This is a genomic window from Polaromonas sp. (assembly GCF_012927455.1).
In the GTDB taxonomy this organism is placed as follows: domain Bacteria; phylum Pseudomonadota; class Gammaproteobacteria; order Burkholderiales; family Burkholderiaceae_C; genus Polaromonas.
The window spans coordinates 399963-457633 of the sequence record NZ_JABBPE010000002.1; the positions used below are offsets into that span (position 1 = coordinate 399963).

Consider the following 57671-nt stretch of genomic DNA (forward strand, 5'->3'; position numbering starts at 1 on the left):
GGGCTTTCAGAAAGACGCGGCACGATGTTGTGCATGGAAACGCTACCCAGCTCGTAGTCTTCCAGTTCAACGATGGCCTCGCGCCCAACCACAAATGGGTGGTCGAGCAGATCGGCCACGGAGCATACCGGCCCCACGGTCACACCAGCTGTTTCAAAGATGTCCAGGCTCTGCGCCTGCGTGCGCGCGAAAATGAATTTGCCAATGATGGCGTCCAGCTCATCGCGATAAAGAACACGCACATCATTCGTGCAAAAACGCGGATCGGTCTTCAGCTCCGGATGGCCGATAGCGTCGAAAATACGCATGGCCATTGACTGCATTGAGCCCGACATGGCGACAAATTTTCCGTCGCTGCATTCATAGATATTGCGCGGGGCGGTGTGAGTTGACTGGTTTCCCGAGCGCATGGTGGGCACACCGGTGAGCTTGTACTTGGTCGCTTCGGAGGCGATTACCGAGAAAATCGGCTCGAACAGGGACAGGTCGATCACTTGCCCTCGCCCGTCCTTTTCGGCCACGCGCAATGCGGTCAGCACCCCGGCTGCGCCATAGACACCGGCAATCATGTCGGCCAGCGCCAGCGGTGGCAGCACCGGCGGGCGGTCCGCGTAACCGTTTAGGAACGCAAAGCCCGACATGGCTTCGACCAGGGTGCCAAATCCGGGCTTGTGGTTGAACGGGCCGGTCTGGCCCCAGCCGGAAATTCGCACTATCACCAGGCTCGGATTGAGCTCAAGCAACAGTTCGGGTGCCAAGCCCATTTTCTCCAGCCCACCCGGCACGAAGTTCTCGACGAACACCTGCGAATGGCGAACCAGCTTCTTCAGATGCTCCAACCCTTCTTGCGACTTCAGGTCCAGCACCATGGATCGCTTGTTGCGCCCATAAACTTTCCAGTAGATGTCATGACCTTCTTCACGCCAGTTGCGAAGATCGTCGCCGGTGGTCCCTCGCTCGATCTTGATCACATCGGCACCAAAATCGGCCAGATAGACCGACAGCATGTTGCCTGCGACGAGCCGCGAAAGATCGAGGACACGGACGTCCTTGAGAGGGCCGCTCACATCAAGCGAAAATTTCTTCATCAAATATTCCCCATGTGCCTCAAACCAGAATCACTGGCTTGATTTCCTGCATGTTTTTCATGCGTTCCAGCGCAACGTTCACTTCGTCGAGCTTGTAGCGGCCAGTGATCATTTTTTCGAATGGAAAGTCGACCACGTGCCGGGAGATGAAGTCGAGTGCCAGAGAGTAGCTGCGAGCATCGCCCGAGAAGGAGCCAATGACTGTGATGTTTTTCTTCACGATCAGCGAAGGCTGGAATTCGGTTTTACCTTCGCCCAGTTGACCCACAATCAGGTAACGCGCGCCGCGGCGTGCCAGATGCAGACCTTCGACGAACGCCGCCGGCACACCCGTGAACTCGAGAACAATATCGGCCCCGCGCCCGGAGGTGTGGGACTTGACCAGCTCAAGCCGTTCTTCGGCCGTGGTATTTTCGACAGAAATGCAGAGGTCGGCGCCGAACTCGCGCGCTAGGTCAAGCCTGGCCTGCGGCGCACCGATGACGATAACCTTGCGAGCACCGCGCACCTTGGCGTTGGCCGTGGCCAGCAGGCCCAGCGGCCCGGCGCCCTGAATTACCACCGTCTCGGTGGGATCGATCTCGCCCAGCTGGGACATCGCATTCATCACGGAGCGTAGCGCGCAGCTCGACAGGCTGGCCAGTTCGTTGGACACGTTATCCGGCACCTTCAGCCGCCCGGCCTGCGGGAGGATGTAGCCATATTCCGAAAAGCCGCCAAGCAGGTAGGGCTCCTGCTCCATGTTCTCGTACATGTAGGCACGCCGGTTCATGCACAGCGTGGGCTTGCGCGCCGTGGTGCAAAAAAAGCAGCTGCCGCAGGCGGTGTGGGTGTAGATCACGCGGTCACCTACCCGCAGCGGATTGCCCACGGAATCGCGGTCGGCACCGTAGCCGAGCTTCAGGATGCTGCCGACCATTTCATGGCCGATGATGACCGGCAGGTTCACGGTCAGCGACAGGGAACCCTGCCACAAATGGACGTCCGTTCCACAGATAGAGCAGGCTTCAATCTTCACCAGCGCGGCGCTGGTTTCGACATTCTTCGGGATCGGGACGTTCTCGATTTTCAGCGGCTCTTTAAACTTGCGGAGCACGGCGGCGCGGGAGTATTCTGGAATAGCAGTCATGGTATTTTTGAAGTCAGAGAAAATAGCGGTACCAGAGCGAAAGCTGTGGCACGTAAGTAATGGTGGCCATCACAGCCAGCGCCGCGAACAGAAACCAGCCCAGGTGCTTGAGCAGACTGAGAAGGTCCGAGCCAATAGTGCGCGCCGCCACATACAGGTTGGCCGCCATCGGTGGGGTCAGCAGACCGATTTCGATGTTGGTGACGAGAATAATGGCGAAGTGCACGGGGTCGATACCGAATTTGGCGGCTGCCGGAGCCAGCAGCGGACCCATCAGCAGCGTGGCGGCATTGGTTTCCATGAACATGCCAACCAGCAGCAGCACCAGGTTCACCACCAGCAGGAAGACGATTGCACTGTCGGTGAAGCTGGTCGCAAAGGTCGCAATTGCTTGCGGAATCTGCTCCAGCACCATAGCCCGGTTGAAGATGCTGGTAAAGCCGATGATCACCAGGATCGCCGCCGACGACAGCGCGGCGCGGCCAAAAATACCCGATAGATCGCTGAACTTCGTCATGCGGCCAAGCACCGTCACCAGCAGCGCATAAAGAGCCGCGATCGCCGCCGCTTCGGTGGGCGTAAACACACCGGAGTAGATGCCGCCCAGAACCAGCACGGGCAGCATCAGCGCAGGGATGGAGCGGGTCAGGATCGACAGCTTGCGGGTCACCGGCGTGCCGCGCGGGGCACTGGCCGAAAAACCAGCGGGCGGAACACTTTCGCGACCACCAGGTAACACCCGCTTAGCCAGAATTGTGTGCACGATGCCGAACGCAATCATCATCACGATGCCCGGCAGGGTCGAGGCCAGGAACAGCTGCGTGATCGACACGCCCACAATCGAGCCGTACAAGATCAGCGGTATTGACGGTGGAATCAGCACGCCTAGCAGGCCAGCTGACGCGTTCAGCGCGGCTGTGTAGCCCAGCGGGTAACCGCGCCCGGCCATTTCCTTGCCAACCGTGCCGCCGATGGCGGCCACAGTCGCCACGGAGGACCCCGTGATAGCACCCATCAGTGCGCTAGCGGCAATCATGATGTGTCCCAGTGGCGCCCTTGACCAGGTGAGAAACATATCGCATACCGCAGTGAGCTGGCGGATCAGGCCACCCCGATTCATCAGCTCGCCACCAAGCAGGAACAGCGGAACAGCCAGCAACGGGAAGCTGGAAATGGTGTCATAAGGAATAGAGGCCAGCGCTGAAAGATCAATGTTCCAGGCCTTGGCCTGGGACATGACAATCAGGGCAAACGCAATGCCCACCGGTACTCCGAGTACCAGCAGGGCAAAAAGGACGATGGCAATCATGCGACGTCCTCTTCAGTCACCGGGGGCCGCCCGGTCAGCACACGCCACAGCTCAACGGCACCATGGAACAGCATCAGCACCATGCCGGCCAGCAGAAAAAAGATGGGCAGCGCAACAGGCGTCCCCATGTCGAGCATTCGCTCGCCAGAGACCCGCATGTCCTGGAAGAAAACGTAGGCCAGCCAGGAGTAAACGCCGGCAAAGGCCAGTAGGCTTATTGCGCCTATCCCACGCGCCGTGCGGCGGATCCATTCCTGTGGCGCCAGTTTCACCACGTCAACGACGATGTGCGACTGGGTGTAGCTGCACATCGCTGCGCCGACGAAGGTCAGTGGCGACATAGCAACCATCGCCCATTCTGCGACGTTGGGAATGGGTAAATTGAAATAACGTACCGCGACACTGATCGACACCGTGACCACCATCACCAGGAGACTGGCGATGCACACCCAGCGCTCGCCCTGGAACACCCGAAACTCCAATCCATCGATCCAATCGAACCACGGTGCACTGGGGTTTATGAAAACTCCTGCGCTCATTTGCCACGTACCTTGCGGATTTCTTCGCGCAGGGCCGCAATACGCTCAGCACCGTAGATTGGTGCCAATTTGTCCCAGACCATCTGACCGACACGCTGAAATTCAGCAAACGCTGCTGGACTAGGCGCCGTCACCTTCACGCCACCGGCCGCGATGTTTTTGAGAAACTGGGCGTTCTGGTCCCGATTTTTCTGGATTTGCTTCACCGCTACTTCCGCAGCAGCATCCTGCAGAATTTTCTTCTGTTCGTCGGTCATCTTTGCCCACGAACGCTCACCCGCCGTGATGGCGCCCATGGCGTACACATGGTTGGTCGTCGTCATGAATTTCTGCGCTTCGAAAAGGCGCGAGTTATAAGTGATGCTTGCTCCGTTATCCTGACCATCAACCGTTCCCTGCTGAAGTGCAGTGAAAAGTTCGGGGAAGGGCATGGCGACTGCCTGCGCGCCCGCAGCCTCAAAAAACCCTTTGATCCCCGAAGAGCCCGGCACACGTAGCTTTAGTCCCTTCAGGTCGGCGACCTTCTCGACGGCGACTTTTGAATTGGTCACCGCGCGAAACTCGAGCTCGAAGAAACCAAGCGTCTGCATTTTGTGTTTGGCCAGCGTAGCGCGCAGTGTTTTCTGCAGGATCCCGTTGGGGTTGTAGAAAATCGCATCCGCTTCCTGGAAGTTGGTAGCGATGTAAGGCAGATAGTGAATGTCCAGCAGTGGATCGAGCCCGGCAAGCGAGCCTGGATTCAGGAACGCGAGTTCCAGCGATCCGCGTGACAGCTCGCGCGCCAGTGCTTCGTCTCCGCCGAGCTGGCTGTTGGGAAAAACCGCAATCACGATCTCTCCCTTGGTGCGGTCAGACACCAGTTTTGCAAATTCCTTGCTCGCTTCGTCCACCGGACTATTAATCGCAAATACGTGACCAAGCCGGATTTTCATTTCGGCGGCTGCCGTACTGCTCCATAGTGCAGCGATGGCCATGACGGCCACTGTAGTTGCGACACGCGCCATGACGCCCCAGGTTGCGGCCTTGGTGTTCAACATGATATTTGTCTCCATTTTTTTTGTGAAAATTTTTATGCGAACTCAACCGTGGTTCAAGACGATCGTCTTCGCCACTGTGTACTCGCGCAGCGCCTCGAAGCCCTTCTCGCGACCATGACCACTCTTCTTGAAACCACCGAATGGCAATTCGATGCCGCCACCGGCGCCGTAACCATTCACGTAGACCTGGCCGACACGCAGTTTTTTGGCCACGCGGAGCTGGCGCGCACCGTTTTCGGTCCAGACCCCGGCAATCAGACCGTAGTCGGTGCCGTTAGCAATGCGCAGAGCGTCGTTTTCGTCGTCAAACGGAATCACCACCAGTACCGGACCAAAGACTTCTTCTCTCGCCAGTTCATGGCTAACCGGCACCGGCCCCAGCAAGGTAGGCTTCACGAAGAAGCCACCTTCGCCCGCGCTAGCATCCAGGCGCCCTTCGCCGATGACTGGAATACCGTCACGTTGGGCGCGCTCAAGAAAGCCGGCCACACGGTTAAGCTGAACCTTGCTGATGACCGGCCCCAGATCCAGGTCTGCTTTATGGGAGCCCACGCGCACGGCATTCATCCGGGTGGCCAGTGCCGCGACGAAGGTCTCATAAATTGAGCGCTGCACCAGCACCCGGCTGCCGGCCGAGCAGGTCTGCCCAGCGTTCTGGATGATGGCGCTGATGATCGCCGGCAAGGCCTTCTCGACGTTAGCGTCTTCAAACACCAGTTGGGGCGACTTCCCACCCAGCTCGAGGACGCACGGCACGTGGTTTTCTGCGGCAGACTTCTGGATCAGCACGCCCACCTCCGGTGAGCCGGTGAAGGACAGGAAATCGATCCCTGCGTGACTTGAAAGCGCGGCCCCGGCTTCATCGCCGTAGCCCGTCACCAAATTAATCACGCCGGGCGGAAAACCCACTTCTGCGGCCAGCTGCGTCAGACGCACAATGCTCATGCAGGCCTCTTCAGCGGGTTTAAGCACTGTCGCGTTGCCCGTGGCCAGTGCCGCACCAAGGGTACGGCCAAACATCTGCGCCGGGTAGTTCCAGGGAATGATGTGGCCGGTGACGCCGCGGGGCTCGCGCACGATCATGACCTGGTAGCCGTCCACAAATGGAATCGTGTCACCGTGCACCTTATCGGCTGCGCCGCCGTAGTACTCGAAATAACGCGCCGTGGCCACCACATCGCTGCGTGCCAGTCTCAGCGGCTTGCCCGTGTCGTTGGCCTCGATCTCTGCCAGTTCGTCCTGGTGAGCCAGAATGGCCGCGCCAAGGCGGGACAGTAGCCGTCCACGCTCGGTGGCAGTTGTGCGCCCCCACTCGCCTTCGAATGCACGGCGTGCTGCAGCAACAGCGAGACCTATGTCTTTCGCTCCTCCGCGTGCGATTTTTCCAATCACATGCCCGTCACTCGGGCAAATCATGTCGATAGCCTCACCAGAGGCAGGATCAACCCACTGGCCGTCAATATAGTTTTGGGGAGGAAGTTTTGTCGTGAATGCCATGAATCTGATGTCTCCAATAGAAATGATGTGAGGTGTAAATACCCTGACCTACACCGATTTCTTCGAGATTACATTCACTGACCCACGCACAACAAATACTATTTTCCGATACCGGATCAAGTGCTTGACTATAGGAAGGCTTCTGCAGAACTTTGATGCGCGCGTCAGCACCATGCGCGCGGCGTGCTGCGCCAGGTGGACCAGTTGCGCACCGACCTGCAGGAATACAACGGCGGCCTGCGCGGTCATGTACGCATGTTCGCCAACACCACGGCAGTCACGGATTTCCTACTTGAAATCCTTCCTGGCTTCCTGACAGACAACCCCGGGGTGAATGTTGACCTTCAGGAAAAGCCGAACCCTCAAATCGCCAGAGGCGTGTTCGACGGCCGCGCCGACATAGGCATCGTGGCCGGCAAAGTCGATATGCTGGGCCTGCAGGCGATCCACTTCAGCACCGACCGCCTGGTGCTGGTCACCGCCAAAAACCACCGTTTTGCGAGGCATAAAGCTATCGCCTTTGCCGAAACGCTGGACGAAGATGCCGTGGGCATGCAACAGGGCAGCACCTTGCAGACCTTTCTGGCGCAGGTGACCGAGTCGCTGGGCAAGCCACTCAAGCTGCGCATCCAGCTCAGCAGCTTTGACGCCATGTGCCGCATGATAGGCGCGGGCGTGGGCATCGGCATCGTTCCCGAAAGCGCGGCGCGGCGCAACCAGCACAGCATGCAGCTGGCGCTGATCGAGCTGCGAGAGCCCTGGAGCGTGCGCGAGCGCTACATCCTGGTGCGGGAACAGAACGCCCTGCCCGCCTATGCACAGTCCCTCATCGCTGCGATTTGCGCGCACTACCAGAACGTCAAGGCGAGCCAGCCAGCCCAAAAAACGTCGAAGTAACAGCCTACGTCGCGACAAGCAGCAACCTGACCAGACCAGCGGCAATCAGCCCAAGCATCAGAACGGCTGCGACTCGTTCGTCGCGGAGAGAGGGAATCGCGAATGCAGCCGATCTCAATCAAGCCATCTGCGTTGACAACACCGTGTATCCCGCCAATAGCCGGCGATCTCTCGCCAAGGCGACGCGCAGCAAATTCCACGTTTTCGGCATCGACTGGGACGACGCGACCGGCACGCGCAATGGGCACTTTGCGCCCTTCGCCTGGGCCGGTGAATGCGTTTGCTTCGCCGGGGCTTACAGGTGACGCCTGCCCTTAGCTGCCTGGGACGAAGTCACAGTGCCATGCCGACACCAGCCGCGCCGGCGATGACCAGACTCCAGCCCCACACCAGGTCCAGATTCAGCCAGACGCGGCGCAGAAAAGGCAAGCCGAGATAGCGGTACACGGTCCAGGCCATGCTCAGGCCTGCGAGCATCATTGCCAGCGTGTGCAGCGCCGCGACCGCAACGGCGGTGGCGGCGTTGGACTGCGCCAGGTAATTCATGACCGTCGCGTGGCCCACATCGCTTATCGCCTCGGCAGCAGGCGCCGTGACACACAGGCCCAGCATGAGGGGCACCAGCATCAACCCGGCGCCATGCGCAGTGGCCATCAGGAACGACCACCAGGCCAGCTGCGTCGGGCGAATCCGCGCCAGCGCGCGCGGGTGGCGCCGCTGCACCAGCTTGAAGATGCCGAACAGCAGCACCAGTCCGCCTGCGCCCAGGCGGATTGTTCGGCTCCACTCCACATACCAGCTGAGCCAGGCAAACGGGATCAGTACCACCGCCATCGCCATGAAATGCCCACCTCCCAGTGGCAGCAGCGTTGCCACCACGGCACTGGCGCGCTGTTTCGTCATGCCATTGGCGACTGCGAGCGGCCAGCCCATCGCCGGGTTGAGCCCGTGGTACAAACCGACCGCAACGACCGTGAGCCAGAGCGCAGCGGTCGCGTTCAACTTGGTTTCAACCTGGTTTTAACTGGGGTTTAACTGGGTTTTATGCCGAGGGGTAGCAAAACGAATCGGTCGAGCAGTCGCCGCCCTCCAGGCGAATCTGATGCGCGCCGTAATCCGGTCCGAAGTCGGTATAGAACTTCGGATCGAGCTCGATGCCGCCATTCGCGCCCACATTGCACATCACCTGCACGCCCGCGACGCCCTCGGGATAGAACTGCGTGTCCCAGCTGCTGTACAGCGAGTTGGTGAAGTAAACGCGCTTGCCGTCGCGGCTGATTTCGGTCATCTGCGGGCCGCCGCCGAAAGGCTTGCCGTTGGGGTGCCTGGCATGGTTCACGATGCCGCCTATGCGCACGCTGCCGGCCAGCGTCGGCTTCATCGGGTCGGTGACGTCGTACTGCCGCAACTCGCCGGTGCCCCAACACGCGACGTAGAGGAAGCGGTCGTCGAGCGAAAGATCGATATCGCTGATCAGCGGTGGCACGGCGCCAAAGCCTTTCAGCAGCGCGGGCAGCTTCGCTGCGTCGGCCGGCTCGGGCGGAATCGTGGCGGTCTTTTTAATCTGGAACTTGCCGTTTTCGCGGTACCAGGTCCAGATCGAGCCTTCCAGGTTGGTGGTATCGACCACCACGCCAAGAAAACCATATTCACGCGTCGGGTCGTGCGCCGGGCGGATCTCAAGCGCCATCTGGTGATTTGCGCCAAGGTCGATGGTCTGCACATGCTTGCGGGCGCGCAGGTCCCAGAAATGCACCGAGTGACCGTACTTGTTGGCCAGCAGGTCTTCGGCAACAATGCCGTTTTCAAACTGCGGCGGCAGCCCCCATTCGCTGGACACCATGTAGTCGCGCGGCAGGTTCCACCAGAAGTCGTAGTGCAGCTTTTGCGGGCCGCGGTCAATTTCCCAGCGCCCGAGAATCTCGAAAGTTTCACAGTCCATGATGAAGACGCCGGGCGGCCCTTCGGTACCGTCCTTGCCGCCGCCGCCCAGGGTGCTGATGTAGATGCCTTCGGGCCCGCAGTGCACGGTGTGCGGACGCGAGTAGCCGGTCTTGCGAAACACCTCTTCCGGCTCTATCGTCTTGACCAGTCTGGGCTCGCGCGGATTCGGCTGGGTATCGACAATATATATGCGCGACGAACGAATGCCCGGAATGATCAGGTAGCGGCGCTGCAGAAAAGCGTGGCCCGACATGGGCGAAAGCGCCGAGCTGCAGGCGTTCCAGCCGAAGTGATGGAATTCGTCGCCGCGATTGGGCATGTCGAGACGGCTCAGCACCATGCCGTAGGTTTTCGACGTCGGGTCTACATCGACAGTGGCCAACGCATCGGGCCGCGATTGGTCGGGTGACAAAAGCACTGTGTAGGCAATATGTTCAGCTTCAGCTTCCATCGCCAGGCGTGCCGAGGGATGGAAGGTAGGATCCGGGCGTAATGTTTCCAGCATGTTAGTTCCTCATAAGAAGTAAGGGCACTGCTTAAGACAAGCTTCAGGCAACCTTTGGTCAGGGTTTAGGCAATGTGCAGCAAGCCGCGCCACGACGGGTATGGACGTTAAACCTGAAAACGCCGGATGGCCGCTTATTGACCTAGATTGAATGCGTTCAACTGCCGTTTCCGGCATTGATAGTGCGCATGCGGCAAAGCAATGTCAAGGGATTGGGAGCGTTGAAGCCATGGCGTCAGTGACGCATCGCTATAAGATACGCCCCTGCGATAAAGCTTCTCAGGCACGAGGTGGCTGAACTGGCTACCCCTCACAACACATGCAACACATGCAACTCCATGCTTCTTGACCCGTTGCTGATCGTCGAGCTTTTGCTGCTCGGCTCCTTCGCCGGATTTTTGGCCGGCCTGCTTGGCATAGGCGGTAGTCTGGTGATGGTGCCTGTGATGACCTGGGTGCTGGCCAGACAGGGCGTCGGGCCCGAATTTATCGTGCATACCGCCATTGGCACGTCGCTGGCCACCATCTGTTTTTCATCGCTGTCGTCGGTGCGCGCCCACCACCGAATTGGCGCGGTGCGCTGGCCCATTGTCTGGGCGCTGGCACCGGGAATTTTGCTGGGCGCCTACCTGGGTGCCTGGCTGTCGGCGCACCTCAACAGCCGCCTGCTGGGCCTGGTGATAGCCGGCTTCCTGTATTTTTCGTCGTTTCAGATGCTGGCCAACCTCAAGCCCAAAGCGGCGCGGTCCCTGCCCGCCACCCCGGGCATGCTGACCGCCGGTGGCGTGATAGGCGCAGTGTCGGGGCTGATGGGCGCGGGCGGCGGATTTATTTCCGTGCCTTTCATGACCTGGTGCAGCGTGCCGATTCACAATGCCGTCGCCACCTCGGCCGCGCTGGGTTTCCCAATTGCCCTGGCCGGTACGCTGGGCTACATCATCAACGGCTGGAACACGCCCAACATGCCGCCGTTCACGCTGGGCTTTGTCTACTTACCCGCCCTCCTGGTGATTGCCGTTGCCAGCGTCAGCACGGCGCCGCTGGGCGCCAGGGCTGCGCACCGGCTCGACATCCAGTCGCTAAAACGTGGCTTTGCCGGCATGTTGATGCTGCTGGGCACTTACATGCTGTACCGCAGTTTTTAATTGAAACGCCCTGCCGCTCTTGCGGTAATTGCCGCTATTGCCGCAGCTAGAGCCCTTCAGCCCAACATCTACCAATTCCAGATCCAGTTCCAGCCACCGGATTTAGACCTGTCTGTTTTCAGCTCTCGCTTGTCGCCAGATTCAGGTGATGCAGCCTGGCTATTGACCAGAAAGCCGGCTTCGTTCATAAGCCGGTAATGTTCTGCTTCCGCCTTGAGCAGCCACTCCTGAAAATTTTTTCCGGAGAGCACTGTGCCCTTTAGCCCGCCGCCTTCAAGAAACAGTTTCCACTCGGGCAATTCGCGCACCTTGTTGAACAACTCAACGTAAAACCCCACCTGGTCGGCCGTCGCGCCCGGCCCCATGAAGATGCCGCGCAGCATCAGATATTCCACATCCAGACCTTGCGATTTACAGCTTGGCAGGTCTTTCCAGGAATGGGTAGAAGTGATGGCTCTCGGATAAGCCATGGCGGCGCTGTCAAACACGCAAATTGGCCGCAAGCTGCCTGACTTCCAGTGCGTCACCGCTTCTATCGGGTTGTTCACCGTGGCGTCAACACGTCTGAATACCAATTGCATCGCGACATCACCGCCGCCCGTGAAAGGCAGGTAAGTCATCTTGTTACCCACGACCTTCTCAATCGCCGCAGTGAGTATCTGGTCTTCCTGCCTGGAACCCGTGCCGCCCATTTTGTACTGGCCTGGTTTGCCTTTCTTCACGGCCTGGACGAAATCGCCGGCGGTTTTGAAAGGGCTTTCGGCATGCACCCACAGCACAAATTCGTCCAGGGCCAGCATATTGATGGGTGTCAGATCTTTCCAGTTGAACGCAACGCCGGTAGCCAACGGCGTGGTGAACAGGTTAGACAGCGTGATGACAATTTTGTGCCCGTCACCGGGGGCGTTCTTGATGTACAAAAAGCCCTCTGCACCTGCGTTGCCGGCCTTGTTCACCACCACCATGGGCTGCGTCATCAAGTTGTTTTTAGCAATCGCCCCTTGCAGAAATCGCGCCATCTGATCGGCGCCGCCGCCGCTTCCCGCAGGCACCACAAATTCAACCGGTTTGCTGGGCGCCCATTGCGCGTGCGCCAGGACCGATACCGACAGCAGCGCCAAGCCGAGCAAAGCCGGAAACGCATAAAAGCCTGCTGACTCTTTCATTCGGAGACTCCGTGTCTTGTACAAGCGAAAGTGCGAAGAGAAAGTATGCGCTACGCGAAAAATCTAATTGGCCGATAGGTTTTTGGGCAAACCCTGTGAGTGCAACGCGATCGCCAACGGAGCGCTACCTTTTCCAGTTGATTCGGCTAGTTTTCAGGCATAAACAGGGCTCTAGCCCAATAGCCACAGGCGCAAACAGCTATTGTTTTTATAGCTAGCAGAACACGATGGCAAGCAACGCCGGGTCGTCCATCAGATGCAGCAGCGCGTAGGCACCGACGCGGTAAGCCGTAAACAGCGCCTGCTCTAGCAATTGTTCAAAAATCATGTGTTGCACTGTCCCTTTGCGCTCAAGCTGAAGCTTCGATTGTGCCGCCCTGCGTTTTTTTTCCTGTTTCAAATAGAAAAAAAGCCTCTAGCCCAATATTCACGGGCGTCAGTAGCTATCGGTTTGATAGCATTTAAAGCATGGCGGTCGCAGCAGCGCCGCGTGGCACGGTCGATGGCAGGCGGGCTCGACACGATTTTCGCCATCGCGGTATGCTGCAATTCCGTCTAAAAGGAGCCCGCCATGCCACCTCGTTTGACCGCCCAGGACTTTGACCAGGAACTGCTCATACTCTTCGACGCTTATGTCCACGGCAGCCTGGACCGACGTGGATTTCTGAGTCAGGCGCAGAAGTTTGCCAAGTTCGGCATGACAGCGGCGGGCCTGCTGGCCGCGCTAAGCCCTGACTTTGCCGCCGGCCAGCAAGTATCCAAAAACGACGCCAGGCTCAAAACTGAACTGCTCACCTACCCCTCGTCCGCCGGCAACGGCAGCTGCAAAGGTTATCTGGTGCGCCCCGCCGGCGCCGGCAGCAACAAATTGCCGGCGGTACTGGTGATTCACGAAAACCGCGGCCTGAACCCGCACATCGAGGATATCGCCCGCCGTCTTGCGCTGGACGGCTTCATGGCCTTCGCGCCCGACGCGCTGACGCCGCTGGGCGGCTACCCGGGCGACGAAGACAAGGCGCGCGAAGCCTTTGCCAAGCTGGACCAGGCCAAGACGCGCGAAGACTTCATTGCCGCGGCCCATTGGCTGAAGGGGCGCAGCGATGCCAGCGGCAAGCTCGGCGTGGTCGGCTTTTGCTACGGCGGCGGCATTGCGCACCTGCTGGCGACGCGCCTGCCCGAGCTCAACGCCGCCGTGCCTTTTTACGGCAATACGCCGGCGCCAGAAGACGCCGCCAAGGTCAAGGCGCCGTTGCTGGTGCAGCTGGCCGGCGAAGACGAACGCATCAACGCCGCCTGGCCCGCCTACGAGGCTGCGCTGAAGGCGGCTGGCGTGAAGTACACCATGCACCAGTACGCTGGCACCCAGCACGGCTTTAACAATGACACCACGCCGCGCTATGACGCCGCTGCCGCCAAGCTGGCGTGGGAACGCACCGTGGCTTTCTTCAAGACTAATCTGCAGGCCAGCACCACCAAATAACAATAACCACCGGAGACAAACCATGCAAACCACAACCACCAGCCTTATTTTGGCGGCCGCCCTGACCAGCGGCTGCGCCATCGCGCAGGCACCACCGGCAGCCGCCGGTCTGATGACCGAGCGAAGCATTTCTCTGGCCGCCGCGATGGAGCTCGCCACCGCCAGCCTGGAGCGCTGCCGCGCCGACGGCTACAAGGTGACGATTACGGTGCTGAACCGCCACGCCCGCACGGCCGTGGTGTTGAGCGATGACGGCGTGAATCCGCACACCATCGAAAACAGCATGCGCAAGGCCTACACCGCCTTCACCACACGCGCGTCAACGCTGGAGATGGGCAAGCGCGCCCAGCCCAATTTGTCAGGCTTCATGCTGCTGGACCGCATCACCCCGATTGAAGGCGGGCTGCCGATCTTCGCGGCCAACAAGGAACTGGTCGGCGCCATCGGCATTTCGGGCGCCCCCGGCGGCGAGAAGGACGCGGCCTGCGCCCAGACCGGCCTGGACAAGATCGCGCGCAGCCTGTGAGTGTATTGCCTCAATTCATCATTCAGGCGCAGGCGGGAGCCGAGGGCCAAATCAAGCTCTAGCCCAATGAATACGGGCGCAAGCAGCTATGTTTTTAATAGCTACATGCCCGGTCAAGCGCCGCAGCTTCAGGTCTGAGGCGGCCTTGAAACCGACTTTCAACCCGACTCATTGGCCCGCGGCCTCGGGCTCCCTGACCTCGCCCGGCGCGGGGCCGGCGCCGCCGGATTCCGGCGCCGGGTCGCGACGCGCCGGCGCCTGCGGAAAAGGGACGTTGGAGGAGCCCTCGCCGTTCGGCTCGGGCAGTTGCAGCGCGCGTTCTGGCGGCGGCGCATCCAGCGCGGGCCCGGGCACTGTCGTGTAGCGGATCACCGGCTGCCCGCCGGATTCTGGCGCTGCGCCGGCTTCGGCGCCGGACGCACTGTCCAGTGGCGGCTCCACACCGGGCGCCAGTTCGCCATTCAACAAGCCACCATTGAGCGATTCGTTGCCAGGGGCCAGCGTCGGATCAGGCTGGCCAGCCTGTAGCGGTGCGGCAAAGCGCGCCAGCGGGTCGATGAGCTTGGTTTTGACCGACTGCGCGAAAAACTCGCCCACCATGGGCAGCGCGCTTTGCGCACCCGGGCCCCAGCGGTCGCCCATGGTGACGCGGTTGTCGTTAAAGCCAACCCAGGCGCCCGCCACCAGTTGCGGATGCATCAGCAAGAACCAGCCGTCGGTGTTGTCCTGCGTGGTGCCGGTCTTGCCGGCCAGGTCGGCGCGAATGCCAAAGCGACTGCGAATTGCAGCGCCGGTGCCGCGGTCGACAACGCCGCGCATCACGTCCAGCAGCGTGTGGGCCACCGGGGTCGGCATGGCGGTTTCCGGCGACTTGGTTTGAAACTCCTCCAGCACCACGCCATTGCGGTCTTCAATGCGCGTGACCAGCATCGGCTCGATATAGCGGCCGTCGTTGGCAATCGTGCTGTAGGCCGAAACCATCTCCTTCAGCGTCACCGGGCTGGTCCCGAGCGCCAGCGAGGGCACCTCTTCAAGCTTGCTTTGCCGCACGCCCATGGCGCGCGCCAGCTTGGCGACGCGCGCCGGGCCGACGCTCTGCATCACCTGGGCGGTGATGGTGTTTTTGGAATACACCAGGCCGTCGCGCAAGCTCATGGTGGCGCCGCTGGGCGCTTTGCCATCGCCGGGCCGCCAGAAGGTGCCGTCGCCCAGCGCAATTTCCACCGCCTGGTCAACCAGGCCGTCGGTCGGCTTGGCGCCATTGGCAAACGCGGCGCCGTAGACAAAGGGCTTGAAGGTAGAGCCGGGCTGGCGACGCGCCTGGCTGACGTGGTCGAACTGGTCTTGCGTGAAGTCGCGGCTGCCGACCCAGGCCATCACATGGCCGTTGCGCGGGTCCATCGCCAGCAAGCCGGCCTGCAAACGGGTCTTGTCTTCGCGCAGGGTTTGCATGAGGTCCGCGTCGGCCTGCAGCAGCTTGAGCGCCTGCGCTTCGGTCTGGCCGGCCTCGCGCGCTGCCTTGTACTGGCGTGTATCGCGCACGAAAGCCAGCACCAGCTCATGCTTCGGACCGCTCTTGGCGGCCCAGCCCGAGCGCTGGCCCCACTCCGCGCTGGCCAGGCTTTGCAGCCGGCTGGCCTGCCGCGTCAGCGCGTTATTGGCCATGCGCTGCAGCCGCGAATCAATGGTGGTGCGCACCACCAGCCCGTCGGCGTAAATGTTGTAGTCGTTGCGGTCGGCCCATTCAATCAACCAGCGCCGCAACTGCTGGGTAAAGTGCGGTGCCGGGCCAAGCGGTTCGGCCTGCCGCTCAAAATCGACCTTCAGCGGCTTTTTCTTCAGGGCCTCAAACTTCGCCGCGTCCAGCTTTTGGTGCCTGACCATCTGGCCAAGCACCGTGTTGCGGCGCTGCACCGCGCGCTCGGGGTTAAGCACCGGGTTGTAGTAACTCGTGCCCTTGAGCATGCCGATCAGCGTGGCGCTCTCCAGCACATCGAGCGTGTCGGCCGATTTGTCGAAGTAGGTGCGCGCCGCCATCTCAATGCCGTAGGCGTTGTAGAGAAAAGGCACGGTGTTGAGGTAGGTCTCCAGAATCTCGTTCTTGCTGTAGACCGCCTCGATTTTCAGCGCCGTGATGGCCTCCTTGATCTTGCGCGTCAGCGTGGCCGCGCGGCCAATCTCTTCAGGATAAAGGTTGCGCGCCAGCTGCTGCGTGATGGTCGAGCCGCCCTGCAGATCGCCCTTGACGGTGTTCAGGGCAGCCGAGGCCGTCCGCTTCAGGTCAATGCCGTGGTGTTCAAAGAAGCGGCGATCCTCAGTAGCAATCAGCGCGGCCACCACGTTGGGCGAGATGTCGGTCAGCTTGACCCAGTCGCGGTTGGCGCGCTTGAACAAGGCCAGCTCCTTGCCATCGGCCGACAGCACCACGGCGGGCTTTTCGGACTTGGCCTTACGCAGGTCGCGGATGCTGGGGGTGAAGGGAATCAGGATCAACACATACAGCAGCAACAGCACCGGCAGCGCAGCCAGCGACAAGGCGATGCCGCGCCGGGTCGGGTGGCGTAGATGGCGTAGATGACGCAGGTGGCCGGGCAACGAGGCGGCGAAGGTTTTGGCGCGCAATACAAGCGTTTTCATGGCGCGATTTTAGGTCTGGGCCCGCCAGCGCCTTGTTGCAGCGTGTCGCAGTCCTCTGATGCAGCGCTATTTATCCGATTCACCCACCCGGCGTAATAAGCGCTTCTGCATAATCCATTTATGAGCACAGCACCCACCAGCATCACGACCGAAGAGCCACTGGCGCGTCGAATGATTCTGGTGCAGGCGATTGAAACCAGCGACGCCCAGGGCAAGCTGCTCAGCCCGGTAGAGCGCGATGAAATTGATCGCCTGGCCTTGCAATCCACCACCAAAGGCGCGCCCGGTGTGGCGGCCCATGTCGAGGCGTTTCTGCGCGAACGGACGCAACAGGTCTTGCGCGTGGTTGAAAACCGCGACCCGGCGCTGGCCTCGCTGCAAGAGTACAGCCCCTGGGCGCACAGGCTCGCCCTGGTCGCGTTCCTGGCGGCGGTGGTTTTTGGCGCAGCCACGGACCGCATTGCCAACCCGCATCGGGTCGACCTGTTGTCGCTGCCGCTGTTGCTGATCATTGCGTGGAATCTGCTGATTTACGGCGTGCTCATCGCCAGTTATGTCCTGCAGCGGCGCAGTCATGCATCACCTGCATCACCTGAATCTTCTGCATCCTTCATGCGGTGGGCCGAAAGCTGGCGCGGCTGGCAGCGCCGGGCTGGCCAGTTGCGTACCAAGGTGACGGCAGAGTTCATGCGGCGCTGGTACGGCGCGACCAGCGCGCTCAATGCCCAGCGCTGGCGCAAGGTCTTGCACCTTGCAGCGGCCGGCTGGGCCCTGGGCATTGCCCTGTCTCTTTTTACCCGGGGTCTGGTGGTGGAATACCGCGTCGGTTGGGAAAGCACCTTTCTTGACGCCAGCCAGGTGCATGCCATCCTGCGCGTGCTGCTGATGCCGGCCATGGCGCTTTTTCAGTTTCAGCCATTTTCTGTCCAGGACATTGCCAGCCTGCAATTCAGCCAGGGCAATGGTGCCGTGGCCGGTGCGCGCTGGGTTTATATCTATGTCATTTTGCTGGCCGTCGTGGTGATCGTGCCACGCCTGGCGCTGGCCCTGTTTGCCGGATGGCGCGAGCGGGTGCTGTCGCGCCGCATCGTGCTCAAGCTGACCGACCCCTACTACCAGCGGCTGCTGGTCATGCTGAACCCCACGCGAATCAAGCTCGGCATGCGGGCACTGCGCGGCGAAGACAGCGCTGCGCTGCTTCACGTCTTGCGGCCACGCGCGCCATCGCTGCATACGCTAGAGAGCGCCCAAGGCAGGCTGCAAACCCTGGTCCGCACCAACAGCGGCGAAGAACTTTGTATTGCCAGCATCCCGTTATCGGGCAATCCGCAGCCGCTACCGCAGGTGAACCATGCGCCTGCGAGTTGGGCAGGCCGGACTTTTGGCCGGCTGCTTGCATCGCGCAGTTCGGGTTCAGCCCGGTCGGTAAACAGCACGCCGGTGCCTGCGAATGACGACAGCGATGCCTTGCTTTTGGTAGTGCGTGACGCGGACGATATCGACGCTGCCCTGCCAGCCCTTGCCGGCCCAAGCCAGCCAACGCTGCTGCTGGTCAATGCTGTAGCCGACCGCGCAGCTGCCGTTGAGCGGTGCCGCACCAAAGTGCGCTCTCTGGGCCTGAGCACCGAAGTGCTGGGCTTTGATCGCTTCGCCCAATGCTGGGTGCAGGATCCCATGCTGTTGAACGCCATCGCCCGCTGCCTGCCGAATCTTAAAAGGCCGGGCTTTACTCGACTGGCCAACGCCTGGCTGCAGCGCAATGACGAGCGCTTTGCGCAATCGATGCAAATCATCGCCACGCAATTGCATAGTGCCGCGCGCGAAGTTGAAGCCGTGAACAGCGCGCTTCCCTTCGTCAAGCGGTTGATCAGCACGGCCGACCGGCAAGCCGATGCGCAGGCTAGGAAAGATGCAATGGCCGCAGTGGTCGAGCGCCTGCAGCAGTCGATGCGCCAAGCGCATGCCGAGCTGCTGCGCCTGCACGGCATCGATGAGGCTGCAGGCGCGATGCTGGAGCAGCCGCTGATCGCCCAGTTCGATGTTCAGTCACCAATCAACCGGGCAGAAGCCGGCCTGGCGGGCGCTGCCACGGGAGCAGCCTCGGGCGCCTCGATTGATCTGGTGACGGGCGGACTGACGCTGGGCGCGGCAGCGGCGCTGGGTGCGCTGATTGGCGGTAGCGCCGGGTTTGCCGGCGCGGCCTGGAAGAACCGGGCCAGTCCGGCGGGCACGACACTGGTCCAACTGCGTGACGACATGCTGCAGGCCATGGCGCAAGCGGGGCTGCTGCGCTACCTTGCGGTTTGCGGCCTTGATCGTGGTCTTACGCCTCCCATGGACAGCGAAGGTTTCTGGAAAACCCAGGTGGCCGCAGCCCTTGAGAATAAAAAAGAGTGGCTCGGGCGCTTTTGGGCAAATGCACGATCACAGCAAACTACCTTGCAGGCCACAGCCCCCATGGCCGACGAATTGCAAGTCATGATGCGCGACGTGCTGCGGCGCCTGTATCCTTCGGCGCCTGGCTAGGGCCAGCTTTATAGTCTTGCTACAACTTGCTTGTCAATTTTTTTACGCACCCACCGGAATCATCATGCGCAGACCTTCTCTCAACCAGGCATTTCGCGCGCTGCGCAACACCCTTGCCCTCACTGCCTTTCTACTGACCGGGCTGGTGCAGGCGCAAAGCGGGACTATCCGCTTGCTGGTCGGCTTTCCGCCGGGCGGCGGTACCGACGTGATTGCCCGTACCCTGGCCGAAAAGCTCAAAGACGCGCTCGGCACCAACGTCATTGTGGAAAACCGCGCCGGCGCCGGTGGGCAGATTGCGGCGCAGGCGCTGAAGGCGGCGCCGGCTGATGGCGGCACCTTTTTTCTGTCGCATGACCACACCATTTCCATCCTGCCGTTGGTGGTGAAGACACCGGGTTTCGATCCGGCGCACGATTTTGTGGCGGTGGCGGGTTTTGCCACCTTTGTCAATGCGCTAGCCGTGTCGGGCGCTACGCCGGCGAAGTCGATGAACGAGTATGTCAGCTGGCTGCGCCAGCAGGGGGCGGGCAAAGGCGCTGTGGGCGTGCCGGCGCCAGCCTCGGTGCCGGAGTTTTTGGTCAAGGTGATTGGCGAAAAGTACGCGCTGGACCTGCAGGCTGTCCCCTACCGGGGCAGCGCGCCCATGATTGCCGACATGCTGGGCAACCAGATCAACGCCGGTATCGGTTCGGTGCCCGATTTCATCGAGAACCACAAGGCCGGCAAGATCCGCGTGGTGGCAGTGTTGGGCGGCAAGCGTCAGGCAGCATTGCCCGACGTGCCAACCTTTGCCGAACTGGGACTGGCGGGCTTCGAGGATGTGCCTTACTACGGCATTTTTGCGCCCGCCGGCACGCCCCAGGCGGCGATTGAGCGTTTTTCAGAAGCGGTCGCCAAGGTGGTTGCTCTGCCCGAGGTGCATGAGCGGCTGACCGCGATGGGACTGAGCGTGGGCTACATGGCGTCGCAGCAGTTGGCCAGCCGCGAGCGCGCTTATGCAAAAACCTGGGCGCGCATCATCAAGGACAGCGGCTTTCAGGCGCAATAAAAATCAAACAAGGGACGCGGCTGGGCGGATGACTTGCGCGCGGTCGCTGCCCTGCCCCAATACGCTCAAATCGGACGCATTGCGGCAGCCCGCCGCCGCAGCGCCCAGGCAAAGTACACACCTTCCGCCGCCATGGCGACCCCGCCCAGCGCAATCACGGCGCTGCTGCCCAATCGGTCTATAAAGGCCGCAGCCAGTACCACGCCCAGCGACTGACCCAGAAACAGGAAAGAAGAAAACAGCGATACCGCGGTGCCGCGTGCCTCGGGCGCCATTTGCGTGGCGTGCGCCTGCAAGGTGTTGTGAAACATGAAGAAACCAAAACCGGCCAGCAGGCTGGCCACAATGGCGGGTGGCCACTGGGGGGTGTAAGCCAGCAGCAGAGCGCACACGCCCACAATCGCGCCGCCGATCAAGGCCAGATGCTGCTGCTTGAAGCGGCGAATCAGGTGAGGGCCGATGGCCATATAAAGCATTCCGCCCAGGCCGAACAAGGCGACGAGGGCGCCAGCCAGCGACAGCGACAGCCCGAGCGAGCGGTGCAGATGCGAAGCCCACATGGCGAGCACGCCAAAACCCACAGCGCCCTCCACCAGCGCCATCAGCAAAATGGTGCGCGACCAACTGCCGGTGACGATGATCAGCGCCTGCTTCACAAATCCATGGCGCAGCGCCGGCCGGCTATGAACTTCAGCCAGCGCTGGTGCCGCCTGCTGACGACGCAAGTCGATGTACAGCAGCGCGCCGACTACGCCAAAAAGCAGCGTCATAAACCCGAATGCCCAGCGCCAACCCAGGGCATCGGTCAGCAAACCACCGGCCAACTGGCCGCCGACAATGCCGAAGGTGCTGCCCATCCCGGTGCGCGTCAACATTTCCTGAAGCCGGTCGGACGGCACCGCGTCGCCGACCCAGGCCATCGACAGCGGAATCAGCGCCGCAGCGCCCAGCGCCATCAACAGTCGCGCGAAAACCAGCGCATCCAGCGTGGCGGCAAACACCGCCAGCAGGCTGCCAACGCTGCAAAAAAGCGTGGCAAAAGTGATGACGCGAAATTTGCCCAGCCGGTCACCGAGCGGGCCATAAAACAGCTGCGCCGCGCCGTAGGCGATGGCAAACACAGAGACGACTTGCGCGGCCTGCGCCAGGCCGACGGCAAACACGCGCGACAGCTCGGGCAGCATGGCGTCGCAGATGCGCTGCGCCGCCATGCTGGCGAAGGTGGCAAATGCCAGCAGCAAGATGGAACGCCGCACAGGCGCGGGAATGGGGGCAGAGCCAGTGGTCACATGCAGTGGGAAGTCAGGATGCGATAGGGCGGATGCCGGGAAGACGGCGGGCTGTTCACACCGCAGTGCTGCAGCCTTAAAAAAATAAGTATACGTGCGGTTTTTGGCGGCTCGCGGCTGCAGGGCTTTGAGATCGGGCCAGGCCGGCAGGCGTCAACCAGGCCGCACGCAGTCCCTTTGCCGTCGCCGGGTTGCCGCAAGTTGTCGGGGGTGATATCAGTTTCAGCGGCCAGCCGCAGGGCACATCAAACGCGCCGCAGCCCTTTCACACACTGAAAAAAAGCTCCCTTTTTATTGCATATCGCGTAAGTATCTATTGAAAACAAATCAATTTCTTGTCGCAGCAACGGACAACAAATTTGTAGCAAATTTCCTCCTTGCAGCCACGTCTCAAAAGCACATAACTGCCGCTGACGAATCCGGGAAGACACCTTATTTGCCCCAAGATGGTGCAACAGCACGCCTCATCGCGCCATAGCCGTGCACCTTTACTCATTCGCACCATTTTGATGTAAAACATTCATGGAAAACATTATTGAATCAAATGATCTACTCTGATAGAGTGACTTCACCGGACAGCAGACGCACGCGCAATGCCGGCAACCTCAACCCTTACCCACACCCGGAGTTACACAGCATGAAAGTTAAGAAACTCGCCGCGATCATCGCGCTTGCAGCGTCTACTTGCGTACCGGCGCTCGCTGCCGACTGGACTGTCGGTGCCAACATCGGCAACGTCCCATGGGAATTCCAGGATGCAGGCGGTAAGATCGTCGGCTTTGAAATTGACCTCGTCAATGAAGTCGCCAAGCGGGCGGGCAAGACAGTACAGATTGAAAACATTCCGTTCAACGGTCTGTTTTCAGCCGTGCAGTCTGGCCGCATTCAGATTGCGCTATCTTCAATCACCATCACGCCCAAGCGACTGGAGTCGGTGGCCTTCGCCCAGCCTTACTACGACAGCGATCAGTCCCTGTCGGTCCTGAAGACATCAAAAATTAACAAGCTTGAGGACACCGCCGGCAAGACCGTGGGTGTCGACACCGCCTCAACCGGCGACATTTTTGCCACGCAAAACACCGCCAAATACAAGATTGCCGGCATCTCGCGCTATGAGGGATTGGCACCCGCCATGCTGGACCTGGCCTCGGGCCGCATTGACGGCTACATCAGTGATATTCCGGCGGTGGCGTACTACATCAAGGACAAGCCGCAGTACCGCATTGCCGCGCGCATCCCTACGGGCGAACGCTATTCCTTCATGATGGCCAAGAACTGGGCTGACAGCGGCAGGATCAATGACATCCTCACGGAAATGAAAAAAGATGGATTTATCGCGAAGGCCCACCAGCAATGGTTTGGCACGGCGCCGCCCGCAGACTCTTCTTCAGTCAAGGTCATGGACGTTCCCAAGCTCTGACTCTCAGGGCCGTGAAGTGCGTGGCATCAGCGCTTGCTGACGCGCAAGACCATCCCACGCAGGCAAAGACAGGCACAGCCGCATGAATTTGATAGACACATTTTTCAACTGGACCGTATTGCAAGGCGCGCTCCCCATGCTGATGAGGGGACTGGTGACCACCATATTGCTGGGCGTCGTCAGCATTCTCCTTGGCCTGGTCAGCGGTTTGCTGATGGCACTGCTCCGGCTTTATGGCACGTTGCCCCTTCGCGCCGTGGCGCGCATATACATCGACGTGTTCCGCTCGATTCCCATCCTGGTGTTGCTGGTTTTGGTGTACTACGCCCTGCCTTTCATCGGGATACGGTTGTCCTCTTTCGCCTCGACCGTATTGACCCTGTCGCTGGTTTCGTGCGCCTACACCGCTGAAATTTTCCGCGCCGGTATTCAAGCGCTGCCCAGAGGCCAGTTTGAGGCAGCAGAAGCGATAGGACTCAATTTTTTTTGCACCATGCGTGATGTGGTGCTGCCGCAGGCGTTTCGCATTGTCGTCCCGCCGCTCACCAGCAACTGCATCAATGTGCTGAAGGACACGGCGCTGGCCTCCGTGGTGGCCATGCCCGATTTGCTCAAGCAGGCCACACAGGCGCAAGCCCTGGCCGCCAACCCCACGCCGCTGATTGGCGCGGCGCTGCTGTACTTGCTGCTGCTGCTCCCGCTGGTGCGACTGGTGGGCTACTTTGAAGCGCGCCATCATGCATCAAGCCGATAGCCCCACCCAACCCGCTCAAGCAGACAGCGCACCCAAGCCCATGGACACCATGAACACAACGAACACGGCGCTTATCCAGATCCGCAACCTCCAAAAAAGGTATGGCGAATTCACAGCGCTGCACGATATCAACCTGGACATCGCCGAAGGCGAAGTGGTAGTGGTGCTGGGTCCTTCGGGCTCGGGCAAGTCAACCCTGATTCGCTGCATCAACCTGCTGGAGGATTACCAGCAGGGGGAGGTGCGGGTTGACGGCCAACCTGTGATCCGGGGCAGGTCACTGGCACTGGTACGCGCGGAAGTGGGAATGGTGTTTCAAAGCTTCAATTTGTTTCCCCATTTGACGGCCCTGCGCAATGTGGCCCTGGGCCCGCTGCGTGTGCGCGGCATGAGCCGGCGCCATGCTGACGAGCGCGCAGCCGCACTGCTGGCCAAGGTCGGTCTGGCCGAGCATGCCCACAAGCTGCCGTCGCAGCTCTCAGGGGGCCAGCAGCAGCGGGTCGCCATTGCGCGCGCGCTGGCGATGGAGCCCAAGGTGCTGCTGTTTGACGAACCCACCTCGGCGCTGGATCCTGAAATGGTCGGCGAGGTCCTCGACGTGATGCAAATCCTGGCACGTTCGGGCGTGACCATGGTCATCGTCACCCACGAGATGGGCTTTGCGCGCCGCGTGGCCGACCGCGTGATCTTCATGGAGTCAGGCCGGGTGGTCGAACAGGGACGGCCCGAAGAATTTTTTACTGCTCCGCGGGAAGCCCGCACCAAGGCTTTCCTGCAGGCAATTCACCACTGACTGGGCAAATAATCTTATGACGGCATTGAACCTTGATCTGGTGCGCAAAGAATTTCCGGCACTGGCCGGCGATTGCATTTTTCTGGACAACGCGGGAGGCTCGCAGGTGTTGACCCGGGTGGCTGACCGGGTGCGCGACTACCTGCTGACCAGCAGCGTGCAGCTCGGTGCGAGTTACGCGCAGTCGCAGGCTGCGGGAGAAAAAGTCCTGGCAGCGCGCCGCTCGGTGGCGCAGCTCATCCATGCAGTGCATGAAGATGAAGTGGTGATGGGCGGCGCCACCACCAGCCTGATGTTTTTCTTCACGCAGGCGCTGCTGCCGGGCATCCGGCCCGGCGACGAAATCATCGTCACCAACTCCGACCACGAAGCCAACATCGGCGGCTGGACACGGCTGGAAAAAGCCGGTGCGGTCATCAGGTTCTGGAATGTAAACCTCGACACGCTGGCGCTCGATCTGGGCGATCTGCAAAAGCTGCTGAGCCCGCGTACGCGCTGGGTGGCCATGACGCATGCCTCCAACATCCTGGGCACCGTGAACCCGGTTGCGAAAGTGGCCGAGCTGGTGCACCAGGCCGGCGCCCGCCTGTGCGTCGACGCGGTGGCCTATGCCCCGCACCGGCTCGTGGACGTGCAAGCCAGCGGCGCGGACATTTATGTGTTCAGCTTTTACAAGGTGTTTGGCCCGCACTACGCGGTCATGTGGGGCAAGCGCGAACTGCTGCTACAGATGCCCAGTCTGAACCACTACTTCATCGGGCCGGACGTGCTGCCTTACAAGCTGCAGCCGGGCAACGTGAACTACGAGTTGTCTTATGGCTGCATCGGAATTTCCGATTACCTCGTGGCCATGGGCACGGCGCTCGGATCAAACGGCTCGGAGCGTGAACGCATGCAGACAGCCTTTGACGCCTTTGAGCAGCACGAGGACGCGCTGGCCGAGCGCCTGCTGGCCTACCTGCGCATCAAGCCTGGCGTGCGTATCGTGGGCCTGCCAACGGCCACCGATGGCGCCAGGGTTCCAACCATCAGCTTTGTGATAAGCGATAGGCAGTCAGAACCCGTGGTGCGACACCTGGATCAGTTCCACATCGGCATCCGGTTCGGCGACTTTTATGCCAAACGCCTTATCGAGGCGCTGGGACTGGATCGCCAGGGCGGCGTCATCAGGGTGTCGATCGCGCACTACAACACGGTGGCCGAAATTGACAAGCTGATCCTGCATCTGGATCAGGCCATCGACCTCAAGCACTAGGGCAAGCACATGGGCACTACCCTGATCCGCAACGGCCGCGTCATCACGGCCACCGACGATTACCTGGCCGATGTGCTGATGCAGGATGGCGTGATTCATGCCATCGGCAAGGCCCTCGTGGTGGGCGAAGAAGTCAAAATCATCGATGCCACGGGCCTGTACGTGCTGCCGGGCGGGGTCGACACGCATGTGCACATGGAAAACATCGTGGGTCCGTCCATCACCTGCGACACCTTTGCCAGCGGCACGCGCGCTGCGGCCTTTGGCGGCACCACCACGGTGGTTGATTTTGCGTTGCAGACGAAAGACGATTCGCCGCTGGCGGCCATTGCGCGCGTGCAGCGCAGCGCCGACCCGCAGGTGTCGGTGGACTACAGCCTGCACGTCATCGTCACGCGGGTCGATGCGCAAGTGCTGTGCGATGTCCGGCATGCCATGCAGCACGAAGGCGTGACCAGCTTCAAGATGTTCATGGCCTACCCGGGCGTCATGATGGCTGATGACGCCGCGATTTTCCAGATGCTGCGCCAGGTTGGCGCCGATGGCGGCATGGTGGCGCTGCATGCCGAGAACGGCACAGTGATTGACCTGCTGATCAGGGAAGCCCTGGAAGCGGGCCATACGTCGCCGCGTTACCACGCCTTGACACGGCCGGCCATTTTGGAGGGCGAAGCGACGCACCGCGGCATTCGCCTGGCGGAGCTGGCCGAGGCGCAGATCTACTTCGTGCACGTCTCGTCGAACCAGGCGCTCAAGCACATCGTGACCGCGCGCGCCGAAGGTATCCCGGTGTTTGCCGAAACTTGCCCGCATTACCTGCTTTTCGATGATTCGGTATACAACAGCGACGATTTTGAAATTGCCAAGTACGTGATGACGCCGCCGCTTCGCACCAGTGACGACCAGAAGCACCTGTGGCGTGCGCTGCGCTACGACGACCTGCAAGTGATCGCCACCGATCACTGCCCTTTCTGCATGAAGGAAGGCCACAAAGGGTTCTTTCAGCAAAAGATGCGCGGGCAACATGATTTCTCACAGATCCCCAACGGCGCGCCGGGCATCGAGACGCGGCTGGTCAGCCTGTTTGATATCGGCGTGATGCAGGGCAAGCTGTCACTGAACCGCTTTGTGCAGCTGACCTCGACCACGCCTGCCAAACTGTTTGGACTGTTTCCCAAAAAGGGCACGATTGCCGTTGGCAGCGATGCCGATGTGGTGCTGTTTGACCCCGCCGCAAGCCAGACCATTCATGCCAGACACCTGCACAGTAATTGCGACTACACGCTGCTGGAGGGCCGCACGCTGCGCGGCCGCGTCGAAAAGGTTTTTTTGCGGGGCCAGCTGATTGTGGATGGCGAGCAGTGGCTGGGGCGCGAAGGCATGGGCCGCTTTGTGCCCCGTGGTACCGTGCAGGCGTTTTAGGCTTCATTCAACACCGTGACCAAAGCAATCCAAACCAATCCGGCGCTCTCCACCGGAAGACTCAAAAAGGCCGCCACCCTTGAGGAATTGCGTGAGTTGGTCAGCCGCGAAGGTGAGCGCTTGACACCGCGCATGCGTGACGCCGCGCGCTACGCGCTGGACCATCCCAACGATGTCGCACTGAACCCGGTGGCGACGCTGGCCACAGCGTCAAAAATCGCGCCAGCCGCATTCATCCGGCTGGCGCAAGCCCTGGGTTTCGAAGGCTACAGCGAGCTGAAGCGGCTGTTTCGGGAGCCGCTGCAACTTGCAGCCAAGCCCACGTTTCGCGAGCGTATACGCCACTTTGGTGGCGACCAGCCGATCGAAGATCCGGATGACCCGGTTGCGGTGCTGCAGGCATTCAGCCAGGCAAACATCGTCTCGCTGGAGCATCTGCGCGCGGATGCCGCGAGCCTGCCATTGAAACAGGCGATTGCACTGATCCGGGATGCGCCCATGGTGCATGTCATCGGTTTGCGTCGGTCGTATGCGGTAGCCGCCTACCTGGCCTATGCCCTCAACCGCGTCGGCCGGCCGTCGGTGCAGATCACGGGACTGGGGGGGGCCATCGGCGAGCAGGCGTCAATCGCCCGGCCAGGAGATCTGCTGATTGCCATCAGCTTCCCGCCGTATTCGGCAGACACCTTGCGGGTGTGCGAGCAGCTCCAGGCCTGCGGCGTGAAGCGACTGGCTATTACCAACACGATTTTCAGCCCCATTGCGAAAGACGCCGACCTGGTTCTGGAGGTGAACGATGCCGAACTGCTCGGCTTCCGCTCCTTGTGCGCAGCCATGAGCCTGGCGCAGACCCTGGCGATGGGCCTGGCGTTCAGCAAGCGCCGTCGCCCGCGCCAGGGTGCCTCCAAGAACGCAGAGCCGGACCTTGAAGACGTGGATTGCTGAGGAAACAGCCATGCCGCCACTCACGTTGCCAATCGAGCCGCTGTCCGCCGCGGCGTTTACGCCGTTCGGCGACGTCATTGAAGCCAGTGACCGCGCTCAACGCACGCGCATCAACGAAGGTTTTTCCGAGCGTTACCACGACCTGGCGAGGGTCGACCTCGGGGACGGCGCGGAGGGTCAGCACAGTGAAGGTCGGGCACGGACGCTGATCAACATCTTTCGCTCAAAGCCACGGCAATTGCCGCTCTGCCTGTCGCTGCTGGAGCGCCATCCGCTGGGCAGCCAGGCGTTCATGCCGCTGTCCCCCTGCACGTTTCTGGTCGTCGTGGCGCCAGGCGGCGCTGCGCCGGACCTGGCCGGGATGCGCTGCTTTCTGGCGGCCGCCGGACAGGGCGTGAATTACGCCCGCGGCACCTGGCATCACCCCTTGCTATCACTCAACGAGGTATGCGACTTTCTGGTGATAGACAGGGCCGGTCCGGGTGTCAACCTGGAGGAATACCCGCTGCCGCGGCAGGCGGTGTGGGTGGCATCGCAGGCTTGAAACTGTCACCGAAGGCCATGCCGTCAGCGTTGATCTCGGCCGGCGACTGGTCCAGCGCCTGCGGCCACCTCACTGAATGGCAGTATACGGGGCTTGAACGCCGCCCGGCGCTGTCACTACGCTATAATTTTAATAGCTGCTTGCGCCCGTGGTTGTTGGGCTAGAAGCTCATTTCATGGTTAAAACGGACTGCCCGATTGCCTGGACGGGCTTCATCCGCTCCTTCACCCCTTTCACTGCAGCCGTCTGAAAAGCCGGCCAAAAAAATCAGTGACTATGCCGCCTAACGGATCTTGCTGCCGCTGTTCGGGCGGCGGTGGCGGACGCGGGCGCGGGATGTCGAACTCGGCATTGGGGTCCAGCCAGCGCTTGCGCAACGCCTGCTGAAAAACCTCCCCCACCATGGGCAGCGCGCTGCGCGCCCCCTGGCCCCAGGACCCCATCGTGACGCTGTTGTCATTGAAGCCGACGCGGGCGCCGGCCACCAGCTGCGGGGTCATCATGATGAACCAGCCGTCGGTGTTGTCTTGCGTGGTGCCGGTCTTGCCGGCCGCGTCGGCCTGAATGCCGAAGCGCTGGCGAATCGCCACGCCGGTGCCTTGGTCGATCACGCCGCGCATCACATCAACCAGCGTCAGCGCCTGCGCGCGCGGCATAGCCAGCTCGGGTTCCCGGACCGACTCGAAAGCTTCGAGCAGCCGGCCGTTGCGGTCTTCCACCCGATCGACCAGCACCGGCAGCATGTAGTGGCCGGCATTGGCAATGGTGCCGTAGGCCGCCACCATTTCCAGCAGCGTGACCGGGCTGGTGCCCAAGGCGAGCGAGGGCACCAGGTCCAGCTTGCTTGTCCGCACGCCCATGGCCTGCGCCAGCCGCCCGACGTTGGCCGGCCCGACTTTTTGCATCAGCTGCGCCGTGATGGTGTTTTTGGAATACACCAGGCCGTCGCGCAGGCTGGTGGGCTGGTAGCTGGGCGGCGTGGCATCGCTGGGCGTCCACACCGCGCCGCCCTGCGATGCGATGGTGACCGGCTCGTCGATGAAGGTGTAGGACGGGCTCAAGCCCTGCATGAAGGCGGCGCCATAAACGAAAGGCTTGAAGGTCGAGCCCGGCTGGCGCCGCGCCTGGCTAACATGGTCGAACTGCTCCTGCGCAAAATCACGGCTACCGACCCAGGCCCGCACGGCGCCGCTGCGTGGGTCCAGCGCCAGAAAGCCGGCCTGCAGCACGGCACGCTCTTCGCCTTTTTTGCGCCGGCCGTCGGCCAGCTTTTGCAGCTGCGCCAGCTGCCGCGCCACCGCCTGGTTGGCCAGCTGCTGGATCTGCGCGTCAAGCGTGGTACGCAGTCGAAGCCCATCGGCATGGATGTTGTAGCCCCGGCGGTCGGCCCAGGCGATCAGCCATTTGCGCAGGTGCTGCGCCACATGCGGCGCCGGGCCCAGCGGTTCGGTCTGACGCTCAAAATCCAGCCGCAGCGGACGCTTGGCCAGCGCATCGAGCCTGGCCGGGTCGAGCTTGCCATGCCTGGCCATCTGCCCCAACACCAGGTTGCGGCGCTGCAGCGCGCGCTCGGGGTTGAGTACCGGGTTGTAGTAACTGGTGCCCTTGAGCATGCCGATCAGCGTGGCGCTCTCCAGCACATCAAGCGTGCCGGCGGATTTGTCGAAGTAGGTGCGCGCCGCCATTTCAATACCGAAGGCGTTGTACAGAAACGGCACGGTGTTGAGGTAGGTTTCCAGGATTTCCTTCTTGCTGTAGACCGCCTCGATCTTCAGCGCCGTGATGGCTTCCTTGAGCTTGCGCGTGATGCTGGCGGCGCGGCCAATCTCTTCTGGGTACAGGTTGCGCGCCAGTTGCTGCGTGATGGTCGAGCCGCCCTGCAGATCGCCCGACAGGGTGCTAAGGACCGCGCCCAGGGTGCGGCGAATGTCAATGCCGTGGTGATCGTAAAAGCGCCGGTCTTCGGTGGCGATCAGCGCATTGACGACGTTGGGCGAGATCTGCTCGAGCGGCACCCATTGGCGATTGATGCGCTTGTACTCGGCCAGCACCGTGCCGTCAGAGGCCAGCAGCACCGACGGCACTTCAGACTTGGCCTTGCGCAGGTCGCCGATGCCGGGCGTGAACGGAATCAGCAGCAGCACGTAAAGCAGCAGCAGCGCTGGCAGCACCAGAGCGGCGCGCACTGGATGCTTTTTGACGAGGGTGGCAAGGCGATGGAATTGCTCAGCAGCCAAGCTGGCGGCGCGGTGGACGGCGGGTTTCATGGGGCGAGTTTAAAGCGGTGCGGCACGGCGGGAAGTAAGACGGTGCCGATGAATGCGCTGCCGCCAGCAGTGCCGCAGCGCAGCAAAAACGCTATGCTTTTGATAGCTTCTTGCGCCCGTCTTTATTGGGCTAACGCCCTATTCTGTTGTCAAGATGGCATCAGCCAGGGCGTCCATCACAACCGGCTTATTCCCCAAAATTTGGAAGAAGATAGGGCTGCAGCCCAGTATCCACGGGCGCAGACAGCTATACCTTTCATAGCAAACAACGCGCCACCAGAGCTGCGTCTGGGGCTACACGCGGCGGTGGCGCACTTCGCGTTTGCGCACGTTGTCGATGCCGATGAACTTGTTGTTGGACTGAAACCTGATCGCGCAGGCGGCGAAAGGCAAGGTGGGCGCGGCGCCGTGCGCAGGCCGGGCACGCTGTCGGGCGAGTCAAGCGCGCTGCTGTTCAGGCCGCCAGCCGCCACAGCGGGATGAGTCCAAACCACAGTAAAAAAGTCAGCGCTGCCGCCATCAGGCCGTCGACGCGGCCTGGCGCCTGGCCCGAGGCCATGCGCCGGCACAGCAGCCAGGCCAGCCAGGCGCCGTGGGGAATCACGGCGTAAGCGGTGCCGGCATAGGCGCCGCCCGCCAGATTCATGAGTTGCCACAGCAGCGCTGCGGCGGCGGCCAGCAGCGTACAGACGAGCGCCAGCAACAGCGCGCCGCGTTGTCCAAAACGCACAGCCAGGGTTCGCTTGCCGGTGGCGGCGTCCGCCTCCATGTCCGGAATACCCGACAAGATGATGGATGGCAGGATCGCCAGCAGCAGCGGCACGCTTAGCAGCCAGGGCTGCGCGTCGCGCCAGGCGCCGCCCATAAAAACATAACCGCACAGGACCACCCCCAGGCTGTGGGTAAGCGCCACGTCAAGTTCACCCAGCCCGCGGTAGCACAGCTTGAGCGGTGGCGCCGTGTAGCCCATGGCAAGCACAGTCATTACGCCCAATACTGACAGCACGGCAGGCGTTGCGGACGGCGACAGGGCCAGCAGCCAGACCGAAGCACCAGCAAAGCCCAGCAGCGCCACGCCGATGCCGGCGCTAACCTCGCGCGGACTCAGCAAGCCATCGACCAGCACCCGCGAACCGCCGGTGAAGGTGCTGAAGAAGCGGTTGCGCCTGTCGCTTGGCAAATCCATCATGTCGTTGATCAGCACGGTGGCCACTTCGGCCAGGAACAGGCACAGGTAACCGACCCAGAACAGCGGCTGGCCAAAGACACCGCCAGCCGGCGCTGCGGCCAGCGCGCCCACCGAGTAAGCCACCCAGGTCATGGGGTAGAACTGCAGCCGCATGCCGGTGAGCCAGGCGCCCGCCTTGTGCTTGACCTGTTCCACCGGTGTGACGCGGCCGCGTTGGAGTTGCCGGCCATGCCGCCGCGCCTGCGCTAGCCATTGCTGGCGCTGCCCGGCACTGGAATTTTTAACGGAACCGAAGACCAGCGAACGCACCGGCCAGATGCCGCAAAAACCCAGCGTTGCGCGTGCCATGGCGTTGCGGCCAGGCTGCCGGTAGATGAAACGATGGACCAACGGCGGCGTGTCCATGGTAGTGATCAGCTGCGCCGACCGCCCGTTCAGCAGGCCCTGGTAGCCGGTTCCTCCCTCGCAGCTTCGAAACGAGAAACCTTCAGTCAGCACCCGGTCTAGAAAGCCCTTGAGCAGCGCCGGCATAGTGCCCCACCAGGTGGGATAGACGAACACCAGATGCTCGGCCCACAGGATCAGTTCACGGGCCTTCAGCAGGTCGTCCTCAAAGGGCTGCTGACGGGGCGATTCGTGATGCACGTCAGGGTCAAAAGCTAGCGTCGCCAGATTGAGCTGGCGCACTGTGACGCCGGCATCCCGCGCACCCTCGTGAAAGGCCACGGCCAAAGCGCCGCACAGGCTGGCGTTGCGGGGGTGTCCAAGAACGATAAGCACATTCATAGTTGTCCCTTGGGCGCAGCATGGGCTTGGATGTTGGCTGCCCGCTGCGATCGCGTCAGCCGCAGCCGTGGTGGCTTGCGTGCCGGCCCACCTGGGTCGCTTTAAAGTCTAGCGAAGTCCCTTGCGTGTGTCCAGACGCGCCCTGCAAGCGCGGGCGGCACCGGGCGCCAAAAATCAGGAGCCGGCGACCTTCATGCGGTTGACCAGAATCGAGCCAACCGTCTTGGAGCCGTAGTTGTAGGCATCGGCGCCCACCGCGTCAATGCCCTTAAGCATGTCCTTGAGGTTGCCGGCAATGGTGATTTCTTCGACCGGGAAGGCGATCTGGCCGTTTTCTACCCAGAAGCCGGAGGCGCCGCGCGAGTAGTCGCCGGTCACGTAGTTCACGCCCTGCCCCATCAGTTCGGTCACAAACAGGCCGCGCCCGAGTTTGCGCAGCATGTTGTCGAGATCGTCGCCGGGACGCGTCTGCCGGCTGGTGAGCACCAGATTGTGCGAACCGCCGGCATTGCCGGTGGTGCGCATGCCAAGCTTTCGCGCTGAATAGGTACTCAAAAAGTAGCCGGCGACGCGGCCCGCATCCACCACCTTGCGCGCGCTGGTTTTAACGCCTTCCTCATCAAACGGTGCGCTGCCCTTGCCTTTGCGCAGGTGCGGGTCTTCGTTGATGTGAATGTGCTTGGGGAAGACGGCCTTGCCCAGGCTGTTCGCCAAAAACGTGCTTTTGCGGTACAGCGCGCCGCCGCTGATGGCCTGCACAAAGCCGCCCAGCAAACCGGCTGCCAGCGGCGACTCAAACAAGACAGGGCATTGCGTGGTCGGAATTTTGCGGCTTTTCAGGCGCGCCAGTGCGCGTTCGGCGGCATAGCGGCCAACCGCTTCCGGGCGCGCCAGGTCGGCGGCGTCGCGCATCGAGCTGTACCAGGCATCGCGCTGCATCTGACTGCCCTTGCCGGCAATGGGTGCCACTGAAATGCTGTGGCGCGAACTGGCATAGCCGCCGCGAAAACCCTTGCTGTGGGCGCTGAAAAAATGGCTTTGCTGCGCCGACACCCCCGCGCCTTCGCTGTTGGTAATCAGGCGGCTGGTGCCCATGGCTGCGGCTTCGCACTGCAGCGCCAGCTGGGCCGCTTGTTCCGACGTGATGGCCCAGGGGAAAAACAGATCGAGCGCCGGGTACTCGTAAGAGATGTCGCGATCGTCGGGCAAGCCCGAGGTCGGGTCCTCGGCCGTGAAACGCGCAATGTCGTAGGCCGCCTTCACGGTCTGGCGAATCGCCGCTTTCGAAAAATCGCTGGTGGCCGCGTTGCCGCGTTTTTTGCCAACGTACACCGTGACGCCCAGCGACTTGTCGCGGTTGCGTTCAACGGTTTCCAGATCGCCCTTGCGCACGCTGACCGACAAGCCGCAGCCTTCTGAGGCTTCGGCGGCCGCGTCGCTGGCGCCCAGCTTTTTGGCGTGTGCCAGTGCGCTGTCAACCAGCTGCTCAAAAAAGTCGCGGTGGTAGCTGAAGCCGGCTTCGGGCTGGCTACTCTGGCGGGCGGCTGGTCGGGAAGCGGAACTGACTGAACGGGCGGGAGATTTTAGGGTCATGGGTAGCTATGATACTGACTGCTATGAATATCAAGACAAACAAGGCCATCAAGGGCGTCAAGGGCTACTGGTCCAACGGCCGCTTCGTCAAACCCGAAGAAATTGCACTAGAGGAAGTCGGCCCGCCCAGCAAAACCCAGCTGAAAGCCGAGGCCGGTGAAAAACAGGCGCTCGGCGAGGCGCTGCTGACGCTGCGTGCCGACCTGATGGCGCGGCTCGATTTGCCCGACAAACTGCTAGATGCGCTGGCCCAGGCCAAACGCATCACAAGTTTTGAGGGCAGGCGCCGTCAGATGCAATTTATCGGCAAGCTGATGCGCCCGCTTGACGCCGAGCCCATCCGCGAAGCCATCAACGAGCAACTCGGCGGCTCGGCGCAGCTCACGCTGACGCTGCACCTGGCCGAGCAATGGCGCGACAAGCTGGTGGCCTCCGACGATGCGCTGGGCAGCTGGCTGACCGAGCATCCGCAAACAGACGCGCAGCAGCTGCGCGCCCTGATCCGCCAGGCCCGCAAGGACGCCAAGCCCGAGAAACCTGAAAGCGCTGGCGAGGCGCCGCGCCACGGCAAGCCTTACCGCGAGATTTTCCAGCTGGTCAAGCAGGCATTGGCGGCACAAAGCGAAGGCGAAGATAAAGGCGGAGTGGCGGCGCAGGAGCCCGAAGCATGAGCGTGCCAGCCAGCCAGCCGCACGACATGGTGAGGATAGGCATCGTGTCGGTCAGCGACCGTGCTTCTGCCGGGGTTTATGTGGACAAGGGCCTGCCCGCATTAAAGGACTGGCTGACACGCGCCTTGCGCAACCCCATCAGCTTTGAAGAGCGCCTGATTCCCGACGAACAGCAGCGCATCAGCGCCACGCTGATTGAACTGGTCGATGCCGGCTGCGCGCTGGTGCTAACCACCGGCGGCACCGGCCCGGCGGTGCGCGACGTGACGCCGGAAGCCACGCTGGCAGTGGCGCACAGGCAGATGCCAGGTTTTGGCGAGCAGATGCGGCAGATCAGCCTTAAATTCGTGCCCACGGCTATTCTTTCGCGCCAATGCGCGGTGATTCGGGACAGCAGCCTGATCCTCAACCTGCCCGGCCAGCCCAAGTCCATACAAGAAACACTGGAAGGCCTGAAAAATGCCGCCGGTGAAACTATCGTGCCCGGCATCTTTGCCGCCGTGCCCTACTGCATCGACTTGATAAGCGGCCCTTATCTTGAAACCGATCCCGCGGTCTGCCAGGCCTTCCGTCCCAAGTCGGCCCTTCGTACGCCCGGTACGCCCGGTACGCCCGGCAGCTCAGCGCGCGCCCCGTGACGAACACGCCGCTTTCAGCCATGGCCTGCGCCGCGCAACTGGCGGGCGGCACGCTGGATGCGGCTTCGCTGCTGACGGGCACTTATGCGCGCATAGCCGCGCAAGATGGCGCGCTCGGCGCCTTGGTGGCCCGGCTGGACCTCCCCACGGCCTTGGCGCAGCTGAAAACGCTTGAAGGTCCGCTGCAGGGCCTGCCGGTCGCCGTCAAGGACATCTTCGACACCTGCGATCTGCCCACCAGCTATGGCTCGCCGCTGTACGCAGGCGCTGCCGCACGCAGCGATGCGGCCATGGTCAGCGCGATTCGCCGCGCCGGCGGGCTGGTGATTGCCAAATCCAGCACCACCGAATTTGCCTTTCTTGAGCCTACCGCGACCCGCAACCCCAACGCCGCTGGCCGCACGCCGGGCGGCTCGTCGGCTGGATCAGCGGCAGCGGTCGCGGCCGGCCTGCTGCCTCTGGCGATTGGCAGCCAGACCGGCGGCTCCATCATTCGCCCGGCGTCGTACTGCGGCGTGACTGGTTTCAAGCCGAGCTTTGGCCTATTGCCGACGGCGGGGCTCAAATGCTTTTCGTGGTCGCTCGACACGGTAGGCCTGTTTGCCGTCAGCGTCGCCGATGTCGCCTGGTTTGCCGAGGCCGTCAGCGGCCATGCGCTGGCGCTTGCTTCTGCAGCGGCACGGCCATGGGTGGTCGGCGTGCCAAACGCCTATCCCTGGGGCGCCGTATCGCCGAGTGCCCAGCGTGCGATAGCCGCGGGCAGCCAGGCCTGGCGGGCCGCTGGTGCCGAGGTGCGCAGCGTGGATCTGCCGGCCTGGATGAACGATGTGTTTGAGGCGCAGGACGTGATTCAGGGCTTTGAGGCCTGGCGTGCGCTGGCGCGCGAGGTGGACCAGCACCCGCAAGCGTTGTCGGCGCTGCTGCGCGAATACTTGCTGGCTGCTCGCCACATCACGGCGCAGGCCTACGAAGCCGCGCAGCACACCGCCGCGCAGGCCCGGCTGGCTTGCGCGGACTGGTTCACCCAGTTTGATGTGCTGATGACGCCGAGTGCCGTGGACGAGGCGCCGGCGGGTTACGCCAGCACCGGGGTTTCGACCTTCAACCGCGCCTGGACGCTGCTGGGACTGCCTTGCGTGAACGTGGCGGGCGCCGTCGGCGTAAACGGTTACCCGATGGGCTTGCAAGTAATAGGCGCGCCGCGCGCAGACCGCCAATGCCTGCAGGCCGCCGACCTGCTGGAACGCGCCTTGCGCTTGCCAGCCTGACGAGATCGGCTGATTTACTTTCCGATCAGCTGGTTCAGCTTGTCGGCCTCAAAGGTTTCCTGCAGCGCCGCGTCCTTGGGCACGCAGTCGCGCGAGGCGGCGCTGGCCGGCGCAGCCAGCCGCTCTATCGCTTGCCAGAGCAAGGCAATCTGGTGCTCCTGTCCGGCCGCGTTGTCGATCAGGCCGCGCAGGGCCTGCGACAGCGGGTCGTCGTTTTGCGTGACCCCGTAGGCGGAAAACCCCATCTGGCTGGCAGCTGCTTCGCGCTTGACGTCGGTATCGGCCTGAATCACCCGGGCTGGGTTTCCCACCGCCGTGGCGCCTGCCGGCACCGGCTTGACGACGACAGCGTTGGAGCCGATACGGGCGCCATCGCCAACGGTGAAGCCCCCCAGCACCTGCGCTCCGGCACCGACCACCACGCCCTGCCCGAGTGTGGGATGGCGCTTGGCGCCTTTGTAAAGCGAGGTCCCGCCCAGCGTCACGCCCTGGTAGATCGTGCAGCCGTTGCCAATTTCAGCGGTTTCGCCCACCACCACGCCCATGGCATGGTCAAAAAAGACACAAGTGCCAATTTTGGCGCCAGGATGAATTTCAATGCCGGTGAGCCAGCGCGAGATGTGCGAGATGAAGCGGCCCAGCCATTTGAAGTCGTGGTGCCAGCACCAGTGGGCACGGCGGTGCAGAATCAGCGCGTGCAGGCCGGGGTAGCAGGTCAGCACCTCCCAGGCCGTGCGAGCGGCCGGGTCGCGTTCAAGAATGCATTGGACGTCGGAGCGGATTCTGGAAAACATCAGGGGAGTCTACCGGTCGCTCAAAGTGTTTGCCGACTGGCGGCTTTGCCGGCGGCCTGCAAGGCTTTTTGCGCCATCACTTTGGCCACGCCGCGCAGGATGTGGATTTCTTCGGGGCTGAGCCGGGCCCGGTTAAACAGCTGGTTCAGCCGTGGCATCAGCTTTTTGGGCGACGCCGGGTCCAGAAAGCCGATGGCTGCCAGCGCCTCTTCCCAGTGTTTGAGCATGCCGGCCACTGCTGCCGCGTCGGCCTGCTCGGGCTCGGCCGTGGCCGCCTGCACCGCATAGCCGCCCAGCGCCTCGCGCCAATCGTAGGCAATCAGCTGCACGGCGGCTGCCAGATTGAGGGAGCCAAACTTCGGATCGCTTGGAATGCTCAAGGCGACATGGCAGCGGTAGACATCGTCGTTTTGCATGCCAAAACGCTCGCAACCGAACAAAAAAGCAATCGAATCGGGCGCTAGCCCATGACTGACGGGCGTAGTCAGCTCTGAATTCGATAGCAAATCGGCATCGGCTGCAGGTTGGCGGGATGCCAGTAGTTCGGCAAAATGCGCCCGCGGCGACCGCGTGGGCGGGCCAAAGTCGCGCGGCGTCATGGCGGTGGCGCACAAGTGCACCACGCCGTCGAGCGCTTCATCGAGCGTGGCCACGATGCGCGCGTTTTTCAGCACGTCAAGGGCGCCGCTGGCGCGCTGTATGGTTTCCTCGCGGTTCAGCACATTGGCCCAGCGCGGCGCCACCAGCACCAGGTCGTCAAATCCCATGACTTTCATGGCGCGGGCGGTGGCGCCCACATTGCCGGCGTGGCTGGTGTTGATCAGGATGAAACGGGTTTTCATGGGTAAATTTGTCCGCGGGCTCGGCCCTGAAGTCTGTGCGCTGGCGAAGCCGGTAAAATAGCCGATTGTCGCCTGCCGCCGGTTACCGGTTCGCAGCTCCTGCCTGCTCTTTCATACCCTTTATGTCCAGCAATCTACACCCCATGCTCAATGTGGCCGTCAAGGCTGCGCGTGCCGCCGGCGCCATCATCAACCGGGCCGCGCTTGATGTCGAAGCGGTTCGCGTATCGGTCAAGCAGACCAACGACTTTGTCACCGAAGTCGACCACAACGCCGAAGCCGCAATCATCGAGAACCTGCTGACCGCCTACCCCGGCCACGGCATTCTGGCCGAAGAATCAGGCAGCGAACACGGCGCCAAAGATTCCGAATTTGTCTGGATCATCGACCCGCTGGACGGCACCACCAACTTTATCCACGGTTTTCCGTTTTACTGCGTCAGCATTGCGCTGGCCGTGCGCGGCAAGATCGAGCAGGCAGTGGTCTACGACCCCATCCGCAACGACATCTACAGTGCCAGCAAAGGCCGCGGCGCCTACGTCAACGACCGCCGCCTGCGCGTGGCCAAACGCATCCGCCTGCAGGAGTGCCTGATTTCAACCGGTTTCCCCTACCGCCCGGGCGACAAGCTCAAACCCTATCTCAACATGCTCGGCGAAGTCATGAGCCAGTGTGCCGGCGTACGCCGCCCGGGCGCGGCCGCGCTCGACCTGGCGCATGTGGCGGCAGGCTTCAGTGATGGCTTTTTTGAAAGCGGCCTGCAGCCCTGGGATGTGGCGGCCGGCTCACTGCTGATCACTGAAGCCGGCGGCCTGATTGGCAACTACACCGGCGAGTCCGACTTCATCGACCACGGCGAATGCGTCGCCGGCAACCCGCGCATCTATGGCCAGCTGGTGGCTACGCTGGGCAAATACAGCAAATTTGCCGGAGCGGGCGACAAGGCCTCGGTGCGCCAGACCCTGCAGGACGATACGGCCGCCGGCGACATTGCCAGCACCACTTTGCCGGCGGACAAGCCCACTTTGAAGGCCATGAAAGTCAAGACGCTGGTGACAGGCGACTCTGGCCCACAAGACGCGCCGCTTTGAGCCGACAGTCGCTGGTCAGCTCCACTAACAGCCTTGCAGTTGCTGCTGGGCGGCTACAGCTAAAATCGAAGACGCGGCAAGGACGCCTGGAGCATGGATGCCAGGCGCACCCACTGCCCTCCTAACCTGACTGATCCTCACCTATGCCCGCACTGAGCTCAAAAATTTCCTCCACCACGGCTGATGCAGCCCTGCTCCTTGAAGTTGCTGAACTGGTCGTGAGCGCCTTGAATCTGGAAGTCGTTGCGACCGATGTACAAGCGGACGATCCGCTGTACGGCGACGGACTGGGGCTGGACTCCATCGACATTCTGGAAATTGCCCTGGTGGTTTCCAAGCGTTATGGCCTGCAATTGCGCGCCGATCAGGATGACAACCACGCCATCTTTCATTCGTTGCGCAGCCTGGGCGACCATATCGCCAGCCAACGAACCAAGTGACAGCCGCACTGACGACCAGCTTGGGACAGGTCTTTCGCTGGGGGGCTGTCGCCCTGCTGGGACTGGCTTACGCGCTGGCCTCTCATCTGGCCGCCGCCGCTAGCACGCCCAATCTGCTGGGCGCCCTGGTCGCCATCGTCCCGCTGCTGGGGCTGGCCCTGGTGATGGCTTGGCGCTCGCCGCAGCGCGTGCTGATGCTGGCGCTGTTCTTCGCAGGCTGCGTTGCGCTCTACGCCGCCAGCGACTGGCTGGTCACCCATTACAACTGGGTCTTCCTGCTGCAGCATGCCGGCATCTATGGACTGCTCTGCGCCGCCTTCGGCCGGACCCTGCAAGGCGGCAAGACGCCGATGATTTCGCACTTCGCCAGCATCGTGCACGGCGAACTTTCGCCAGCGCTGATGAGCTACACACGCTCTGCCACCTGGGCCTGGACCAGCTATTTCGGCGCCATTGCAACGCTTTCGCTGCTTCTGTTCTGGCTGGCACCGGTCGCGGTCTGGTCTGCCTTTGCCAACCTGCTGGGTATTCCCCTACTGGCCTTGATGTTCGCCGGCGAATATGCTGTACGTTGTTACGTATTGCCAGCTGCGGACCGGGCCGGACCGCTGGAGGCGATTCGCGCCTACCGCCAGGCGTCTTCCGATGGTTCGGCGCGCCTGCCATGACCTCCCTAAGCACCTTTCCACTTGTCACGCATACCCACGCAGAAGATGTAGTGGCGTATGCCCAGGGCAAGCCGATCAGCTTGGCACATTTTCTGGCCGACGTCAGGCACCTCGCTGCGGCATTGCCGGCCGGCCGGCATATGCTCAATGCTTGCGGCGACCGCTACCGCTTTGCTGTCGGTGTCGCCGCTGCCCTGCTGGCAGACAAGATCAGCCTGCTGCCGCCCTCGCTGACGCCCGAGATGGTGCGCCAAGTCAAGCGCTATGCGCCTGACCTGTTTTGCCTGACGGACCAGCCACAGTCCATCGATTTGCCGCGATTGGCCTGGGCTGACGCGATGACAGACCGCACACCCGCGCCAGCCGGCGCACCCATTGACATTCCCCAGATTGCGGCAGCGCAAACGGCCGTCATCGCCTTCACATCGGGATCGACCGGCGCACCCGTGGCGCACCGTAAAAACTGGGGCGGACTGGTGAGCAGCGTGCGTGCCGAAGCCGCCCGCCTCGGCCTGCTGGACGGGCGCCGCCACAGCATCGTGGCGACGGTACCGCCGCAGCACATGTATGGCTTTGAATCGTCCGTGCTGATCGCGCTGCAAAGCGGCGCCGCCCTGAGCGCGGCGCATCCGTTTTATCCGGCCGACATCTGCGCGGCACTGGCGGCAGTGCCTCGCCCTTGCATGCTGGTCACCACACCGGTTCATCTGCGGGTGCTATTGGGCTCAGGCCTGAGCATTCCCTCGCCCGATCTGGTGCTGTCGGCCACAGCGCCGTTGCCGCCCCAGCTGGCCTTGGCGACCGAGGCCAGCCTGCATGCACCGGTGCTGGAGATTTACGGCTGTACCGAGACCGGCCAGATTGCCTCGCGCCGTACCACCGAAAGCGCGCAATGGAGGCTCTTCCCCGAGATCAAGCTGCACGCGGCGCAGGACCGGATTTGGGCCTCGGGAGGGCATATCGAGCAAGCGATGCCGATGGCCGATGAGCTGGAGCTGCTGACCGACCAGCACTTTCTACTGCATGGCCGTACCGCCGATCTCGTCAATATCGCGGGCAAACGCAGCTCGCTCGACTATTTGAGCTTTCAGCTCAATGCCGTGCCGGGCGTGCTGGACGGCACTTTTTTCATGCCCGACGATGCTGGTGGCGAGACCGTGACGCGCCTGATGGCCTTTGCGGTAGCGCCCGGCATGACGGCGCTCGCTCTGCTGGCCGCCCTGCGTGAGCGGGTTGACGCCAACTTCATCCCGAGACCGCTGGTACTGCTCGATGCGCTGCCGCGCAACAGCACTGGAAAATTGCCGCGCGACACGCTGCTGGCGCTGGCACGCGAACACCAGCGCAAGGGGGCCGCCCATGCTGGGTGAAACCACGCTGGTCATTGCGCCAGACCATCCGGCCTTTGCAGGCCATTTTCCGGGCGCGCCGATTTTGCCCGGGGTGGTGTTGCTGGACGCCGCCGTCCATGCCGTTTGCAGTGCTCTGCCATCACTTCTCCCCTCGACAACACAAGCGGGCGTCAAACAGACCTGGCAGATCAGCGTGGCCAAATTCCTCAGCCCGGTCGGTCCGGGCGAGAAGCTGACCATTTCCTGCGCCGCCTCAGCCTCCGGCAGCACGCGCTTTGACATTTCAAGCGGCAAGCGCAAGGTCGCCACGGGCACGCTGGTGTTGCAATCCTCTTCATGAAGAACGTGCAAAAGGCGCCTGGCGCTGCATTGCCGGGTAGCGCTGAATGGAAACAACGTCCTGAGCGCAGCAACATGTTCTGGCTACGCGTGATGACATGGATTTCCCTGCGGTTGGGCCGGCGTGCCAGCCGCTTTGTCCTGTACGGCATCGCGGCCTACTTCCTGGCATTTGCGCCCGCAGCGCGCCGCACGTCGCGCAACTACCTGCAGCGCGTCTTCAAGCTCCCCGCCCCTGCGGCGGTCAGTTGGCGCCAGCTGTTTCGGCACTTCCTGAGTTTCGCCTCGGTGATCCACGATCGGGTCTACCTGGTCAACGACCGCTTTGAACTGTTCGATATTCGCATTTACAACGAGGCACTCATAGAAGCCATCATGGCCGACGGCCAAGGCGTGTTCTTGCTGGGCGCGCACATGGGCAGCTTTGAAGTGCTCAGGGCCATCGGCCGCAAGCAGCCCGGCCTGCGCGTGGCCATGGCGATGTACGAAGAAAATGCTCGCAAGATCAACGCTGCACTCGGCGCCATCAACCCAAATGCGCAGCAGGACATCATTGCGCTGGGCCATATCGACTCGATGATTAAAGTGCATGACCTGCTGGCCCAAGGGTCGGTTGTTGGCATGCTGGGCGACCGCTCGCTGGGAAACGACGCGACCCGTGCGGTTGAGTTTCTGGGTGCTTCGGCGGAGCTGCCGCTCGGGCCGTTCAGGATGGCTGCGATCATGAAGCGCCCGGTACTGTTCATGACCGGCTTGTACCGCGGTGGCAATCGCTACGACATCCATTTTGAAACCTTGGCCGATTTTTCAACCGTGGCGCCGCACGGCCGCACACTGGCGGTACAGACGGCGATGAGGCGCTATGCTGAGCTGATGGAACAGCACTGCCACAGCGCACCCTACAACTGGTTCAATTTTTTTGATTTTTGGCAAGCCACCGTCGCCAGCCAGAGCAAACCTTCTTCAAGCATCACATGACCTTGCCCGCCCAATCCCCAGCCCTCGCTGCCAATCCGACGCGCTCGCTGAACGGCCTCTTGCAAAGCCTGCTCTTTGCGCTGGCCCCTTTCACGATCGGCCTGACCCTTGCCATGCTGAGCCCGGCAGCCTTCGCCGCCTGGGACTTGCAGCAGCTGATGGACACATTGGCGCAAAGCAAATCGGGCCGCGCCACCTTTGTCGAAACAAAACATATCGCCGTGCTCGACAAACCCGTCGAGTCGTCGGGGGAACTGCTGTTCACGGCGCCAGACCGGCTGGAAAAACGCACGCTTAAGCCCAAAGCGGAATCCATGCTGGTCAACGGGGGCGAGCTGCTGGTCGAACGTGGCCGCCAAAAATACCATTTGCAGTTACAGGCCTACCCGGAATTGGCGGCTTTCATCGACAGCATTCGCGGAACCCTGGCAGGCGACCGCAAGGCGCTGGAACGCAACTACCGGCTGAGCCTGGAGGGTTCGGCCGAGCGCTGGACCCTGCAACTGCTGCCGCTGGATGACAAGATGCTGGCCGTTATAAAAAGCATTCGCATTGCCGGTGCACGCGACCAGGTGCGCAGCATCGAAATCAATCAGGCCGATGGTGACAGTTCCCTGATGGCAATCGAAAAATTGGCAACGCCGTGACGGCAGTCACGCGCCGCCGCGGCTTCACCGCCGTCGCGCTTTGGCTGGCGTTTTTGTTAGGCTGCGGCGCCATCATTGGCCGGACCCCCTTCACCACTGACCTGTCGGCCTTTTTGCCGCGCACGCCTACGCCTGAGCAGCAACTGCTGATGGATCAACTGCGTGACGGCCTGGCCTCGCGGCTGATTCTGGTGGGGATAGAAGGCGCCGATGCGCCCGGCCGGTCCCGGCTGTCCAAACAGATTGCCCAGCGCCTGCGCGCCGATGCGGGTTTTGTCAGCGTCAACAATGGCGAGCCGGTCAATACCGAGCGAGACCGTACTTTCCTGTTCAACAACCGTTACCTGCTGAGCGCTGCAGTGACGCCGGCACGCTTCAGCGCAGACGGCCTGCACGACGCCTTGATTGAAAGCATCGATCTGCTTGCCTCGCCGGCGGGGCTGCTGGTCAAGTCCCTGCTGCCGCGCGACCCGACCGGTGAGATGGTGCAATTGCTAGGGCAACTCAACAGTGGCAGCCAACCGCCCATGGTGGATGGTGCCTGGGCCTCACGCGACGGCGCACGCGCCCTGATGCTGATGCAGACCCGCGCTGCCGGCTCTGATACCGATGCCCAGCAAGGCGCAATGGCCACCATTCGGCAAGCCTTCGAACAGGCGGCCGGTGAAATCTCTGGCGCCAGACTGGTCATGACCGGCCCCGGCGTGTTTTCAGTGACCTCACGCGACACCATCAAAAATCAGGTCAGCCGCCTGTCCATTATCAGCATCGCGATCATCGCTGCGCTATTGCTGCTGGTTTATCGTTCCTTCACCGCGTTGGCACTGGGTTTTCTGCCGGTCATCAGTGGGGCACTGGCAGGCATCGCGGCAGTCAGCCTGGGCTTTGGGGCGGTGCACGGCATCACCTTGGGGTTTGGCACTGCGCTGATCGGCGAGGCGGTGGACTATTCCATTTATCTGTTTGTGCAGTCCGAACAGGGAGGCGCAGACCAGCAACACTGGATCAAGCGTTTCTGGCCCACTGTTCGACTAGGCGTGCTGACCTCGATATTTGGCTTTGCATCCTTGCTGCTGTCCGGCTTTCCGGGTCTGGCGCAGCTCGGCCTGTATGCGATTGCCGGACTGGTCGCCGCGGCCACAGTGACCCGTTTTGTCCTACCTCATCTGCTGCCAACCCATTTCCGTATCCATGATGTAGCGCCAATAGGCCGCGTTCTGGCCGCTCTGGTGCAGCGCGCCACGGCCTTGCGCTGGCCGGCCACGCTGCTGCTGTTGGCCGCCTGCGCCATACTTGTCGCCAATCGAAGCAGCTTGTTGAATGACAAGATCGCCTCCCTAAGCCCGGTATCGCAGGCCGATGTGGCACTCGATGAGAGCTTGCGCGCCGACATGGGCGCACCCGATGTGCGTTATCTCGTGGTGGCCTCAGGCCCTGACCGGGAAGCCGTCCTGCATTCATCCGAGCAGGTTTCCGCGCTGTTGCAAACCCAGGTTGATCAAGGTGAACTCGCCCGCTTTGAAAGCCCCAGCCGCTACCTCCCCAGCACGGCAACGCAGCGCGCACGCCAGGCCAGCCTGCCTGCTGCCGACCTGCTGAAAACGCGCATTGAACAGGCGGCCCAGGGCTTGCCTGTACGCGCGAAATTGTTTTCGCCGTTTCTGGCCGATGTGCTAACTGCCCGCGACCAGCCGTTGCTGCAAGCGGCCGACTTGGAAAAAACTTCCATGGCTATGGCCGTTGATGCCTTGCTAATTCAGCAAGACCGCGGCTGGACGGCCTTGCTACCGCTGACCGCACCTGAGAGGGGAAGCATCAACGCCGATCGAATTCGCGCCGCATTGGGCAGCACGGGTCTGCCCAATGTGCTGTTTGTGGACATGAAAGCCGAGTCCGACCGCCTGTATTCCGGCTATCTGCATGAAGCCACGCTGTTGTCGCTAGGTGGCCTGGTCGCTATCGTCGGACTGCTGCTGGTGGTTTTCCGTTCGCCCGGGCGGGTTGTGCGCATCATTGCGCCGCTGGTTGCCGCTGTCATTACCGTCACCGCGGGTTTGGCGCTGTTTGGCCAGCAATTGATCATTCTGCATTTGGTGGGCTTGCTGCTGGTGGTGGCGGTGGGCTCCAATTACGCCCTGTTTTTTGATCGACCCGATACGCACACAGCCATCTCGCCGCGCACGTTGGCATCTATGCTGTTTGCCAACCTCACCACCGTGGCCGGTTTTGGACTGCTGGCGTTTTCCAATGTGTCGATCTTGCAGGCCATGGGGGTCACCGTGGCCCCAGGCGTCATCCTGGCGCTCATTTATGCTGCGATTTTTGCCAGGAAAACACATGCATAGTGTTCGCTGGCAGCCACCTTTATTGGTCCGCGGGACCCTCGCTCTGCATCTGCTGGCCCTGGCGACCGTGATCGCCATGCCCGGCCAATGGCGCTGGGCACTGGGCGCTGTTGCCGCCAATCATCTGCTGCTTGCCGCCATCGGCCTATGGCCGCGCAGCCACTGGCTGGGCTCCAACTGGACCAGGCTGCCGGCGGCCGCCACGGCCCGAAACGAAATTTCGCTGACCATAGACGACGGCCCCGATCCCGCTGTCACTCCCCAAGTGCTGGATTTACTGGATCGTTACGCCGCACAGGCGACTTTTTTCTGCATTGGCGAAAAAGCTGCGCGCTACCCGGATTTGTGCCGGGAAATCGTACGCCGCGGCCATGCAGTGGAAAACCATAGCCAGCACCACCGCCACCATTTCTCCTTGATGGGCCCGCGTGGCTTTGCGCGCGAAGTGCAGGCCGCACAGGACACGCTCACCGGGATAACCGGCCAGCGCCCCCGATTTTTTCGCGCGCCAGCCGGCCTGCGCAACCCTTTTCTCGATCCCGTACTCACTCGCTTGGGGTTACAGCTTGCTACCTGGTCAGCACGCGGTTTCGACACCCGTGTTGGCGACGCCGAGCGCGTGAAACAAAAACTATTACGTGGCCTGCAAGCCGGTGCCATCTTGCTGATACACGATGGCAACGTTGCGCGCACCGTCGACGGCCGGCCCGTCATTCTCGATGTCTTGCCGGCGGTAATGGAATCCGCCGCGGCCGCGCGTCTGCGTTTTGTCACCTTGCGGCAGGCTCTTTCATGATGCATGAACTGGCTTGCGTGTGGTGTTTCTCCAAATTGCAGTTGCCTGCCTCACGGCATTCTTGCGGTATCTTGAAGTGACACAAGTCTTGACAACAAGCAGTCGACCAAAGCCCTGGTACCGCCAGGCTGTAGCGGTCATACCCAAGAATTTGCCGCTCAAAGGCTTCGGAACCACGCTGTACATCGGCGTATTTTTCGCTGCCTACTTCTACTTACTCAAAAATCCGGCCTATCCAATAACGGTGATGCCCTTCACCTGGCTGGATAGGCTGATCGGCTTTCAGCCACTGGCCATGCCGCTTTATATCTCCTTGTGGGTTTATGTTTCCGTGCCACCGGCGTTGCTGGCGACGCGTCGCGAACTCTATGCCTACGCCCAAGCCATGACTGCCACCTGCGTTGCAGCGCTGACCATCTTTTACTTCTGGCCCACCGCCGTCCCCCCGGGCGATATCGACTGGGCGTTGTACCCAGGCGTGGGTTTTCTGAAAAGCATGGATGCATCGGGTAATGCCTTCCCTTCCCTGCATGTCGCTACTGCCGTTTTCTCAGGCGTCTGGTTGCATCACTTGCTGCGTCGATTTGGTGGGCCGCAGTGGGTACTCATGCTCAATTGGATGTGGTGCATCGGCATCATCTACTCCACGCTGGCCACACGCCAGCATGTCGCCGTGGATATGTGGGGGGGTTTGGTGCTTGGCGCGCTGGCGGCCAGCCTGTCATTGCGCCGTCGCATGCAGACCGAAGTTGTCGGCGCAGTACGCTTGCCAATTATTTGATTTAACAATAATCCGGATTTGCTAATATGTCACTTCATTTAGATTGGCTTGTTTTTTTCTGAACGCGCTCTGGCTCTCCCACTTCACCGCGACCAGCGCTATCGGTCGTGGCCTCCAGCAGACCTTCGCCGCATTGCACCAGCAGCGCGGAGGTCTGGTTTCTTGCGCGTTTGATACGGTAGATCTGCCGACCTTTATTGGTGAGGTCTCTGGCGTGGACGCCGTGCAGCTTCCATCCCAACTGTTCGCCTTTGACTGCCGTAACAACCGGCTCGCACTGCTGGGCTTGCAGCAAGACGGTTTTGCCGATGCTGTAGCAGCGGCCAGCAACAAATACGGTGCACAACGCGTTGGGGTATTTATCGGCACCAGCACATCAGGCATTCTGCAAACCGAACTGGCTTACCGTCGGCTCGACCCGGCCAGCGGCGCTTTGCCGGCCGATTTTAATTACGGCACCACGCACAATACGTTCTCGGTCGCCGATTTCACACGCCACTATCTGGGCCTCAATGGACCGGCCGTCGTGGTGTCGTCGGCCTGCTCCTCCAGCGCCAAGGTATTTGCTTCGGCGCGCCGCATGATGGCCGCCGGGTTGATAGACGCAGCTGTGGTGGGTGGCGTCGATTCGCTGTGCTTGACAACCCTATATGGCTTTAACTCCCTTGGCCTGATTTCTACCCAGGCCTGCCGGCCATTTGACACCACCCGCGACGGCATTTCCATCGGTGAAGCGGCGGCTTTCGCCCTGCTGGAACGCGTGCCAGAGCAGCTCGATGAGAACGCCGTTCTGCTGCTGGGGGTAGGCGAATCAAGCGACGCCCATCACATGTCGTCCCCCCACCCCGAAGGCCTGGGCGCCCGCATGGCGATGCAGGATGCCTTGACAATGGCCTGTTTGGATGCGGCCGACATTGATTACATCAACCTGCATGGCACCGCCACCCAAAGCAACGATGCGGCCGAGTCGAAGGCAATATCAACCCTTTTCGGCCCGAACACCGCTTGCAGCTCGACCAAAGGGGCCACCGGTCACACGCTGGGTGCAGCCGGCGGCATGGGGGCTGTCATCTGCGCACTGGCACTGCGGCACGGCCTGCTGCCGGCTGGCCTGAATACGCAGCAGCTTGACCCTGCACTGCCCCTCAATTACCTGTTGCAAAACCGCGAGCAGCCGGTCAACCGTGTGCTGAGCAATTCTTTCGGTTTTGGCGGCACCAATTGCAGCCTGATTTTTGGCCGCGCCGGTTCAGGGGTATGAAGATGACGCCAGCGGCCGCAAGCCCCGCGCAAGCCCTGACAGTCTTTGTCGAAGGCATCGGTCTGCTCGGCCCCGGCTTTTCCACCTGGGCGCAAGGGCGCCGGCAACTCGATGGCAGCTCGCCCTATCAACCCGAACGATGCACCCTGCCTCTGCCTATGTCACTGCCGCCTGCCGAGCGCCGCCGCGCGGGCGCAGTGGTCCGGGTCTCGCTGGCCGTCGGGCAGGAAGCGGTAACGGCCTCAGGCTTGCAGGCGGCCGCGCTGCCATCTGTTTTTTCTTCGTCCAGCGGCGACGCTATCAATTGCCATGAAATTTGCAGAGCGCTGGCGTCCGGCGACCGGCTGATATCGCCGACGCGCTTTCACAATTCGGTGCACAACGCCGCTGCGGGTTACTGGAGTATTTCAAGTGGCGCGATGGCCTCCTCATCTGTGCTGTGCGCGCGCGATGCCAGTTTCGCGGCCGGCTTGCTGGAAGCAATGGCGCAGGCAGTGGTTGAACAAACTGCGGTTTTGCTGGTCGCTTACGACACCGATTATCCCGAGCCGATGCACAGCGTTCGGCCCCTGCCGGACAGCTTTGGCGTGGCCTTGGTGCTAACCCCCAGCCGCAGCGAGCGCAGTCTGGCACAGTGGAGCCTGGAGCCTGCCAGCTGCCTGAGCGGCGCGGCGTCACACCGCCTGGACGATGGCGCCCTCGAAGCGCTGCGCCAGGGCATTCCCGCCGCACGCTGCCTGCCGCTGCTGCGCAGTGTGGCGCTGCAAATCTCGGGCACGGTCGTACTGGACTACCTGGCAGGTCTGCAGCTGGCCGTGCAGGTCGCGCCATGCCGCTGATGCCTGCAGGCGCACCCGCCACGCTGCAACACGACGATATTGCGCGCCGCATTCCTCACCAGGGCAGCATGTGCCTGCTTGAGCGCGTAACGGCATGGGACGGCGGCCAGATCACTTGCGAGGCGAGCAGTCACCGCGCTGCCAACAACCCTTTGCGCGCCTACGGCCGACTCGGCGCGTCTTGCGGGATTGAATACGCAGCGCAGGCCATGGCGGTGCATGGCGCACTGATCGCTGAAGCCTTCTCCAGCGCCGACGGAACCAGCCCTGCTCCACAAGCCGGCTACCTGGCCAGCGTTCGAAGCGTGACGCTGCACGTCGAAATACTCGACGACCTCAGCGGCTCGCTCACCGTCCACGCCGAACGCATGAGCGGTGACGCCGGCACCATTCTTTATAGCTTCTCCCTTCATGCCGGTCCGGCGCTGCTCCTTTCAGGGCGCGCCGTCGTGGTACTCAACGCAGCCAGCCTGGCGCTGCCGACGGCTGGTCCCGCCAGCAAGCCCGGTAATCCCGCGGCCCGGACAAGCACTGCCAACACCTTATGAAAACAGCAACACCACGCAAGAAAGCCCTGGTCACGGGCGGCAGCGGCGGCATTGGTTCGGCCATTTGCCGGCAGCTGGCCAACGACGGCTTTCACGTTGTCGTGCACGCCAACCGCAGCCTTGAAGCCGCCCGAAGTCTGGCTGGCGAAATCACGGCAGCGGGCGGATCCGCGCAAGCGCTGGCCTTCGACGTTACCGATGCAGCCGCCACAAGCGCCGCGCTTGAGGCACTCCTTGAGGATGGACCGGTCCAGGTGCTTGTCAACAATGCTGGCATTCACGACGACGCGATCTTTCCCGGCATGCAGCTCAGGCAATGGCAGCAGGTCATCGACGTGTCGCTCAACGGTTTTTTTCACGTCACCCAGCCCCTCATGATGCCGATGATCCGCACGCGCTGGGGTCGCATCATCAACATCACATCGGTGGCTGCCGTGGCCGGCAACCGTGGCCAGGTGAACTACTCGGCAGCCAAAGGCGCGCTGCATTCGGCCACCAAGTCGCTGGCACTCGAAGTGGCCAGTCGCGGCATCACCGTCAACGCCGTGGCGCCAGGCATTATCACGACACCCATGAGCCATGACAGCTTTGACGCGTCAGCCATTGCACAGCTGGTGCCCATGAAACGCGCCGGCCGGCCCGAGGAGGTGGCGGATCTTGTCAGCTTTCTGGCCTCGGAACGCGCCTCCTACATCAGCGGGCAGATCATCTCAATCAATGGCGGCATGATTTAACCGTCCCTCATGTAAACCTATGAATACACCCACACCGACTCCCACGGCGCATGCACCCCATGTCCTGCTCACCGATTACTACCAGACCGAGCAGGATCGACAAGCCTATATACGCAAGATTTTTGACAACACCGCAGCCGACTATGACCGCATCGAGTCCATGCTGGCTTGGGGAACCGGTTCGCGTTATCGGCGCCAGGCGCTCATTCGCTGTGGCTTGAAGGCCGGCATGAAAGTGCTCGATGTAGGCGTAGGCACCGGGCTGGTGGCAGCGCAGGCCTGCATGCTGACCGGCGATCCGGCCCTGGTTACCGGGGTCGACCCCAGCCCCGGCATGATGGCGGCCAGCAAGCTCCCCAAAACCATGCGGATGGTCGAGGGCCGGGCTGAATCATTGCCTTTTCCCGACAACCATTTTGATTTTTTGAGCATGGGTTATGCACTGCGCCATATTAGCGATCTGAGTGTGGCATTTGCAGAGTTTGAACGGGTATTGAAACCGGGCGGCCGACTGTGCATACTCGAAATCACCCAGGCCCAAAGCGGCCTCGGTCGATGGCTGCTGAAAAGCTATATGCGCGGCGTCATACCGCTGCTGACGCAATTCGTATCCAAACAAAAGGATACCGCGTCGCTCTGGCGCTATTACTGGGACACCATCGAAGCTTGCGTGCCACCTGAACAGGTCATGGCCACGCTCAGCGCGGTGCGGCTGACGCAAGTGACGCGGCATCTGGAAGTGGGCGTGTTTTCAGAATACCAGGCGGTCAAAGGCCCCTTGCAGTCGAGCTGACTTTTCTCGCCATCTCGACGCAGTAGCGCGCCTAGCGCTGCTGCATACGTCTCGCCAGTAAAACTGGCAAGCGCAGCAAAAACCCAATAAACAGCCGCGAGTGCATCCAGGTCAGCAGTAGGTTGTCGCGCAGGTAGTTGAAATGCGAGACACCGCCTTCATCGGCACGAAAGTAGCGCACCGTTGCGGGAATATTCACCGGCCTGACGCCGCGCCAGCACATACGCACGACGGCTTCGGGGTCAAAGTCAAAACGGCGCATCCAGCGCTGGCCGCCCATCACCTGGCGCAGCGGCTCAATCGGATAAACGCGAAATCCGAACAACGAGTCGCCTATGCCGGCCCACAGCGTTTCCAGATTGGCCCACCAGTTGGACACTTTGCGGCCATTGACGCGCAGGCGCGGCGCGTCGGCAGCGAACACCGGCACACCCAGCACCATGGCAGCGGGCTGCGCGGCGGAGGCGGCCATAAAAGCCGGAATCAGTGGCGCCGGGTGCTGCCCATCGGAGTCCATGGTCAGCACATGCGTGAAGCCCTGCGCTGCGGCGAGGTTCAGCCCGTGCAGCACGGCAGCGCCCTTGCCCACGTTGTGCGGCAAGACCAGCACCTGCAAACCATCGTCCTGCGCTGCCATGGCCTGCAGGCCTTCGGCACTGCCATCGCTGCTACCGTCGACCACGACCCAGACCGGCGTCCACTGTGCGCGTGCCGAACGCACGGTTTCATACACCTTGGGACCTGGGTTGTAGCTGGGAATCAGCACCAGATGACTGCTTGAAGTTTGAAAGGCACAGGGCGCGGCGGACGAGAAAGCATTCATCGGCATGAAACCTGAGCAAAAGGCAAAAGAGGGCAGATCCTGGTCAGGCCGGCGGCGCTGAAACAGGAAAAACAGGCAACTGTGCATGCGCCAGTTCGGACTGAAAGTACGCCTCAAGCTCGCTGGCAAAGTGCGCGGTGTGTAGGGGCGGCTCAAAGCGCTTGCCAAGGCGGATTCGGTAAGTCACCGGCATCTTCGGCGTCCACAGTACCGACCAGCCTTTGCCCAGAAAGCCCGAATTGGTCTCAATAAACACCGTCTGCACCGCCACGCTGGCCTTTTTGGCAATCAGGCCAGTCGTTCCCTGCAACGCGCCAATCGGAAATCGGGTAGTGCGCGTGCCTTCGGGAAACAGCAGCAAATGACTGCCCTGGTGCAAATCGGCAACCGCCAGTTGCACCATGGTGCGCAGCGGCGTGTTGCGGATGTAGCCCGCCAGCCGCGAGCCCGAGCCAAAAAATACGCTGTTGACGATGTCGGCCTTCATGATGCAGGCGGCATCCGGCAAGCGCGACAAAATCATGACCGCATCCAGCAGCGAGGGATGATTGGGCGCAATGATCATGGCCGGGCCAGCGCGCAGCGCGTCGAGCTCGGTCAGGTCAAAGCGGCAAGCCCCCATCAAAACCAGCACGCGCAAATAAGCTCGAAACATCCCGGCGATTAACTGGCGGCCGATCCGCTTGCTCAAGACCCGCGGCAATAACGCGCGCATCGGAATGGCCAGCAGGGAAAAGCTGAGGCAGAGCAAGCCCAGCAGCGTGAAACCCAGATGCAGCCGGACGATTTCATGCCAGGCCCGGCGGCCCGCGAGCGGCGTAACGTAATCTTTCAAAACGGCATCTGGCTTGTTGTCCATAAAGTGGGGCAGGCGGTGGCGCTTAACCTTCAGCGCGCAGCGGCGTCGACACCATCGACAACGCGAATGTTGGCCTTGCGCAGACGCATGGCCTGCCACGAACGTTTGAAATTGAAGGCCGACGCAATGTAAAAAATTGTTTTGAGCACCGCCAGTGAACGCCAGATCGGTGTCTTTCCAAAAATATCGCCAGCCAGCATCGACAGCAGCGCTTCCTTGACGCGCAGCATATTGCTGGGACCCATGAACATGTCGCGCATGGCCGGATTCGTCACGCGGTAAATAAACCACGAAAACTCTTTAGGGCCCAGCCGCACTTGCTGGTCAAAATGCGCCAGCGCGGCCGCAGCCCGGGTCGGTTCGCGCAAGCAGGTATCGACCGTCTCGGCACCAACAAAGCCACCTTGCATGGCCAGCATCACCCCAGACGAAAACACCGGATCAATGAAAGAGAAGGCATCGCCAATCAGCAGGTAGTTGGGTCCGTGCGTTCGCTCGCAGGCGTAAGAGAAATTGCCGGTGGCCTCCACCTCGGTTGACAACTGCGCATGGGCCAGCCGCTCGCTCAGGGCCGGGCACATGGCAATCGTGTCGAGGAAAAAATCTTTTACCGGTTTGCTCCGGCTCTTCAGATAGTGCGGCCAGACTACGGCGCCGACGCTGGTGGCGCCGTCGGCCAGCGGAATGAACCAAAACCAGCCGTTCTCAAACCAGAAAATCGTGATGTGGCCGGCGTCCTGGCCCGCGTGTCGGGTGGCACCGGTGAAGTGGGCATACAGCGCCGAGCTGTTGTGATTGGGGTTGCGCCGCTTGACGTCGAACTGCTTGCCCAACAAGGTGTCGCGGCCCGACGCGTCGACCACATAGCGCGCGCGCCAGTGCTGAACGCGGCCATCATCGTGCTGCGCCTGCACCGTAGCGCCACTCCGGTCGGGCGCAAAAGCCACGTCCTTGACCCGGCAGCCTTCTATGACTTCGGCGCCCAATCGGGCGGCATTGCGAATCAGGATTTCATCGAACTCGGAGCGCCGCACCTGGTAGGAAAACGGCATGGATTTGTCCCAGGCATCGCCAAACAGGAAGGTCTGGCTCTTGCTGTCGTGCCAGGGCGAGACAAATTCGGCACCCCATTTCTCCATGCCAATGGCCCTGACGGCGTCCGCCACGCCGAGTTTCTCAAGCAGCGGCAAATTGGCCGGCAAGAGCGACTCGCCAATGTGAAAGCGCGGGTGATGTTCTTTTTCGAGCACCACAACCTTGTAGCCCCGTTGCGCCAGCAGCGCCCCCGCCGTGGACCCCGCCGGGCCACCACCAATCACTAACACATCGCACTGGCTCAGCGCTGCGCCGGGTGAGGAGGTCGGGGAACTCGGCTGTGTCATCAGGCGTCTTTCGTGGGGGTGCTGGCCGGCCACAGACTTGCGGCATAAGCCTGCAACATGGATGTTTTTCGATTCATGTTGCAGCGCTGCAATTTTACTTCGGAGCCGCCACGGATTTGGGTGATATGACCCTGTTCCCGTCGTACTGTGACAATTAGTGCGTAGCGCACGAACTCCCTTTGCCGCACACCCGCCGCTGCCAGCAGCGGGCATTCAGGCAAGTGCTATATTTTCACGCTCATGGCTTGCCACGCTGTCACCCTGCGCTTGCCTTTGCATTGAGCCGTTTACCGTCACCGCCTTGTTCCCCCCTGATTCCCCCGTGAACCTACCCGCCACCCCTCTTGAGCTCGCCGAATTTGCCCTGCCAGGCGCCGGCAGCGGCAAACACACGCCCATGATGCAGCAGTACCTGGGCCTGAAAGCAGACTATCCCGACACGCTGCTGCTCTACCGCATGGGCGATTTTTACGAATTGTTTTATGCCGATGCCGAGAAAGCCGCGCGTCTGCTCGACATCACGCTGACGCGGCGTGGCCAGTCGGCCGGCGAGCCGGTGGTGATGGCCGGGGTGCCGTTTCATTCGATCGAAGGTTACTTGGCCAAGCTGATCAAGCTGGGCGAGTCGGTCGCCATCTGCGAGCAGGTCGGCGATGTCGCCACCGCCAAGGGGCCGGTCGAGCGCAAGGTGGTGCGCGTGGTCACGCCCGGCACGCTAACCGACACCGAACTGCTGAGCGACAAAACTGAATCCATCCTGCTGGCGGTGCACCAGGGCGCCCGCAACCGCTGCGGCCTGGCCTGGCTCAGCGTCACGCAGGGCGAGATTCATCTCGCGCAATGCGACAACAGCGAGCTGGAAAGCTGGCTGGCGCGCGTCAACGCTAGCGAGCTGCTGTACAACGTCGATGTCACGCCAGCCTTTGAGCAGCGCTTGAAAACCCAACGCTGCCCCGCCAGCGCACGCCCGGCCTGGCAGTTTGATGCGGCACTCGGTGCGCGGCGGCTGCTGGAGCAGCTCCAAGTCGCCTCGCTGGCCGCCTGGAACGCCGAAGGCCTGGGCGAAGCGCATGCCGCCGCGTCGGCGCTGCTGGGTTACGCCGAACACACGCAGGGCCGCGCCCTGCCGCATGTGCAGGGCCTGCAGGTGGTGCGCTCGGGCGAGCTGATCGAGCTGCCGCCCAGCACGCGGCGCAACCTCGAACTGACGCAGACCCTGCGCGGTGAAGATTCGCCCACGCTGTTCTCTCTGCTCGACACCTGCGTCACCGGCATGGGCAGCCGAACGCTGAAAAGCTGGCTGCTGAGCCCGCGCCGCGACCGCGCCCAGGCCGCGGCCCGGCTGGACGCCATCACGCAGCTGCGTGAAGGACTGCAGCAAACCCTGCGCGCGCGGCTCAAGGGCTGCAGCGATGTCGAGCGCATCACCGCGCGCATAGCACTGCGCCAGGTGCGTCCGCGTGAGCTCGTGGCGCTGCAGCTGACGCTACAAAAAACAGAGCAGCTTGCGCCCGTGGATATTGGGCTAGCAGCCTATTTGACCATTATTTTCGAGGATTTACAGCCGCCAGCCGGTTGCGCCGAGCTGCTGGGCCACTACATCCTCGACGAACCGGCGGCGCTGATTCGCGACGGCGGCGTCATCAACCACGGCTGCGATGCCGAACTGGACGAACTGCGCGCCATCCAAACCAACTGCGACGACTTTCTGCTGGAGCTGGAAGGCCGCGAAAAGGCCCGTACTGGCATTGCCAACCTGCGCGTGCAGTTCAACCGGGTGCATGGCTTTTACATCGAGGTGACGCAGGGCCAGCTTGACAAGGTGCCGGCCGACTACCGGCGCCGCCAGACCCTGAAAAATGCCGAACGCTACATCACGCCCGAGCTCAAGGCCTTTGAAGACAAAGCCTTGTCGGCCTCGGCGCGGGCACTGGCGCGCGAAAAATGGCTGTACGAGCAGTTGCTTGACCAGCTGCAGGCCTTTGTTCCGGCGCTGAGCCGGCTGGCGCGCGCCCTCGCTTCGCTCGATGCGCTGTGCGCGCTGGCCGA

The 57671-nt window shown here is 62.0% G+C and carries 48 protein-coding genes and 2 pseudogenes (2 of these 50 cut by a window edge); 31 read left to right on the forward strand and 19 right to left on the reverse strand.

The features are described from left to right. The 6 genes in view from HHJ18_RS02430 to HHJ18_RS02455 are tightly spaced (at most 42 nt apart) and all read right to left on the reverse strand, a layout consistent with a single transcriptional unit that may run on beyond the window. Positions 1–1088 carry the 5' portion of a CoA transferase gene (locus HHJ18_RS02430; RefSeq protein WP_296911172.1) on the reverse strand. 79 nt of this gene lie to the left of the window's left edge, so 1088 of the gene's 1167 nt are visible here — the first part of the coding sequence; its start codon is at positions 1086–1088; its stop codon lies off the left edge, out of view. Positions 1089–1107: 19 nt separating this feature from the next. Then, positions 1108–2217: a zinc-binding dehydrogenase gene (locus tag HHJ18_RS02435; protein WP_296911174.1), complete on the reverse strand. Its 1110-nt coding sequence runs from the start codon at positions 2215–2217 to the stop codon at positions 1108–1110. Positions 2218–2230: 13 nt separating this feature from the next. After that, positions 2231–3526, reverse strand: a complete 1296-nt coding sequence (locus HHJ18_RS02440) for a TRAP transporter large permease (RefSeq protein ID WP_296911176.1) — start codon at positions 3524–3526, stop codon at positions 2231–2233. Then, entirely contained in the window at positions 3523–4065 is a 543-nt protein-coding gene (locus HHJ18_RS02445) for a TRAP transporter small permease (RefSeq protein ID WP_296911180.1), read from the reverse strand. Before HHJ18_RS02445 ends, HHJ18_RS02440 begins: the two co-directional genes overlap by 4 nt. Continuing rightward, positions 4062–5102 (reverse strand): TRAP transporter substrate-binding protein, encoded by a 1041-nt coding sequence (locus HHJ18_RS02450; RefSeq protein WP_296911182.1) that lies wholly within the window; start codon positions 5100–5102, stop codon positions 4062–4064. The genes HHJ18_RS02445 and HHJ18_RS02450 overlap by 4 nt, the downstream gene beginning before the upstream one ends. Positions 5103–5144: 42 nt before the next feature. Continuing rightward, a complete protein-coding gene (locus HHJ18_RS02455) occupies positions 5145–6599 on the reverse strand; it encodes an aldehyde dehydrogenase family protein (RefSeq protein ID WP_296911184.1) in 1455 nt (484 codons plus the stop codon). Between the two features lie 168 nt (positions 6600–6767). On the opposite strand from HHJ18_RS02455, the pseudogene HHJ18_RS02460 reads away from it, so the two are divergent. Continuing rightward, positions 6768–7496 (forward strand): annotated as a pseudogene (locus tag HHJ18_RS02460) (LysR substrate-binding domain-containing protein); the annotation flags it as partial. 333 nt (positions 7497–7829) lie between these two features. Here the strand turns inward: HHJ18_RS02460 and HHJ18_RS02465 are convergent. Next, complete coding sequence (locus HHJ18_RS02465) at positions 7830–8498, reverse strand: hypothetical protein (protein ID WP_296911186.1); 669 nt, start codon at positions 8496–8498, stop codon at positions 7830–7832. A 40-nt stretch (positions 8499–8538) separates the two neighbouring features. Further along, positions 8539–9945 carry a selenium-binding protein SBP56-related protein gene (locus HHJ18_RS02470; protein WP_296911188.1) on the reverse strand — a complete coding sequence of 469 codons (1407 nt, stop codon included), beginning with the start codon at positions 9943–9945 and terminating at the stop codon, positions 8539–8541. Between the two features lie 338 nt (positions 9946–10283). Here HHJ18_RS02470 and HHJ18_RS02475 point away from each other — a divergent pair, with 338 nt between their 5' ends. Then, positions 10284–11090, forward strand: a complete 807-nt coding sequence (locus tag HHJ18_RS02475; RefSeq protein WP_296911190.1) for a sulfite exporter TauE/SafE family protein — start codon at positions 10284–10286, stop codon at positions 11088–11090. Between the two features lie 68 nt (positions 11091–11158). On the opposite strand, the gene HHJ18_RS02480 is transcribed toward HHJ18_RS02475, so the two are convergent. Further along, entirely contained in the window at positions 11159–12256 is a 1098-nt protein-coding gene (locus HHJ18_RS02480; protein ID WP_296911191.1) for a tripartite tricarboxylate transporter substrate-binding protein, read from the reverse strand. 571 nt (positions 12257–12827) lie between these two features. Here HHJ18_RS02480 and HHJ18_RS02485 point away from each other — a divergent pair. Both HHJ18_RS02485 and HHJ18_RS02490 read left to right on the forward strand, forming a co-directional pair. Then, positions 12828–13736, forward strand: a complete 909-nt coding sequence (locus HHJ18_RS02485; protein WP_296911193.1) for a dienelactone hydrolase family protein — start codon at positions 12828–12830, stop codon at positions 13734–13736. 22 nt (positions 13737–13758) lie between these two features. Next, complete coding sequence (locus HHJ18_RS02490) at positions 13759–14262, forward strand: heme-binding protein (RefSeq protein WP_296911196.1); 504 nt, start codon at positions 13759–13761, stop codon at positions 14260–14262. A gap of 168 nt (positions 14263–14430) precedes the next feature. On the opposite strand, the gene HHJ18_RS02495 is transcribed toward HHJ18_RS02490, so the two are convergent. After that, a complete protein-coding gene (locus tag HHJ18_RS02495) occupies positions 14431–16899 on the reverse strand; it encodes a transglycosylase domain-containing protein (RefSeq protein ID WP_296911198.1) in 2469 nt (822 codons plus the stop codon). Positions 16900–17019: 120 nt separating this feature from the next. On the opposite strand from HHJ18_RS02495, the gene HHJ18_RS02500 reads away from it, so the two are divergent. Together HHJ18_RS02500 and HHJ18_RS02505 are read left to right on the forward strand one after the other, a co-directional pair. Then, positions 17020–19425, forward strand: coding sequence for a DUF3482 domain-containing protein (locus tag HHJ18_RS02500; protein WP_296911200.1), 2406 nt, complete (start codon positions 17020–17022; stop codon positions 19423–19425). A gap of 64 nt (positions 19426–19489) precedes the next feature. Then, positions 19490–20476, forward strand: a complete 987-nt coding sequence (locus HHJ18_RS02505) for a Bug family tripartite tricarboxylate transporter substrate binding protein (protein ID WP_296911202.1) — start codon at positions 19490–19492, stop codon at positions 20474–20476. A gap of 65 nt (positions 20477–20541) precedes the next feature. Here the strand turns inward: HHJ18_RS02505 and HHJ18_RS02510 are convergent, their stop codons facing one another. Beyond that, complete coding sequence (locus HHJ18_RS02510; protein WP_296911204.1) at positions 20542–21765, reverse strand: MFS transporter; 1224 nt, start codon at positions 21763–21765, stop codon at positions 20542–20544. A gap of 637 nt (positions 21766–22402) precedes the next feature. Here HHJ18_RS02510 and HHJ18_RS02515 point away from each other — a divergent pair. The 7 genes from HHJ18_RS02515 (at position 22403) to HHJ18_RS02545 (ending at position 28898) form a co-directional block, all read left to right on the forward strand. Continuing rightward, a complete protein-coding gene (locus HHJ18_RS02515; protein WP_296911206.1) occupies positions 22403–23185 on the forward strand; it encodes a transporter substrate-binding domain-containing protein in 783 nt (260 codons plus the stop codon). A gap of 82 nt (positions 23186–23267) precedes the next feature. Then, complete coding sequence (locus HHJ18_RS02520; RefSeq protein WP_296911208.1) at positions 23268–23939, forward strand: amino acid ABC transporter permease; 672 nt, start codon at positions 23268–23270, stop codon at positions 23937–23939. A gap of 49 nt (positions 23940–23988) precedes the next feature. Further along, a complete protein-coding gene (locus HHJ18_RS02525; RefSeq protein WP_366558794.1) occupies positions 23989–24732 on the forward strand; it encodes an amino acid ABC transporter ATP-binding protein in 744 nt (247 codons plus the stop codon). A gap of 16 nt (positions 24733–24748) precedes the next feature. Continuing rightward, complete coding sequence (locus tag HHJ18_RS02530) at positions 24749–25987, forward strand: cysteine desulfurase-like protein (RefSeq protein WP_296911211.1); 1239 nt, start codon at positions 24749–24751, stop codon at positions 25985–25987. Between the two features lie 9 nt (positions 25988–25996). Further along, the gene (hydA, locus tag HHJ18_RS02535) at positions 25997–27409 is read left to right on the forward strand and encodes a dihydropyrimidinase (protein ID WP_296911213.1); all 1413 of its coding nucleotides are present in this window, start codon (positions 25997–25999) and stop codon (positions 27407–27409) included. Positions 27410–27424: 15 nt separating this feature from the next. Continuing rightward, positions 27425–28354 (forward strand): MurR/RpiR family transcriptional regulator, encoded by a 930-nt coding sequence (locus tag HHJ18_RS02540; protein ID WP_296911215.1) that lies wholly within the window; start codon positions 27425–27427, stop codon positions 28352–28354. Positions 28355–28364: 10 nt separating this feature from the next. Beyond that, a complete protein-coding gene (locus HHJ18_RS02545) occupies positions 28365–28898 on the forward strand; it encodes an ureidoglycolate lyase (protein WP_296911217.1) in 534 nt (177 codons plus the stop codon). A 233-nt stretch (positions 28899–29131) separates the two neighbouring features. Here the strand turns inward: HHJ18_RS02545 and HHJ18_RS02550 are convergent, their stop codons facing one another. The 3 genes from HHJ18_RS02550 to pmbA form a co-directional block, all read right to left on the reverse strand. Further along, positions 29132–31165 (reverse strand): transglycosylase domain-containing protein, encoded by a 2034-nt coding sequence (locus HHJ18_RS02550; protein ID WP_296911219.1) that lies wholly within the window; start codon positions 31163–31165, stop codon positions 29132–29134. Positions 31166–31619: 454 nt separating this feature from the next. Continuing rightward, entirely contained in the window at positions 31620–33140 is a 1521-nt protein-coding gene (locus tag HHJ18_RS02555; protein ID WP_296911221.1) for an NAD(P)H-dependent oxidoreductase, read from the reverse strand. 174 nt (positions 33141–33314) lie between these two features. Continuing rightward, a complete protein-coding gene (gene pmbA / locus HHJ18_RS02560) occupies positions 33315–34733 on the reverse strand; it encodes a metalloprotease PmbA (RefSeq protein ID WP_296911223.1) in 1419 nt (472 codons plus the stop codon). Between the two features lie 23 nt (positions 34734–34756). Here pmbA and yjgA point away from each other — a divergent pair, with 23 nt between their 5' ends. Genes yjgA through HHJ18_RS02575 form a run of 3 tightly spaced genes read left to right on the forward strand, consistent with a single transcriptional unit; the run spans position 34757 to position 37310 of the window. Next, positions 34757–35404, forward strand: coding sequence for a ribosome biogenesis factor YjgA (yjgA, locus tag HHJ18_RS02565; protein WP_296911226.1), 648 nt, complete (start codon positions 34757–34759; stop codon positions 35402–35404). After that, positions 35401–36042 (forward strand): molybdopterin adenylyltransferase, encoded by a 642-nt coding sequence (mog, locus tag HHJ18_RS02570; protein WP_296911228.1) that lies wholly within the window; start codon positions 35401–35403, stop codon positions 36040–36042. Before yjgA ends, mog begins: the two co-directional genes overlap by 4 nt. Then, positions 36039–37310, forward strand: coding sequence for an amidase (locus HHJ18_RS02575; protein ID WP_296911230.1), 1272 nt, complete (start codon positions 36039–36041; stop codon positions 37308–37310). The genes mog and HHJ18_RS02575 overlap by 4 nt, the downstream gene beginning before the upstream one ends. A 14-nt stretch (positions 37311–37324) precedes the next feature. Here HHJ18_RS02575 and cysE read toward each other — a convergent pair whose 3' ends face one another. Then, positions 37325–38104, reverse strand: coding sequence for a serine O-acetyltransferase (gene cysE, locus HHJ18_RS02580; protein ID WP_296911232.1), 780 nt, complete (start codon positions 38102–38104; stop codon positions 37325–37327). 20 nt (positions 38105–38124) lie between these two features. Continuing rightward, the gene (locus HHJ18_RS02585; protein WP_296911234.1) at positions 38125–38946 is read right to left on the reverse strand and encodes an RNA methyltransferase; all 822 of its coding nucleotides are present in this window, start codon (positions 38944–38946) and stop codon (positions 38125–38127) included. Between the two features lie 122 nt (positions 38947–39068). On the opposite strand from HHJ18_RS02585, the gene HHJ18_RS02590 reads away from it, so the two are divergent. The 14 genes and pseudogenes from HHJ18_RS02590 to HHJ18_RS02655 all read left to right on the forward strand — a co-directional run bounded on the left by HHJ18_RS02590 (position 39069) and on the right by HHJ18_RS02655 (position 52558). Further along, positions 39069–40037, forward strand: a complete 969-nt coding sequence (locus tag HHJ18_RS02590) for an inositol monophosphatase family protein (RefSeq protein ID WP_296911236.1) — start codon at positions 39069–39071, stop codon at positions 40035–40037. Between the two features lie 143 nt (positions 40038–40180). Beyond that, a complete protein-coding gene (locus HHJ18_RS02595; RefSeq protein ID WP_296911238.1) occupies positions 40181–40477 on the forward strand; it encodes a phosphopantetheine-binding protein in 297 nt (98 codons plus the stop codon). After that, entirely contained in the window at positions 40474–41145 is a 672-nt protein-coding gene (locus HHJ18_RS02600) for a hypothetical protein (protein WP_296911241.1), read from the forward strand. The genes HHJ18_RS02595 and HHJ18_RS02600 overlap by 4 nt, the downstream gene beginning before the upstream one ends. After that, positions 41142–42837: pseudogene (locus HHJ18_RS02605) on the forward strand (AMP-binding protein). Before HHJ18_RS02600 ends, HHJ18_RS02605 begins: the two are co-directional and overlap by 4 nt. Next, positions 42834–43814 carry an acyl-CoA synthetase gene (locus HHJ18_RS02610; RefSeq protein WP_296911243.1) on the forward strand — a complete coding sequence of 327 codons (981 nt, stop codon included), beginning with the start codon at positions 42834–42836 and terminating at the stop codon, positions 43812–43814. Before HHJ18_RS02605 ends, HHJ18_RS02610 begins: the two are co-directional and overlap by 4 nt. Then, positions 43811–44461 (forward strand): LolA-related protein, encoded by a 651-nt coding sequence (locus HHJ18_RS02615; RefSeq protein ID WP_296911245.1) that lies wholly within the window; start codon positions 43811–43813, stop codon positions 44459–44461. Before HHJ18_RS02610 ends, HHJ18_RS02615 begins: the two co-directional genes overlap by 4 nt. Then, the gene (locus HHJ18_RS02620; RefSeq protein WP_296911247.1) at positions 44458–46806 is read left to right on the forward strand and encodes an MMPL family transporter; all 2349 of its coding nucleotides are present in this window, start codon (positions 44458–44460) and stop codon (positions 46804–46806) included. Before HHJ18_RS02615 ends, HHJ18_RS02620 begins: the two co-directional genes overlap by 4 nt. Then, complete coding sequence (locus HHJ18_RS02625; RefSeq protein WP_296911249.1) at positions 46799–47602, forward strand: polysaccharide deacetylase family protein; 804 nt, start codon at positions 46799–46801, stop codon at positions 47600–47602. The genes HHJ18_RS02620 and HHJ18_RS02625 overlap by 8 nt, the downstream gene beginning before the upstream one ends. A gap of 88 nt (positions 47603–47690) precedes the next feature. Next, positions 47691–48383: a phosphatase PAP2 family protein gene (locus HHJ18_RS02630; protein ID WP_296911251.1), complete on the forward strand. Its 693-nt coding sequence runs from the start codon at positions 47691–47693 to the stop codon at positions 48381–48383. A 58-nt stretch (positions 48384–48441) separates the two neighbouring features. Beyond that, on the forward strand, positions 48442–49644 hold the full coding sequence (locus HHJ18_RS02635; RefSeq protein ID WP_296911900.1) for a beta-ketoacyl-[acyl-carrier-protein] synthase family protein: 1203 nt from the start codon (positions 48442–48444) through the stop codon (positions 49642–49644). Between the two features lie 2 nt (positions 49645–49646). Further along, entirely contained in the window at positions 49647–50483 is an 837-nt protein-coding gene (locus HHJ18_RS02640; protein WP_296911901.1) for a beta-ketoacyl synthase chain length factor, read from the forward strand. Continuing rightward, positions 50474–51031: a 3-hydroxylacyl-ACP dehydratase gene (locus HHJ18_RS02645; RefSeq protein ID WP_296911254.1), complete on the forward strand. Its 558-nt coding sequence runs from the start codon at positions 50474–50476 to the stop codon at positions 51029–51031. The genes HHJ18_RS02640 and HHJ18_RS02645 overlap by 10 nt, the downstream gene beginning before the upstream one ends. Continuing rightward, entirely contained in the window at positions 51028–51765 is a 738-nt protein-coding gene (fabG, locus tag HHJ18_RS02650; RefSeq protein WP_296911256.1) for a 3-oxoacyl-ACP reductase FabG, read from the forward strand. Before HHJ18_RS02645 ends, fabG begins: the two co-directional genes overlap by 4 nt. A gap of 19 nt (positions 51766–51784) precedes the next feature. Next, on the forward strand, positions 51785–52558 hold the full coding sequence (locus tag HHJ18_RS02655; protein ID WP_296911257.1) for a class I SAM-dependent methyltransferase: 774 nt from the start codon (positions 51785–51787) through the stop codon (positions 52556–52558). Positions 52559–52589: 31 nt separating this feature from the next. On the opposite strand, the gene HHJ18_RS02660 is transcribed toward HHJ18_RS02655, so the two are convergent. The 3 genes from HHJ18_RS02660 to HHJ18_RS02670 are packed head-to-tail and all read right to left on the reverse strand — an operon-like array spanning position 52590 to position 55622. Then, on the reverse strand, positions 52590–53387 hold the full coding sequence (locus tag HHJ18_RS02660) for a glycosyltransferase family 2 protein (RefSeq protein ID WP_296911258.1): 798 nt from the start codon (positions 53385–53387) through the stop codon (positions 52590–52592). A 37-nt stretch (positions 53388–53424) separates the two neighbouring features. Continuing rightward, complete coding sequence (locus HHJ18_RS02665; RefSeq protein ID WP_366558796.1) at positions 53425–54216, reverse strand: lysophospholipid acyltransferase family protein; 792 nt, start codon at positions 54214–54216, stop codon at positions 53425–53427. Positions 54217–54269: 53 nt separating this feature from the next. Beyond that, positions 54270–55622 (reverse strand): NAD(P)/FAD-dependent oxidoreductase, encoded by a 1353-nt coding sequence (locus HHJ18_RS02670; protein WP_296911269.1) that lies wholly within the window; start codon positions 55620–55622, stop codon positions 54270–54272. A 397-nt stretch (positions 55623–56019) separates the two neighbouring features. Here HHJ18_RS02670 and mutS point away from each other — a divergent pair, with 397 nt between their 5' ends. Beyond that, a protein-coding gene (mutS, locus tag HHJ18_RS02675) for a DNA mismatch repair protein MutS (protein ID WP_296911903.1) crosses the window boundary here: on the forward strand, positions 56020–57671 show its 5' portion. It continues 901 nt past the right edge of the window; the window shows 1652 of its 2553 coding nt (coding positions 1–1652); the start codon lies at positions 56020–56022; the stop codon falls past the right edge of the window.

Coding starts and splice junctions, on each gene's coding strand:
- HHJ18_RS02530 (WP_296911211.1), top strand. CDS start 24,749: ATGACGGCATTGAACCTTGATCTGGTGCGCAAAGAATTTCCGGCACTG.
- HHJ18_RS02475 (WP_296911190.1), top strand. CDS start 10,284: ATGCTTCTTGACCCGTTGCTGATCGTCGAGCTTTTGCTGCTCGGCTCC.
- HHJ18_RS02610 (WP_296911243.1), top strand. CDS start 42,834: ATGAAGAACGTGCAAAAGGCGCCTGGCGCTGCATTGCCGGGTAGCGCT.
- yjgA (WP_296911226.1), top strand. CDS start 34,757: ATGAATATCAAGACAAACAAGGCCATCAAGGGCGTCAAGGGCTACTGG.
- HHJ18_RS02590 (WP_296911236.1), top strand. CDS start 39,069: ATGTCCAGCAATCTACACCCCATGCTCAATGTGGCCGTCAAGGCTGCG.
- HHJ18_RS02625 (WP_296911249.1), top strand. CDS start 46,799: ATGCATAGTGTTCGCTGGCAGCCACCTTTATTGGTCCGCGGGACCCTC.
- HHJ18_RS02670 (WP_296911269.1), bottom strand. CDS start 55,622: ATGACACAGCCGAGTTCCCCGACCTCCTCACCCGGCGCAGCGCTGAGC.
- HHJ18_RS02515 (WP_296911206.1), top strand. CDS start 22,403: ATGAAAGTTAAGAAACTCGCCGCGATCATCGCGCTTGCAGCGTCTACT.
- HHJ18_RS02640 (WP_296911901.1), top strand. CDS start 49,647: ATGACGCCAGCGGCCGCAAGCCCCGCGCAAGCCCTGACAGTCTTTGTC.
- HHJ18_RS02595 (WP_296911238.1), top strand. CDS start 40,181: ATGCCCGCACTGAGCTCAAAAATTTCCTCCACCACGGCTGATGCAGCC.
- HHJ18_RS02485 (WP_296911193.1), top strand. CDS start 12,828: ATGCCACCTCGTTTGACCGCCCAGGACTTTGACCAGGAACTGCTCATA.
- HHJ18_RS02455 (WP_296911184.1), bottom strand. CDS start 6,599: ATGGCATTCACGACAAAACTTCCTCCCCAAAACTATATTGACGGCCAG.
- HHJ18_RS02655 (WP_296911257.1), top strand. CDS start 51,785: ATGAATACACCCACACCGACTCCCACGGCGCATGCACCCCATGTCCTG.
- HHJ18_RS02490 (WP_296911196.1), top strand. CDS start 13,759: ATGCAAACCACAACCACCAGCCTTATTTTGGCGGCCGCCCTGACCAGC.
- HHJ18_RS02470 (WP_296911188.1), bottom strand. CDS start 9,945: ATGCTGGAAACATTACGCCCGGATCCTACCTTCCATCCCTCGGCACGC.
- HHJ18_RS02520 (WP_296911208.1), top strand. CDS start 23,268: ATGAATTTGATAGACACATTTTTCAACTGGACCGTATTGCAAGGCGCG.
- HHJ18_RS02660 (WP_296911258.1), bottom strand. CDS start 53,387: ATGCCGATGAATGCTTTCTCGTCCGCCGCGCCCTGTGCCTTTCAAACT.
- HHJ18_RS02615 (WP_296911245.1), top strand. CDS start 43,811: ATGACCTTGCCCGCCCAATCCCCAGCCCTCGCTGCCAATCCGACGCGC.
- HHJ18_RS02555 (WP_296911221.1), bottom strand. CDS start 33,140: ATGAATGTGCTTATCGTTCTTGGACACCCCCGCAACGCCAGCCTGTGC.
- hydA (WP_296911213.1), top strand. CDS start 25,997: ATGGGCACTACCCTGATCCGCAACGGCCGCGTCATCACGGCCACCGAC.
- HHJ18_RS02445 (WP_296911180.1), bottom strand. CDS start 4,065: ATGAGCGCAGGAGTTTTCATAAACCCCAGTGCACCGTGGTTCGATTGG.
- HHJ18_RS02550 (WP_296911219.1), bottom strand. CDS start 31,165: ATGAAACCCGCCGTCCACCGCGCCGCCAGCTTGGCTGCTGAGCAATTC.
- HHJ18_RS02505 (WP_296911202.1), top strand. CDS start 19,490: ATGCGCAGACCTTCTCTCAACCAGGCATTTCGCGCGCTGCGCAACACC.
- HHJ18_RS02500 (WP_296911200.1), top strand. CDS start 17,020: ATGAGCACAGCACCCACCAGCATCACGACCGAAGAGCCACTGGCGCGT.
- cysE (WP_296911232.1), bottom strand. CDS start 38,104: ATGTTTTCCAGAATCCGCTCCGACGTCCAATGCATTCTTGAACGCGAC.
- HHJ18_RS02440 (WP_296911176.1), bottom strand. CDS start 3,526: ATGATTGCCATCGTCCTTTTTGCCCTGCTGGTACTCGGAGTACCGGTG.
- fabG (WP_296911256.1), top strand. CDS start 51,028: ATGAAAACAGCAACACCACGCAAGAAAGCCCTGGTCACGGGCGGCAGC.
- HHJ18_RS02495 (WP_296911198.1), bottom strand. CDS start 16,899: ATGAAAACGCTTGTATTGCGCGCCAAAACCTTCGCCGCCTCGTTGCCC.
- HHJ18_RS02585 (WP_296911234.1), bottom strand. CDS start 38,946: ATGAAAACCCGTTTCATCCTGATCAACACCAGCCACGCCGGCAATGTG.
- HHJ18_RS02450 (WP_296911182.1), bottom strand. CDS start 5,102: ATGTTGAACACCAAGGCCGCAACCTGGGGCGTCATGGCGCGTGTCGCA.
- HHJ18_RS02435 (WP_296911174.1), bottom strand. CDS start 2,217: ATGACTGCTATTCCAGAATACTCCCGCGCCGCCGTGCTCCGCAAGTTT.
- HHJ18_RS02525 (WP_366558794.1), top strand. CDS start 23,989: ATGAACACAACGAACACGGCGCTTATCCAGATCCGCAACCTCCAAAAA.
- pmbA (WP_296911223.1), bottom strand. CDS start 34,733: ATGACCCTAAAATCTCCCGCCCGTTCAGTCAGTTCCGCTTCCCGACCA.
- mog (WP_296911228.1), top strand. CDS start 35,401: ATGAGCGTGCCAGCCAGCCAGCCGCACGACATGGTGAGGATAGGCATC.
- HHJ18_RS02645 (WP_296911254.1), top strand. CDS start 50,474: ATGCCGCTGATGCCTGCAGGCGCACCCGCCACGCTGCAACACGACGAT.
- HHJ18_RS02480 (WP_296911191.1), bottom strand. CDS start 12,256: ATGAAAGAGTCAGCAGGCTTTTATGCGTTTCCGGCTTTGCTCGGCTTG.
- HHJ18_RS02545 (WP_296911217.1), top strand. CDS start 28,365: ATGCCGCCACTCACGTTGCCAATCGAGCCGCTGTCCGCCGCGGCGTTT.